Origin of the sequence: Xanthomonas translucens pv. cerealis, assembly GCF_006838285.1 — a bacterium.
In the GTDB taxonomy this organism is placed as follows: domain Bacteria; phylum Pseudomonadota; class Gammaproteobacteria; order Xanthomonadales; family Xanthomonadaceae; genus Xanthomonas_A; species Xanthomonas_A cerealis.
The window spans coordinates 400772-458442 of record NZ_CP038228.1 but is presented as its reverse complement, the minus strand read 5'-3'; the positions used below and the strand labels follow the sequence as shown (position 1 = coordinate 458442).

42 protein-coding genes, 1 tRNA gene and 1 pseudogene (2 of these 44 running past the window's edge) are annotated in these 57671 nt (G+C 67.5%); 17 read left to right on the top strand and 27 right to left on the bottom strand.

The genetic code is table 11. The features are described from left to right. Positions 1-1298: the 3' portion of a chloride channel protein gene (locus E4A48_RS02000; RefSeq protein ID WP_142741805.1), read on the top strand. It extends 484 nt beyond the left edge of the window; 1298 of the gene's 1782 nt are visible here — the last part of the coding sequence; its start codon lies beyond the left edge, outside the window; its stop codon occupies positions 1296-1298. A gap of 343 nt (positions 1299-1641) precedes the next feature. Here the strand turns inward: E4A48_RS02000 and hrpA are convergent, their stop codons facing one another. Further along, positions 1642-5766, bottom strand: coding sequence for an ATP-dependent RNA helicase HrpA (gene hrpA, locus E4A48_RS01995; RefSeq protein WP_142741804.1), 4125 nt, complete (start codon positions 5764-5766; stop codon positions 1642-1644). Between the two features lie 94 nt (positions 5767-5860). On the opposite strand from hrpA, the gene E4A48_RS01990 reads away from it, so the two are divergent. Both E4A48_RS01990 and recQ read left to right on the top strand, forming a co-directional pair. Continuing rightward, positions 5861-6427, top strand: a complete 567-nt coding sequence (locus E4A48_RS01990) for a Dps family protein (protein ID WP_039005715.1) — start codon at positions 5861-5863, stop codon at positions 6425-6427. A 518-nt stretch (positions 6428-6945) separates the two neighbouring features. After that, positions 6946-8754 (top strand): DNA helicase RecQ, encoded by a 1809-nt coding sequence (gene recQ, locus E4A48_RS01985; protein ID WP_039005717.1) that lies wholly within the window; start codon positions 6946-6948, stop codon positions 8752-8754. On the opposite strand, the gene E4A48_RS20810 is transcribed toward recQ, so the two are convergent. Next, positions 8751-8873, bottom strand: coding sequence for a hypothetical protein (locus E4A48_RS20810; protein ID WP_256055830.1), 123 nt, complete (start codon positions 8871-8873; stop codon positions 8751-8753). The two genes, recQ and E4A48_RS20810, sit on opposite strands and share 4 nt — an antisense overlap. Before the next feature lie 56 nt (positions 8874-8929). Here E4A48_RS20810 and E4A48_RS01980 point away from each other — a divergent pair, with 56 nt between their 5' ends. After that, positions 8930-9430, top strand: coding sequence for a hypothetical protein (locus tag E4A48_RS01980; protein ID WP_039005719.1), 501 nt, complete (start codon positions 8930-8932; stop codon positions 9428-9430). An 87-nt stretch (positions 9431-9517) separates the two neighbouring features. Here E4A48_RS01980 and E4A48_RS01975 read toward each other — a convergent pair whose 3' ends face one another. From E4A48_RS01975 to E4A48_RS01895, 17 genes are all read right to left on the bottom strand, one after another. After that, positions 9518-10687: an SGNH/GDSL hydrolase family protein gene (locus E4A48_RS01975; RefSeq protein ID WP_260608037.1), complete on the bottom strand. Its 1170-nt coding sequence runs from the start codon at positions 10685-10687 to the stop codon at positions 9518-9520. A gap of 868 nt (positions 10688-11555) precedes the next feature. Continuing rightward, positions 11556-11631 (bottom strand) — tRNA-Lys (locus E4A48_RS01970). A gap of 62 nt (positions 11632-11693) precedes the next feature. Continuing rightward, positions 11694-12359, bottom strand: a complete 666-nt coding sequence (gene queC / locus E4A48_RS01965; RefSeq protein ID WP_039005721.1) for a 7-cyano-7-deazaguanine synthase QueC — start codon at positions 12357-12359, stop codon at positions 11694-11696. A gap of 181 nt (positions 12360-12540) precedes the next feature. Further along, entirely contained in the window at positions 12541-13218 is a 678-nt protein-coding gene (gene queE / locus E4A48_RS01960) for a 7-carboxy-7-deazaguanine synthase QueE (RefSeq protein ID WP_039005723.1), read from the bottom strand. A 46-nt stretch (positions 13219-13264) separates the two neighbouring features. After that, positions 13265-14077 carry a tol-pal system protein YbgF gene (ybgF, locus tag E4A48_RS01955; protein WP_185910701.1) on the bottom strand — a complete coding sequence of 271 codons (813 nt, stop codon included), beginning with the start codon at positions 14075-14077 and terminating at the stop codon, positions 13265-13267. Positions 14078-14080: 3 nt separating this feature from the next. Beyond that, a complete protein-coding gene (gene pal / locus E4A48_RS01950) occupies positions 14081-14599 on the bottom strand; it encodes a peptidoglycan-associated lipoprotein Pal (protein ID WP_039005725.1) in 519 nt (172 codons plus the stop codon). 71 nt (positions 14600-14670) lie between these two features. Continuing rightward, the gene (gene tolB, locus E4A48_RS01945; protein WP_039005726.1) at positions 14671-15990 is read right to left on the bottom strand and encodes a Tol-Pal system beta propeller repeat protein TolB; all 1320 of its coding nucleotides are present in this window, start codon (positions 15988-15990) and stop codon (positions 14671-14673) included. A gap of 170 nt (positions 15991-16160) precedes the next feature. Beyond that, positions 16161-17162, bottom strand: coding sequence for a cell envelope integrity protein TolA (gene tolA, locus E4A48_RS01940; RefSeq protein ID WP_039005727.1), 1002 nt, complete (start codon positions 17160-17162; stop codon positions 16161-16163). Beyond that, positions 17152-17589 (bottom strand): protein TolR, encoded by a 438-nt coding sequence (tolR, locus tag E4A48_RS01935; RefSeq protein ID WP_003472563.1) that lies wholly within the window; start codon positions 17587-17589, stop codon positions 17152-17154. The genes tolA and tolR overlap by 11 nt, the downstream gene beginning before the upstream one ends. 40 nt (positions 17590-17629) lie before the next feature. Then, complete coding sequence (gene tolQ, locus E4A48_RS01930; protein WP_003472566.1) at positions 17630-18406, bottom strand: protein TolQ; 777 nt, start codon at positions 18404-18406, stop codon at positions 17630-17632. Next, positions 18403-18876 (bottom strand): tol-pal system-associated acyl-CoA thioesterase, encoded by a 474-nt coding sequence (gene ybgC, locus E4A48_RS01925; RefSeq protein WP_039005728.1) that lies wholly within the window; start codon positions 18874-18876, stop codon positions 18403-18405. Before ybgC ends, tolQ begins: the two co-directional genes overlap by 4 nt. Positions 18877-18934: 58 nt before the next feature. After that, on the bottom strand, positions 18935-19972 hold the full coding sequence (gene ruvB / locus E4A48_RS01920; protein ID WP_039005730.1) for a Holliday junction branch migration DNA helicase RuvB: 1038 nt from the start codon (positions 19970-19972) through the stop codon (positions 18935-18937). A gap of 154 nt (positions 19973-20126) precedes the next feature. Further along, positions 20127-22046, bottom strand: a complete 1920-nt coding sequence (locus E4A48_RS01915) for a potassium transporter Kup (RefSeq protein WP_039005731.1) — start codon at positions 22044-22046, stop codon at positions 20127-20129. Between the two features lie 52 nt (positions 22047-22098). After that, complete coding sequence (ruvA, locus tag E4A48_RS01910; RefSeq protein ID WP_039005734.1) at positions 22099-22683, bottom strand: Holliday junction branch migration protein RuvA; 585 nt, start codon at positions 22681-22683, stop codon at positions 22099-22101. A 175-nt stretch (positions 22684-22858) separates the two neighbouring features. Then, entirely contained in the window at positions 22859-23422 is a 564-nt protein-coding gene (ruvC, locus tag E4A48_RS01905) for a crossover junction endodeoxyribonuclease RuvC (RefSeq protein WP_052234988.1), read from the bottom strand. A gap of 102 nt (positions 23423-23524) precedes the next feature. Then, complete coding sequence (locus tag E4A48_RS01900; protein ID WP_039005736.1) at positions 23525-24250, bottom strand: YebC/PmpR family DNA-binding transcriptional regulator; 726 nt, start codon at positions 24248-24250, stop codon at positions 23525-23527. After that, positions 24243-24683, bottom strand: a complete 441-nt coding sequence (locus E4A48_RS01895; RefSeq protein ID WP_230812520.1) for an esterase/lipase family protein — start codon at positions 24681-24683, stop codon at positions 24243-24245. Before E4A48_RS01895 ends, E4A48_RS01900 begins: the two co-directional genes overlap by 8 nt. Before the next feature lie 213 nt (positions 24684-24896). On the opposite strand from E4A48_RS01895, the gene E4A48_RS01890 reads away from it, so the two are divergent. After that, the gene (locus E4A48_RS01890) at positions 24897-27272 is read left to right on the top strand and encodes a ricin-type beta-trefoil lectin domain protein (protein ID WP_260608036.1); all 2376 of its coding nucleotides are present in this window, start codon (positions 24897-24899) and stop codon (positions 27270-27272) included. 297 nt (positions 27273-27569) lie between these two features. Here E4A48_RS01890 and E4A48_RS01885 read toward each other — a convergent pair whose 3' ends face one another. Both E4A48_RS01885 and aspS read right to left on the bottom strand, forming a co-directional pair. After that, positions 27570-28091 carry a GNAT family N-acetyltransferase gene (locus E4A48_RS01885; RefSeq protein WP_053838671.1) on the bottom strand — a complete coding sequence of 174 codons (522 nt, stop codon included), beginning with the start codon at positions 28089-28091 and terminating at the stop codon, positions 27570-27572. Between the two features lie 3 nt (positions 28092-28094). Then, on the bottom strand, positions 28095-29900 hold the full coding sequence (gene aspS, locus E4A48_RS01880; protein ID WP_039008909.1) for an aspartate--tRNA ligase: 1806 nt from the start codon (positions 29898-29900) through the stop codon (positions 28095-28097). Between the two features lie 158 nt (positions 29901-30058). Between aspS and E4A48_RS01875 the strand changes: the two genes are divergently transcribed. After that, positions 30059-31003 (top strand): DUF3011 domain-containing protein, encoded by a 945-nt coding sequence (locus E4A48_RS01875; RefSeq protein ID WP_080763367.1) that lies wholly within the window; start codon positions 30059-30061, stop codon positions 31001-31003. Positions 31004-31073: 70 nt separating this feature from the next. Here the strand turns inward: E4A48_RS01875 and E4A48_RS01870 are convergent, their stop codons facing one another. Together E4A48_RS01870 and E4A48_RS01865 are read right to left on the bottom strand one after the other, a co-directional pair. Continuing rightward, positions 31074-31415 (bottom strand): FmdB family zinc ribbon protein, encoded by a 342-nt coding sequence (locus E4A48_RS01870; protein WP_039005739.1) that lies wholly within the window; start codon positions 31413-31415, stop codon positions 31074-31076. Between the two features lie 142 nt (positions 31416-31557). Continuing rightward, complete coding sequence (locus E4A48_RS01865) at positions 31558-32808, bottom strand: cation:proton antiporter (RefSeq protein ID WP_142741801.1); 1251 nt, start codon at positions 32806-32808, stop codon at positions 31558-31560. A gap of 320 nt (positions 32809-33128) precedes the next feature. On the opposite strand from E4A48_RS01865, the gene E4A48_RS01860 reads away from it, so the two are divergent. Together E4A48_RS01860 and E4A48_RS01855 are read left to right on the top strand one after the other, a co-directional pair. Next, positions 33129-35513, top strand: coding sequence for a TonB-dependent receptor (locus tag E4A48_RS01860; protein WP_142741800.1), 2385 nt, complete (start codon positions 33129-33131; stop codon positions 35511-35513). A gap of 84 nt (positions 35514-35597) precedes the next feature. Further along, entirely contained in the window at positions 35598-37748 is a 2151-nt protein-coding gene (locus tag E4A48_RS01855; protein ID WP_039005741.1) for a phosphocholine-specific phospholipase C, read from the top strand. Between the two features lie 92 nt (positions 37749-37840). Here the strand turns inward: E4A48_RS01855 and E4A48_RS01850 are convergent. Beyond that, positions 37841-38794 (bottom strand): annotated as a pseudogene (locus tag E4A48_RS01850) (alpha/beta hydrolase); the annotation flags it as partial. A gap of 150 nt (positions 38795-38944) precedes the next feature. Beyond that, complete coding sequence (bla, locus tag E4A48_RS01845; protein WP_039005742.1) at positions 38945-39835, bottom strand: class A beta-lactamase; 891 nt, start codon at positions 39833-39835, stop codon at positions 38945-38947. A 98-nt stretch (positions 39836-39933) separates the two neighbouring features. Between bla and ampR the strand changes: the two genes are divergently transcribed. Together ampR and E4A48_RS01835 are read left to right on the top strand one after the other, a co-directional pair. Next, positions 39934-40812 carry a LysR family transcriptional regulator AmpR gene (ampR, locus tag E4A48_RS01840; protein ID WP_039005743.1) on the top strand — a complete coding sequence of 293 codons (879 nt, stop codon included), beginning with the start codon at positions 39934-39936 and terminating at the stop codon, positions 40810-40812. A gap of 214 nt (positions 40813-41026) precedes the next feature. Then, entirely contained in the window at positions 41027-41317 is a 291-nt protein-coding gene (locus E4A48_RS01835; RefSeq protein WP_039005744.1) for a hypothetical protein, read from the top strand. A gap of 98 nt (positions 41318-41415) precedes the next feature. On the opposite strand, the gene E4A48_RS01830 is transcribed toward E4A48_RS01835, so the two are convergent. Then, a complete protein-coding gene (locus tag E4A48_RS01830; RefSeq protein WP_176717068.1) occupies positions 41416-43272 on the bottom strand; it encodes an ABC-F family ATP-binding cassette domain-containing protein in 1857 nt (618 codons plus the stop codon). A 258-nt stretch (positions 43273-43530) separates the two neighbouring features. On the opposite strand from E4A48_RS01830, the gene E4A48_RS01825 reads away from it, so the two are divergent. From E4A48_RS01825 to E4A48_RS01805, 4 genes are all read left to right on the top strand, one after another. After that, positions 43531-45921 (top strand): TonB-dependent receptor plug domain-containing protein, encoded by a 2391-nt coding sequence (locus tag E4A48_RS01825; protein WP_039005747.1) that lies wholly within the window; start codon positions 43531-43533, stop codon positions 45919-45921. Between the two features lie 237 nt (positions 45922-46158). Continuing rightward, a complete protein-coding gene (locus E4A48_RS01820; protein ID WP_039005748.1) occupies positions 46159-48543 on the top strand; it encodes a TonB-dependent receptor plug domain-containing protein in 2385 nt (794 codons plus the stop codon). A gap of 912 nt (positions 48544-49455) precedes the next feature. After that, entirely contained in the window at positions 49456-51843 is a 2388-nt protein-coding gene (locus E4A48_RS01810; RefSeq protein WP_039005749.1) for a TonB-dependent receptor plug domain-containing protein, read from the top strand. 299 nt (positions 51844-52142) lie between these two features. After that, a complete protein-coding gene (locus E4A48_RS01805; RefSeq protein ID WP_039008916.1) occupies positions 52143-52577 on the top strand; it encodes a hypothetical protein in 435 nt (144 codons plus the stop codon). Here the strand turns inward: E4A48_RS01805 and E4A48_RS01800 are convergent. Continuing rightward, positions 52567-54087: an MASE1 domain-containing protein gene (locus E4A48_RS01800; protein ID WP_142741799.1), complete on the bottom strand. Its 1521-nt coding sequence runs from the start codon at positions 54085-54087 to the stop codon at positions 52567-52569. The two genes, E4A48_RS01805 and E4A48_RS01800, sit on opposite strands and share 11 nt — an antisense overlap. Before the next feature lie 492 nt (positions 54088-54579). On the opposite strand from E4A48_RS01800, the gene ybaL reads away from it, so the two are divergent. The 3 genes from ybaL to E4A48_RS01785 form a co-directional block, all read left to right on the top strand. Further along, positions 54580-56259 carry a YbaL family putative K(+) efflux transporter gene (ybaL, locus tag E4A48_RS01795; RefSeq protein ID WP_039005751.1) on the top strand — a complete coding sequence of 560 codons (1680 nt, stop codon included), beginning with the start codon at positions 54580-54582 and terminating at the stop codon, positions 56257-56259. A 144-nt stretch (positions 56260-56403) separates the two neighbouring features. Next, positions 56404-57105 carry an aldolase/citrate lyase family protein gene (locus E4A48_RS01790; RefSeq protein ID WP_260608035.1) on the top strand — a complete coding sequence of 234 codons (702 nt, stop codon included), beginning with the start codon at positions 56404-56406 and terminating at the stop codon, positions 57103-57105. 28 nt (positions 57106-57133) lie between these two features. Next, positions 57134-57671 carry the 5' portion of a TonB-dependent receptor family protein gene (locus E4A48_RS01785; protein WP_039008917.1) on the top strand. 1583 nt of this gene lie beyond the right edge of the window, so only the first 538 of its 2121 coding nucleotides appear in the window; the start codon lies at positions 57134-57136; its stop codon lies off the right edge, out of view.

The following is a 57671-nucleotide window of genomic DNA, read 5'->3' as shown; positions in this document are numbered from 1 at the left end:
TCCTGCGCCTGCGCCGCACCGACATCCGCACCCTGGTCGGCGCCGGCGCCGGCGCGGCCATCGCCGCCGCGTTCGGCGCGCCGCTGGCCGGGGCGTTCTATGCGTTCGAGATCGTGATCGGCGCGTACTCGCCGTCGGCGCTGGCGCCGGTGGCGGTGGCCTCGCTGGGCGCGGTGTTCGTGGCCCAGGCCGCCGGCGTGCAGCCGTATCTGCTGCCGGCCTCGGCGGCGTCCGCGCTGGAAGCGCGCGACTACGTGCTGTACGCGCTGCTCGGCGTGATCTGCGCGCTGCTGGCGGTGGCGGTGATGCGCCTGGTCGGCGCGATCGAGCAGGCGGTCAACCGCAGCCCGCTGCCGCGCTGGGCGCGGCCGGTGGCCGGTGGCCTGATGCTGATCCCGCTGGCGCTGATCACCCCGCAAGTGCTCTCTTCCGGTCACGGCGCGCTGCACCTGGACCTGACCAGCCCGACCTCGCTGCAATGGCTGGGCGTGCTGTTGCTGCTCAAGTGCCTGGCCTCGGGCATCTCGCTCGGCTTCGGCTTCCGCGGCGGCCTGTTCTTCGCCTCGCTGTTCATGGGCTCGCTGGTCGGCGGCCTGTTCGCCGGGCTGTTGAACCTGGGCACCGGCATGGCCCTGGTCGACGGCACCGCCGCCTCGCTGGCGGGCATGGCCGCGCTGGCCGCGGCGGTGGTCGGCGCGCCGATGACAATGGCGATGCTGGTGCTCGAGGGCACCCACGATTTCGTGCTGGCCAGCGCGGTGATGGTGGCGGTGCTGGTGGCCAACACCATCGTGCGCCAGGTGTTCGGCTATTCGTTCTCGACCTGGCGCCTGCACCTGCGCGGCGAGACCATCAAGAGCGCGCGCGACGTGGGCTGGGTCAAGCACCTGAGCGCCGGACGGATGATGCGCCAGGACGTGCACCCGCTCGCCGCCGGCACCTCGGTGGCCGAGTTCCGCCGCTGTTTCCCGCTCGGTTCGGGCGCGCGCGTGGTACTGGAAGACGAACACGGCCGCTATGCCGGTCTGGTGACGCTGGCCGCGGCCTACGCCGACGGCGTGAACGCCGACGCGCCCATTGCCGACTACGCCGGCAACCGCGACGTGGCGCTAAGCGCCGACACCGACGTGGTCACCGCGATGCGCCAGTTCGACCTGACCCAGAGCGACGAACTGGCAGTGGTCGACGCACACGGCAAGGTACTCGGCGTGCTGACCGAAAGCTTCGTGCGCAAGCGCTACGCCGAGGAGCTGGACAAGCGCCAGCGCGAGCTGATGGGCGAGCGGGTGGACGATTGAGGCGGGGACCGGGGACCGGGGACCGGGGACCGGGGACCGGGGACCGGGGACCGGGGACCGGGGACCGGGGACCGGGGACCGGGGACCGGGGACCGGGGACCGGGGACCGCAGGATGATGTCCGAGCGAAAATCGCTGTCAAGCAATTTGATGAAAAAAGCACCGCTTCTTGAAAAAGCGGTTTTCCTGCAGTTCCGGCAAGCCGCTTTTCTGTGGGAGGGGCTTCAGCCCCGACGCGTTACCGGTAAGGCGTCGGGGCTGAAGCCCCTCCCACAGAAAAGCCAAAGACGCAACGCACTCGCGACCATCCCCCGGTCCCCGGCCCCCGGTGCCGACACACAAAATCACCGCACCCCAGCCATCCGCTGCGCCAACTTCTTCGCCGAGATGCCGGGCTTGGCGCCGAGTTCCTGCGCGAACAGCGACACGCGCAATTCCTCCAGGTCCCAACGTAGCGCCTGCCATTGCGGATCGGTGCTGCGTCCGGCCGCGGCGGCAGCGGCCAGCGCATCGACGAACGGCTTCAACTCCAGCATCCGCGCCTGGTCGCGCGCCGGATCGCGCTTGGCGCGTTCGGCGCGCAGGATCATCGCGCGCAGGTAGCGCGGGAACTGCGCCAGCGCCGTGGCCGGGGTTTCGCGCAGGAAGCCCGGATGCACCAGCGCCGCCAGTTGCGCGCGCAGGTCGTCGAGGTTGCCGCTGGCCCAGCCCATCAGCGGCGATTCCAGCTGCGGTTTCAATTCCGCCGCCGCGCTCATGATCGCCTCGGCCAGCTTCAATCGCTCCATCGCCTCGCCGAACAATTGCTTGCCGGCCGCATCGCGGCGCTGGGCGAAGCTGCCCGGGTCGCGGATCGCGTCCAGACCCTCTTCGAGCAAGGCATTCAACGCCGCATCGACCAGATCGCCGCGCAAGCGCTCCTGCGACTCGATCGCCGCATACAGCAGCCCGGTCTTCGGCGACACCGGCAGCTGCTTGCGCGCCTGCTTGACCTTGTCGGCAAGCGCGATCTCCAGCAGCCGGCGCACGCCACGCGGATGCGCCGCCTCGGCCTGCGTGCGGTCGGCGAAGATGCGTAACGCCGCGGCCTCGCCTGCGTCCACCAACGCCGGATACGCCGGCACCCCCGCTTCGCCCGGCACTTGCAGCGGGATCGGCGCGGACGGGAATTCGCGCAGCCCGTCCGCGGCCATCTCGCGCCCGGCGCGCGCGGCGAACGCATGCCCGGCGCGATCGCCGAAGCGTGCGCGCAACGCTTCCAGGTCGCGCGATTCGGCCAGCACCTTGCCTGCGTCGTCGCGCAGCCGCAGGTTCATGCGCAGGTGCGGTTCCAATGCGCTGTCGTCGAAGTCCAGCGCGCTCAGCGCCGCGCCGGTGGCGCGTTGCAGGAAGCGCGCCAGCTCGCCGCGAATGTCGTCGGCGCTGGGCTGCGGGAACGCCTCGTAGAAGGCGCGGGCGAAGTCCGGCGCCGGCACGTAGTTGCGGCGCAGCGCCTTGGGCAGGCTGCGGATCAGCGCCGCAGCCTTGTCGGCGACGAAGCCCGGCGCCAGCCACGACAGCCGCGCCACATCCAGCGCATTGAGCAGGTGCAGCGGCACCTCCAGGGTCACGCCGTCGTCGGCCGCGCCCGGTTCGAACTTGTAATGCAGCGCCAGCCGCGCGTCGCCCAGCGCGAAGTACTTCGGATAGCGATCGGCCTCGCTGCCTTCGCCCGGCAGCAGGTCGGTCAGCGACCAGTGCAGCGCGCGCCGCTGCTCCGGCGCCAATGCCTTCCACCACGCGTCCAGGCCGGCGGCCGAATGCAGTTCGCCGGGAATCCGGTCCAGATACCAGCGCGCCTGCCAGTCCTCGTCGGCGACGATGCCGGCGCGGCGCAGCTTGGCTTCTTCCTCGTGCGCCTGCGCCAGCACTTTCTGGTTGTCGGCGACGAAGCTGGCGCGGGTGTCGATCTCGCCCGGCACCAGGCCCTGGCGCACGAACAGTTCGTGCGCGCCGGGCGGGTCGATGCGGCCGTAGTGCACCGGCTTCTTCGGCGCCAGCACCAGCCCGAACAGGCTGATCTGTTCGGACGCCAGCACCTGCCCCTGCGCGCGCGACCAATGCGGGTCGAAATGCTTGCGCGCCAGCAGGTGCGGCAGCTCGGCGATGACCCAGTCCGGCTCGACCGCGGCATTGGTCATGCCCCACACCTTCTGCGTGTCCAGCAGCGTGGCCGGCAGCACCCACGGTGGCGGCTTGCGGGCAAGCGTGGAGCCGGGGAACAGCAGGAAACGGCGCTGCCGCGGCGCCAGGAAATCGCCCTTCTCGGTGCGATGGCCGACCTGCGTCGGCAGGCCGGCGAGCAGCGCGCGATGCAGCGCCTGGTAGGCGGCGGCGCGTTCGCGCTCGCTGGCACGTGGCGCATCGTCGGTTGCGTTGGCCGGCGGCGCGGGCCTGGCAGCGACCGGCGCGACCGCCGCCGGTTCGCTGCGCCCTTCGCGCGCCAGCCGCGCTGCGCGATGCAGCTGCCCACGTGTGGCGCGCGCGCTGGTCTCGGCATCGCGCGCCGGCGGCGGCGATGCGGCGCCGGCCAGCAGCGGCAGCAGCGAGGCCGCCGCCGGCTCCTCGCTCCAGCCCAGTTCCTCGCACAGCAGGTGCAACTGGCGGTGCAGTTCGCGCCATTCGCGCATGCGCAGGAAACCGAGGAAGTGGCGCCCGCACCAGTCGCGCAGCTTGGACTGGGTCAATGCCTCGTGCGCCTGCCGATAGCCGTCCCACAGGCGCAGGATGCCGACGAATTCCGAGCGCGCATCGGCGAATGTGGCATGCGCGTTGTCGGCCGCCTCGCGCGCTTCCGGCGGGCGTTCGCGCGGGTCCTGGATGCCCAGGAACGCGGCGATCACCAGCATCGGCCGCAGGCAGCCGTGCTGCTGCGCGGCCACCAGCATCCGCGCCAGCTTCACGTCCACCGGCAGGCGCGCCATCTTGCGGCCGATCTCGGTGAGCTTGCGCAGGCCATGGCGGTCGGCCTCGCCGACCGCGCCCAGTTCCACCAGCTGCTGCCAGCCGTCGGCCACTGCGCGCTCGTCCGGCGGCTCCAGGAACGGGAAATCCTCGATTCGCCCCAGCCCCAGCTGCAGCATGCGCAGGATCACCCCGGCCAGGCTGGAACGGCGGATCTCCGGATCGGTGAACTCCGGCCGCGCCTGGAAATCGGCCTCGGCGTACAGCCGGTAGCAGATGCCCTCGGCCACGCGCCCGCAACGGCCCTTGCGCTGGTTGGCGCTGGCCTGCGAGATCGGCTCGATGTGCAGCCGATCCAGCTTCTGCCGCGGGCTGTAGCGCTTGACCCGCGCATAGCCCGGATCGACCACGTAGCGGATCCGCGGCACGGTCAGCGAGGTCTCGGCGACGTTGGTGGACAGCACCAGGCGCCGCCGCGGGCCGGGATTGAACACCCGGTCCTGGTCGCTGTTGGACAGCCGCGCGTACAGCGGCAGCACTTCGGTCTCGCGGTACTTGCGCCGCTCCAGCGCCTGGTGCGCATCGCGGATCTCGCGCTCGCCGGGCAGGAACAGCAGCACGTCGCCGCGCGCATCCAGCCGGGTGATCTCGTCCACCGCGGCCACGATCGCATCGTTGACGGTGCGCTCGCCGGCGCGGTCCTGGCCCTCGCCGTCCGCACCGCCGCTCTCGCCCTCCAATGGCCGGTAGCGCACTTCCACCGGGAAAGTGCGGCCCTCGACGCTGATCACCGGCGCACCGTCGAAATGCTCGGCGAAGCGCGCGGTGTCGATCGTCGCCGAGGTCACGATCACCTTCAGCTCCGGGCGCTTGCGCAGCAGTTGCTTGAGGTAGCCGAGCAGGAAATCGATGTTGAGGCTGCGCTCGTGCGCCTCGTCGACGATGATCGTGTCGTAGCTGGACAGCCAGCGGTCGCTGGCGATCTCGGCCAGCAGGATGCCGTCGGTCATGAACTTGATCCGGGTCTCCTCGCCGACCCGGTCGTTGAAGCGCACCTGGAAGCCCACCGCCCCGCCCACCGGCGTGCGCAATTCCTCGGCCACGCGCGCGGCCACCGCGCGCGCGGCGATGCGCCGCGGCTGGGTGCAGCCGATCATGCCGGCGGCGCCGCGGCCGGCGGCCAGGCACAGCTTCGGCAGCTGCGTGGTCTTGCCCGAGCCGGTCTCGCCGGCGATGACCACAACTTGGTGGGCGCGGATCAGCGCCACGATGCGCTCGGCCTCGCGCGCGATCGGCAACTGGTCGTCCAGGGTGATCGCCGGCTGTGCCGTCGCGCGCGCCTGGCAGCGCGACTGCGATTGGCCCAGCGCCTGCTCGAACGCCGCCTCCAATGCGGGATTGCCGGGCGCGGCCTGCCAGCGCGACCATAGGCCATACAGGCGGCCGCGGTCGCGGGTCAGCGCCGCGTCGATCGCATCGCGGCGCTCGCGCAGGCGGGTGGCCAATTCGTTTTCGATCGTGCTCATCAATCGGATGCCGTTGAACGTTGAATAACAGCGCATGCTTTAGTCTGTCTATTGTGACGCCATATCGTTCCCAACCCCTCAAGAGGATTCCCTGATGGCCAAGAGCAAGACCCCCGGCAAGACCAAGCGCCCCACCAAGCAGGCAGCGTCCACCACGCCGCTGGCCGCGCTGGCGCCGTCCGCGCCCAACATCGATATCGGGATCAGCGGCAGCGACCGCAAGAAGATCGCCGACGGCCTGTCGCACTTCATGGCCGACGCGTTCACCCTGTACCTGAAGACCCACAACTTCCACTGGAACGTGACCGGGTCGATGTTCAACTCGCTGCACCTGATGTTCGAGACCCAGTACACCGAGCAGTGGGCGGCGCTGGACGACGTCGCCGAGCGCATCCGCGCGCTGGGCTTCAACGCGCCGGGCTCGTACAAGGAATTCGCCGCGCTGACCTCGATTCCGGAAGAGCCGGGCCTGAGCGACAGCGCCGACTGGCGCGAGATGGTGCGCCAGCTGGTGGTCGGCAACGAGGCGCTGTGCCGCACCGCGCGCAAGGCGCTGAAGACCGCCGACGATGCCGGCGACGACCCGTCGGTGGACATGCTGACCCAGCGCCTGCAGACCCACGAGAAGTACGCGTGGATGCTGCGTTCCTTGCTGCAGTAAGGGGCATGGCCATGCCTGCGCAGCAGGCATAGCCTCCCAGAGTTTGCGCTGCAAACTCTGGGACCCCATCTGCGCGGCTCCCAATCCCCAGGCCTTCGGCGCGCCCCCCTTACTAAGGGGGCTTGCATGCTGGAAGGTCTGCGCAAGAGACCTCCTGTCTCCCACCCATCCCTCACACTGACGCAGCAGGGTCTCCGCCCGCCCACATGGACGTTCGATGAGTGCTTCGTATGCCTCGCCACGCCGCACGCTGCTGACCATCGTGCTGGGATGCGCCGTCGGTATCGCAGCTGGCTTGTTCGCAGGCTTTCATCGTGATGATGGCAGCTCGGCGATTCGGGCGTGCCCACCAATAGCGGACATCGCCTGATCGCGTTTCCGGTGCTGTTGATCGGCCGCGTCGGCGGTGGGCGCCGCGCACGTCGGGCAATACAGACGCACGCTGGAGCTGGCGCCTGACGTCGCGGTGCGTGGCGACGGCGCACTGCTGCACTTGACCTACGCGGTATCCTAGGCGCATGCAATCTTCCGCTCATTCCGTGCTCGGCCGCGTGTTCGGCTACGACCAGTTCCGCGGCCCGCAGCAGGACATCGTCGAACACGTCGCCGCCGGCCAGGACGCGCTGGTGCTGATGCCCACCGGCGGCGGCAAATCGCTGTGCTACCAGATTCCGTCGCTGCTGCGCGACGGCACCGGCATCGTCATCTCGCCGCTGATCGCGCTGATGCAGGACCAGGTCGAGGCGCTGCGCCAGCTCGGCGTGCGCGCCGAATACCTCAATTCCACGCTGGATGGCGAGACCGCGCAGCGGGTCGAGCGCGAACTGCTGGCCGGCGAGCTGGACCTGCTATACGTGGCTCCCGAACGCCTGCTGACCCCACGCTTCCTGTCGCTGCTCGAACGCAGTCGCATCGCCCTGTTCGCGATCGACGAGGCGCATTGCGTGTCGCAATGGGGCCACGATTTCCGTCCCGAATACCGGCAGCTCACCGTGCTGCACGAGCGCTGGCCGCAGATCCCGCGCATCGCCCTGACCGCCACCGCCGATCCGCCGACCCAGCGCGAGATCGCCGAGCGCCTGGACCTGACCCAGGCCCGCCACTTCGTCAGCTCCTTCGACCGCCCCAACATCCGCTACAGCGTGGTGCAGAAGGACAACAGCAAGCGCCAGTTGCTGGATTTCCTGCGCGCGCACCGCGGCAGCGCCGGCATCGTCTACTGCATGTCGCGGCGCAAAGTCGAGGAGACCGCCGAGTTCCTGGCAAAGGAAGGACTCAACGCCCTGCCCTACCACGCCGGCCTGCCGGCCGAGGTCCGCGCCGGCAACCAGCGCCGCTTTCTGCGCGAGGACGGCATCGTGATGTGCGCCACCATCGCCTTCGGCATGGGCATCGACAAGCCGGACGTGCGCTTCGTCGCGCATACCGACCTGCCCAAGTCGCTGGAAGGCTACTACCAGGAAACCGGCCGCGCCGGGCGCGACGGCGAAGCCGCCGAGGCCTGGCTGTGCTACGGCCTGGGCGACGTGGTGCTGCTCAAGCAGATGATCGAAAAAGGCGAAGCCGGCGAAGACCGCAAGCGGGTCGAGCGGCGCAAGCTCGACCAGTTGCTCGGCTATTGCGAATCGATGCAATGCCGGCGCCAGGTGCTGCTGGCCGGCTTCGGCGAAACCTATCCGCAGCCCTGCGGCAACTGCGACAACTGCCTGACCCCGGCCGCGGCCTGGGACGCCACCGTCGCCGTGCAGAAGGCGCTGAGCTGCGTCTACCGCAGCGGCCAGCGCTTCGGCGTCGGCCACCTGATCGACATCCTGCGCGGCAGCGACGGCGAGAAGATCAAGCAGTTCGGCCACGACCGGCTCAGCACCTACGGCATCGGCAAGGACCTGGACGCGCGCGCTTGGCGCGGCGTGTTCAGGCAACTGGTCGCCACCGGGCTGCTGGAAGTGGACAGCGACGCCTACGGCGGGCTGCGCCTCACCGATGCCAGCCGCCAGGTGCTCAAGGGCGAGCGCCAGATCATGATGCGCCGCGAGGCGCCGAGCCGCGGCCGCGAGCGCAACGAGCGCAGCGGCAGCCCGCGCACCGGCGTCCCGGTGCAGCCGCAGGACCTGGGCCTGTTCAACGCGCTGCGCGACCTGCGCGCCGGCCTGGCCAAGGAGCAGAACGTGCCGGCGTTCGTGATCTTCCACGACAGCACCTTGCGCAACATCGCCGAACAGCGCCCGACCAGCCTGGACGAACTGGCCCATGTCGGCGGCATCGGCGGCACCAAACTGGCCCGCTACGGCCAGCAGCTGATCGATATCGTCCTGCAGCAAGGCTAGCCGCAGTAATGAAGAAGGCGGCGCTTGCCGCCGCATCGCGGCAGATGGCCGGCGCCGGCAAGAAAATTCCCCGGCACCGACAGGCCGGGTTCAACGTGATATTGATAGCGTCCGCTCATGGTGGCGCGCAGCCGCGGCTGCCGCCCTCCAGCCCCTCTTTCCTTGGCGTACGTCGATGAAACGATCCCTCCTGCTTGCCTGCGCCCTGCTCGCCGGCCCGGCCACGGCGCAAACCTCCGCCGACGCAGGTTCCGGCAGCAGCAACAGCGAGGCGGCCAAGCGCGCGCTGGACCTGAGCGTGCCGCAGCAACCGATCACCTACGGCAGCGACCCGGTGTACAAGGCCGATCCGCCCGGCGCCTACTACGGCGACACCAGCGGCACCTCGGCCTCGGCGCAGAAGGCCGCGGCCACCCAGGCCGTGGCCGAGGCCGAGCAGGCGCATGCCGAGCGCTGCAAGGGCGATGTGCACGGCAGCGTCGCCACCGGTTTCGGCTATTCCTCGCGCGGCGGCAACAGCAACTACCAGGCCGCCAACCTCAACCTGTGCAAGACCTATTACAACGACGACGGCAAGCCGCGCGAAGTGGGCATCAGCATCAGCGTCGGCCAGAGCGAAGGCCACGGCGGCTACTACGGCCGCGGCGGCTACGGCTATCCCTACGGCGGCTGGTAACGGCCAAGCCGCCGGCGCAGCGGCGGCATGCGTGCGTCGGCATCGGGCCGGCGCACCACGCGCGGCACTGAACGTCCCTGTCGGGCGCTACAGCGCGTCCATCTGCGCGCGCACGTCTGCGGCCATAAGGCCGTAGCCCGCCGTGGTGGGATGCGTGCCGTCGGTGGTCGCATAGCGCGCGGCTCCGGTCGCCAGAAATTTCAGATCGTCGCTGCCGCGGATCGATGGCCAATGCTGGAACGCATCGACCGCTGCGCCCATATTCGGCGCCAGCCAGGCGCTGAGTTGCGCAGCGATTCCGTTACTGTCCCAGCCGCCAGGGCCACCGCAATAGTTCTGGTTCGCTTCGGTGGCCCAGCTGTCGGTAGAAGTGGTCCGCGGCAACAGGTGAGCGGCCAGGATCTTCTGCACCGCATTGGCGCGCAGCATCGCGTAGATCGCCGACAGACGGGTCTGCAGCGTGTCCAGCGACACGCCGGTGCCGGCGAGGCCGATGTCGTTGGTACCGTACATGACGACGGCATGCGTCGCGTATCTCGCCAGCGTCGCGCTGCGCGCATCGACGACCGCCAACGTGCTGATGCTGCCGTGCACGGCCATGTTCATGTAGCCGATCTGGCTTGCATCGGTGTCGCTCGAATCGCGCATTGCCCGCGACATCCAGCCCAGGCCGGCCACGCGCGTGGCGCTGCCCGCATCGCCGGTGCCCTGACAGAGCGAATCGCCCACGCACAGCCATGCCTTGGCGGCAGCATCGACGTGCCGACCGACCAGTTTGGGCACATAACCGTTCGGGCGGCTCTGCACCGCATCTCCGGTTTGCGTCCATTGCCCCGCTGCATACACGTCGCTGCTGACGGTCAGCGTTGGGTCGAACCAGGCCACGCGGGCTCCGGATTGCGACGTGGCGCGCGCCGAGCTGTTGCACAGGTTCGATGCCGTGGACAGGTCGAACATCACCAGCATCTTCACGTACGCGGTCGTCCCGCGCGCAAACGTCGCAAGCGCGAAGTCGGCAGGCGTGAGCGGATCGCTCAGCACGTCGTTGGCGCCATCGTCCAGCGTGATACCGGCCGCGCCGCCGAAAGTGATCGGCTTCACCACGCCACCGATCTCCAACGATGCCCCCTGAATCGGCAGCGTATTGCCCGGGTTGACCATCGCGTTGTTGCTGTAGGAAAAGTACCAGTTGTCCAGCAGCAGGCGCAGCTCGCACAGGTCACCGGAGCCGAGCACGTAGGGCCAGCGGATCTGCACGCCGCGCTTGCCGATCGACTCCTTGCCGTTGTGCGCCACATTGCCGGAGGACGCGAAGCGCAACGGGTTCTGCGCAACCGGAGGGTCGCCCTCGCAGTACGGCCGCGGCGGTAGCGCCTGCACATGGCCTGCGCTGGACGCGGTCGCCGCCAGCGGGACGCGCAGCAGGCCCACGGCAGCCGCCAGCGCACTGCACTGCAGGAAACGGCGCCGCGACGGATCCTGTGCCGCCGCATCGGCAGCGTCGGCGTGCACGCACTGCGCCGCATGGCCAGGACCGGAAGGTGCACTCATCGGATTCCGCGCGGATGGACAGCCGCAGGATGCGACGTGGAAACACGGCAATACATCGCTTGCTCCTATGTACTTCGCTGTGCCAAGCCTAGGCCGCACCGCTGCCGCGAACAAGCGATCTGTCGCCGTTGTGCAATCGAGACGCCATTGCGTCTTGTCGCCAGACTGGTCAGACATCGGCAGTTGCGCCGCAATCGCGTCTCTGGCTCACAGTTTCAGGCGCATCGCGCCCTCGTCCACGCGCCCGATCACGCCTTGCACGCCAGCGCGGTAGCCCATCTCGAAATGGGTCGCGCCGGCCTCGCCCACGGCCCCCGCGGCGACGCTCGCGTCGATGAGCCTACCGTCTGCGCCGCCGTCAGCGCATCGCGCAGTTCAACGTTGCAGTCCTAGCGCCGAACATAGCGCAGCGCACGGCGCGCATCCCGATCGTCGCCAGAGCGCAACGCGCAATTTCGCGAAAGCCAGCACATCGCGGAAAACGCTACCGGCACATGGCGCGCGGCATGTAGGCACCAGCGCAGGCATCAAGCGGGCGAGATCTGGCCGCAGAGGATGCAAACCCTATTTTTACTGGTGGGCCGTGATGGATTCGAACCATCGACCAAAAGATTAAAAGTCTTCTGCTCTACCGACTGAGCTAACGGCCCAAAACAACGTCCCGGCCTTGCGCCGGGTGCGTAGTCTACCCCAGCCCAGGGTCAACGCGAAATCAGGCGTAGCGGGTCGGGTCGGCCACGCCGGCATCGGCGAAGCCGGCGGCGCGCAGCCGGCAGGCGTCGCAGTGGCCGCAGGCGCGGCCGTCGCCATCGGCGCGGTAGCAAGACACAGTGAGGCCGAAATCCACGCCCAGGCGCTGGCCCTCGCGCACGATGTCGGCCTTGCTCATGCGCTGCAGCGGCGCGTGCACGCGCAGGCCGGCGCCTTCCACGCCGGCCTTGGTCGCCAGGTTGGCCAGGGTCTGGAACGCGTCGATGAACTCGGGACGGCAGTCCGGGTAGCCGGAGTAGTCCACCGCGTTGACGCCGCAGAAGATGTCCGCCGCGCCCAGCACCTCGGCCCAGCCCAGCGCCACCGACAGCATGATGGTGTTGCGCGCCGGCACATAGGTGACCGGGATGCCCTCGCCGCCCGCGTCCGGCACCTCGATGTCGTCGGTCAGCGCGGAGCCGCCGATGCTGCGCAGGTCGACGTTGACGGTCTTGTGTGCCACCGCGCCGAGCGCGGCGGCCACGCGCGTGGCCGCGTCCAGTTCGGAGGTATGCCGCTGCCCATAGCTGACGCTCAGCGCATGCACGGCATAACCCTGCTCGCGGGCGATAGCGACGACGACGGCGGAATCCATGCCACCGGAGAGTAGGACAACGGCGTTTTTCATTGTGGGGCCGGGATTGGGGAATGGAAAAACGGGAATGGGCAGAGCGTAACAGCTGCACCGAACAGGGAGGATCGCCGGTTTTCGAGAAGCGGAATCGAAGCACTCAACGAATCGTCTGCAATGCAGCGCTTTGCCGATTCCCGTTTCTCCATTCCCGATTCCCGGCTACGCGCCCGCGCAGCTAACGCCCCGGCTCGTCGTTCCACAGCAGCTTGTGCAGCTGCATCTGGAAGCGCACCGACAGGCGGTCGGCGACGATCCAGTCGGCCAGCTCGCGCGGCGCCAATTCGCTCTTGCTCGGCGAGAACCACACGGTGCAGCGCTCGTGCAGGCGGTGTTCGGCGACGATCGCGCGCGCCCAGTCGTAGTCGGCACGGCCGCACAGCACGAACTTGATCTGGTCGCGCGCGCTCAGCAGCGGCAGGTTTTCCCAGCGGTTGCGCTGCGCCTCCTGCGAGGCCGGGGTCTTGATGTCGAGCACTCGCGACACGCGCGGGTCCACGTCGGCGATGTCCAGCGCACCGGAGGTTTCCAGCGATACGTCGTAGCCGGCGTCGCATAGCTGCTCTAGCAGGCGCAGGCAGCGCTTCTGCGCCAGCGGCTCGCCGCCGGTCACGCAGACATGGCGCACGCCGTGGCGCGCCACCTCGGCCAGGATCGCGTCGATGTCCCACCACTGCCCGCCGTGGAAGGCGTAGGCGGTATCGCAATAGCTGCAGCGCAGCGGGCAGCCGGTCAGGCGCACGAACACGGTCGGCCAGCCGGCGCTGTCGGCCTCGCCCTGTAGCGACAGGAATATCTCCGTCAGCTTCAGGCGCGGTAGCGGGCTTTGAACGATTTCGCTGGGAACGGCGGCCATGGCGGGAAAGTATGCCCCCGCGACGATGGCGGCAGCGTTCGGGGGCTCAGCGCAGCTGCTGGCCGATGCGGATCGACTGCAGGCGGTCCTGCGCGGTGCGCGCGGCATCCGATCCCGGATACTGGCTGATCACCTGCTGCAGGGTCTGCTCGGCGTCCTGGGTGCGGCCTTCGCCGTACTGGGACAAGCCCAGCTTGAGCAGGGCGCCGGAGGCCTTGTCGTGGGTCGGATAGCGGCCGATCAGGTCGCGGAACTGCGCCTCGGCCAGCGGGAAATTCTTGGTGGCGTAATAGCTCTCGCCCAGCCAATACAAGGCATTGGGGGCATACACGCCGTTCGGGTACAGCTCGAGAAAGCTCTGGAACAGATTCGCCGAGTCGGCATATTTGCCAGCCTTCAGCGCCTCGAAGGCGACGTTGTAGCTGGTGCGCTCGTCGCCGCTGGCGGCGAGCGTGCCGGCGTCGCCATGCACCGACGGCGGCCGTTCGGAAACGGCGGCAGCCGGCTTGGCGGCGGGTGCGGAAGCGGCAGGTGCGGCAGCGCCAGCCGGCGGCAACGGCGGCGTCGCGCCACCCTCGATCCGGTTCAGGCGGCCGTCCAAGTCCAGGTACTGGTCCTTGGCGCGCTGCTTGAGTTGTTCGTTGTCGTGCTGCAATTGCTCGATCGTGGCCTCCAGCGACTGCACCTGCGTCCGCAGCTGGTTGAGCTGGTTCAGCATGTCGGTGTTGCCCTGGGTGTTCATGGCCTGCTGCTCGAGCGCGGACACGCGATCGGCGAGGCTTGCGCGCTGCGCATCAGCCGGCGCGGCGGCCACCAGGGCCGCCGCGACGATCATCGATGTAAGGACACCGATACGCATCTATTACTGAGCCGTGTACACGATCTCGACGCGGCGGTTCTGCGACCAGCAGGACTCGCCCGACTCGGTGCACACCGGACGCTCTTCGCCGTAGCTGACCACGGTCAGCTGCGCAGCCGAACCGCCGGCAGCCTGCAGCGCCGAAGACACGGCGTTGCCACGACGCTCGCCCAGGCCCATGTTGTACTCGCGCGAACCGCGCTCGTCGGCATTGCCCTGCAGGGTGATGCGCGAGGACGGACGGTCACGCAGGTACTTGGCGTGACAGGCCATGATCGCCTGGAACTCCGGCTTCAGCGAGTCCTGGTCCAGATCGAAGTAGACCACGCGCTGGCGCAGGCAGGCATCGGTATTCAAATCGCCCGGGCCGTACAGGCCGGAGGTCGACGGGCCGGCCGGGGTGGTGGAACCGGTGGTGCCGGTGGTATCGGTCGGGGGAACTTCCTTGACCTTCTTGGAGCAGCCGGCCAGAGCTGCGACGGACAACAGCGAAACAAGCAGTACGCGGGTGGTCTTGTTCATGTGGATACCTATATGGCTCCTGAGCCGAAAAGGGGTTCAACGCAGCGAAATATTAACATCAAACTTACGCATCAACGCGCCGTCCGGTACGGCGACCACGACGGCTCGCGCACGTCGCCATCGGCCAGGACCAGGCGCTGACGCACGCGGGCATCGGCCGAGACCGCGTACAGCACCCCTCGCCCGCCTTCGCGTGCGGCATACAAGACCATGCTGGCGTTCGGGGCAAAGCTGGGCGACTCGTCCAGCGACCCCGTAGACAATGTGCTCCAGCGCGGCGAACCCAGGCTGCGGTCCATCATCGCGATCTTGTAGGTATTGCCGCTGCCCTGGGCGACGGCGATCTTTTTGCCGTCGAAAGACACGCTGGCGGTGGCGTTGTAATTGCCCTGGAAGGTGACCCGGTTGGCGCTGCCGCCGGTCGCCGCCACTTGGTAGATCTGCGGCCGGCCGCCGCGATCGGAGGTGAAGTAGATGCTGCTGCCGTCAGGCGCCCAGGTCGGCTCGGTGTCGATGCCGAAATGGTTAGTCAGCTGGGTCAGCTGCTTGCTGCCCAGATCCATCACGTAGATCTCCGGGTTGCCGCTGCGCGACAGCGCCAGGGCCAGCTTGCGACCGTCCGGCGAGAACGAAGGCGCGCCGTTGATGCCGCGGAAGCTGGACACCAGCTGGCGGGCGCCGGTGGCGATGTCCTGGAGGTAGATCGAGGAGTTGCCGCGCTCGAAGCTGACGTAGGCCAGCTTCTTGCCGTCCGGGCTCCAGTTCGGCGACAGCAGCGGTTCGGCCGAGCGCACGATGGTCTGCGGGTTGTAGCCGTCGGCGTCGGCGACCATCAACGCATAACGCATCGCGCCGCCCTTGCCGCTGGCGGTGACGTAGGCGATGCGGGTCCAGAACGCGCCGCGCACGCCGGTGATCTTCTCATAGATCGCATCGGCCATCTGGTGCGCCACATCGCGCATCGCACTGGCGCGCGCGGTCATCGCCAGGCCGAGCATGCGCTCGCCCTTGGCCACGTCGAACAGTTCATACTCGACCCGGTAGGTGCCTTCGCCGGCATCCATCACCCGGCCGGCGACCAGGTAATCCTGCTTCAGCGCACGCCAGGTGGCGTACTGCACTTCGCTGCCGCGGGTCGGGCGCTCGACGATCTGCGCCTCGGGCAGGTCGCGGAACTGGCCGGAACGGTCCAGGTCGGCACGCACCACCGCGGCCACGTCGGTGGACGGCGCGGCCGCCGAACCCTGGTAGGGCATCGGCACGACGGTGATCGGCGTCGCCGACGCGTTGCCGCCGACGATGTCGATTTCCAGGCCCTTGTCCTGCGCGAACGCGGCCAGGGGGAGCATCAGGGCAGCCAGGGCGGCAAGCCAGCGCGGCAGTTTCTTCATGGGTTGCTCAGCGGTACTCGGGAAAGGCGCAAGAGATAGCAATGCGCGGGTGAACGTATTCGCAATCATGAACCATCGATGTGTGAAGCCGATGGCAGGAAGCGTGGATTATCGCCTATCAAGCCGCCCGGGAGTGAAAGCGCAAGCTTTTATTCCCGAGTCCCGGCGTCTCAGCGATCCTGCGCAGTGAAGTTAAAGGTCAGATCGCGCGCGAACACCGATTCGAAGCCCCGGTAAGGCAGCGGCTGCGCCCGCAGCACCGCGGCCTCGATCGAACGCCGGCCCGCTTCGTCGTAGGGACAGTCGGGGCTGACCTTGGCCTCGATCACCTGCCCGCCGACGATCTGCTTGATCGCGATCTTGCACTTCTGCCCCAGCGGCACCGAATCCGGACGCACCCACTGGCTCAGCACCGCCTGCTGGATCGCCGCGGCGTACTTCGCCGACAGGTCGGTATTGGTGCCGTTCTGCCCGGGCGTGGCCTGCGGCGTGGACGCGGCGGTGGCCGAGGCCTGCTTGGCGCGCACGTCGGCCAGCTGGCGCAGCTTCTGCTCGGCCAGCTTGGCCTCGCGGTCGGCCTGCTCGCGCTGCTTGCGGATGTCGGCGATCTTCTTCTGCCGATCCTCTTCCTGCTGCGCGGCCAGGCGCTGCTTCTGCTCGGCCTCCTGCTGGCGCTTCTGCTCGGTCAGGTCGATCTGCTCCTGGCGGCGCTTGGCTTCCTGCTCCTGCTTCTCTTTTTCCTGCGAGATCGCGGTGCGGCTGGCGCGGTCCTGGTCGACCTTGTCCGGCACCGGAATGAAGTCCTGCGCCTTCTGCTGCTGCTCGGTCGGCGCCTGCTGCGGCTTGGGCACGGGCACCGGTTGCGGCGGCGGCACGGTATCGTCCTCGGCGACTTCCTTGACCGGTTCGGGCAACGGTTCGGGCAGGGGCTTGGGCGCGTCCTGCACCGCCTTCTGCGCCGAACGCACGTCCGCCGCCGACACCACCAGCGAGGCCTCGACCATCGGCGAACCCGCCGCCGGTTCCACCTCGCGCACGGGCGACCACCACCAGGCAAGGAAGAACAGCAGCCCGAGCAGCACGTGCACGGCCAGCGCGAGGAGCACGCCGACGATCAGGCCCTGGTCGCTGTCCTGTTCGCGGGGCGGTCGGGAATCGGCTTCAGCGTGCATTGGTACCGGGCTGGCTCATCAGGCCCACCTTGGGAACGCCGGCCTGCTGCAGCATGACCATGGTGTCCATGACCAGCTGGTAGTTGGAATTGCCCGGGGCGGCGACAAACACCGGCACGTCCTTGTTCTGGCCGACGAAGGCCTGCATCTTCGCCTTCAGTTCCGGCGCACCGATCTTCTCCGGCTTGCCGTCCTGCAGGGTCAGCGTGTAGTGGCCCTCGGCATCGACGCTGACGATGACCGGGTCCTTCTTGCTTTCCACCGAACGCGCGGTGGAATCGGGCAGGTCCACGTCCACGCTCAGACTCAGCAGCGGCGCGGTGACCATGAAGATGATCAGCAGCACCAGCATCACGTCGATGTACGGCACGACGTTGATCTCGGACTTGAGTTTGCGGCGTTTGCGGCGGGAAATGGCGGCAGTCATGCGGGAATCCTGGAATCTGGGGCGGAGCGCGCGGCGGCGCTCAGTCGCCGCTGGCCTGGCGCTGCAGGATGGAGCTGAACTCTTCGGAGAAGGTCTCAAAGCGCACCGCCATCCGCTCGACCCGGGTGGTGAAGCGGTTGTATGCCCACACCGCCGGAATCGCCACGAACAGGCCGATGGCGGTGGCGAACAGCGCCTCGGAGATACCCGGCGCGACCGCGGCGATACCCGCCTGCTGGCCGCTGTTGAGCATGTCGTGCATGGTCACCATGATGCCGAACACGGTGCCGACCAGGCCCACGTAGGGCGCCGTGGAGCCGATGTTGGCGAGCAGTTCCAGGTTGCGCTCCAGACGGTCCACCTCGCGCGCATAGGTCGCACGCATCGCTCGCTGCGCGCCTTCCAGCTGGATCCGCGCATCGAGCTTGCGCTTGTCGCGCAGGCGGGTGAATTCGCGGAAACCGGCCTCGAAGATCGCCTCCAGCCCGCCGACCACACGGTTGCGGTCGGCCGCCCCGGCGTAGAGCTTGGTCAAGTCGGTGCCGGACCAGAAGCGGTTCTCGAAGTCGTCCGCGTCGCGGTTGGCCTGCTTGAACACCCGCGCCTTGCGGAAAATGATCACCCAGCTGATCAGCGAGCCGAGCAGCAGCAGCAGCACAATCACCTTGACCGGCAGGCTGGCCTTGATCAGCAGATCCAGGTAGTTGATGCCGCCATGGGCGGCGGTGCTGGCGACGGCCTGCGCGGCGTTTTGGGTCACGTCCTGCGGTAGCGCCTCCGCCACCGTGTCCTGCAGGGCCAGGAGCAATGCGATCATCCGTCGTTCCTCAGTAATTCGGTTTCAGTGATTTCGAGAGCTTTCAATTGGTCGTACAACGCGTCGTCGATGCCGCGCGGGCGGAAGTTGCCAGCGCCCAGCGCCGCCACCTTCACCTGCGCACGCAACAGCAACTCGCCGTCGCGGTGGATCGACTGCGCGAACAGCAGGCTGGCGCGCTTGCATTGCGACAGCGCGACACCGACCTGCAGCGTATCGTCCAGGTGAGCCGGGCGCAGGAAGTCGAGGTGCATCGCGCGCACCGCGAACACCAGATCGCGCTGCAGGCGCAAGCGCTCCTGTCCGTAACCCAGCGCGCGCAGCCATTCCGTGCGCGCCCGCTCAAGAAAGGCGACGTAGCGTGCATGGTAGACCACGCAACCGGCGTCGGTATCTTCCCAGTAGATGCGTGTCGGCCAACTGAATAGCCGGCGGGACTGGGGACCGGGGACCGGGGACCCGGGGGTCATGGCCTGCTCCTTGTGTTCGCATGCGCCATAGCGGTGCGGCGCGACATTGCCATCGTCGTCAAAACAGCGACTCTCCCCGGTCCCCGGTCCCAGTCCCCCGGTCCCGCGGCGGCGGCAACCCCAGGTGCAGATAGGCCTTGTTGGTCGCCATGCGCCCGCGCGCGGTGCGGATCAGGTAGCCCTGCTGGATCAGGTAGGGCTCGATCACGTCTTCCAGGGTGCCACGCTCCTCCGACAGCGAGGCGGCCAGCGACTCGACCCCGACCGGGCCGCCGTCGAAGTAATCGATGATGGTGCGCAGCAGGCGCCGATCCAGGTCGTCGAAGCCTTCTGGGTCGACCCCGAGCATCTGCATCGCCGCCTGCGCCACGTCCAGGTCGATGTGGCCGCCGGCGCGGACCTGGGCGAAATCGCGGACCCGCCGCAGCAGCCGGTTGGCGATGCGCGGGGTGCCGCGCGCGCGCCGCGCGATCTCCGCGCAGCCATCAGCGTCGCAGGCGATGCCGAGGATGGCGGAGGAACGGCGCACGATCCTGCCCAGCTCTTCGGGGGTATAGAACGCCAGGCGCTGCACGATGCCGAAACGGTCGCGCAACGGCGCGGTCAGCAGGCCGGCGCGGGTGGTGGCGCCGATCAGGGTGAACGGCGGCAGGTCGATCTTGATCGAGCGCGCGGCCGGGCCCTCGCCGATCATGATGTCGATCTGGAAGTCTTCCATCGCCGGATACAGCACTTCCTCGACCACCGGCGACAGGCGGTGGATCTCGTCCACGAACAGCACGTCGTGCGGCTGCAGGTTGGTCAGCAGCGCCGCCAGGTCGCCAGCCTTCTCGATCACCGGGCCGGAGGTCACCCGCAGGTTGACCCCCAGTTCGTTGGCGATGACATGGCTGAGCGTGGTCTTGCCCAGGCCCGGCGGCCCGAAGATCAGCACATGGTCCAGCGCCTCGCCGCGCGCCTTGGCCGCTTCGATATAGATCGACAGCTGCTCGCGCACCGGCTGCTGGCCGAGGTAGTCGGCCAGCCGCTTGGGACGGATGCTGGCCTCGACCGCGTCGTCTTCGCGCGTGGCGCTGCTGGCGATGATGCGCTCCATCAGCGGGACCGGGGACCGGGGACCGGGGACCGGGCAACAGCGACGGTTGCGGCATGGCCGGCGGGCAGGAGGAACATCGTCATCGGGCAATTGTAGAAGAACGGAGCCCGCTTTTACCGGGTTCCCGGTCCCCGGTCCCTGGTCCCGGCGCCACTCAGATCTCCACCTGCGCGCCCAGCTCCACCAACCGGTTGCCGGGGATGCGGAAGAAGCCGGTGGCCGGGGCGGCGTTGCGGTGCATGACCGCGAACAGCTTGTCGCGCCAGATCGGCATGCCGCGGTTGGCGCTGGCCACGATGGTCTCGCGGCTGGCGAAATAGGTGGTGTCCATCGGGTCGAAGTAGATGCCGCCCTGGTCGCAGGAGCGCATCAGCGCCAGCGGCACGTCAGGGGTCTCCATGAAGCCGAAGCGCACGATCACCCGGTAGAACTCGTCGCCGATGGCGTCCATCTTCAGCCGCTGCTTGGCCGTGGCGTAGGGCACCGGCAGGGTCTCCACGGTCAGGAACACGTTGCGCTCGTGCAGCACCTTGTTGTGCTTGAGGTTGTGCATCAGCGCGTGCGGCACCACGAGCGGATCGGCGGTCAGGAACACCGCGGTCCCCGGCACCCGCACCGGCGGCGCCAGCATCAGCCCGGGAAGAAAGGTATCGAGCTTGATGCCGTCCTTGCGGATCTCGCCCTGCAGCAGCTTGCGACCGCGACGCCAGGTGCGCATCAGGGTGAACAGGATCAACCCCAACAGCAGCGGGAACCAGGCGCCATCCATGAACTTGATGATATTGGCGTAGAAGAACGCGCAGTCCACCGCCACGAACACTACTGCCATCATCCACAGCAGGACCCTGGGCACGCGCGGATTGGCGCGCGCATAGATGACCATCAGCACGGTGGTGATGAGCATGGTGCCGGTGACCGAAACGCCGTAGGCGGTGGCCAGGGCGGTGGAATTGCCAAAGCCCAGCACGGCCATGATCACCAGCGCCAGCAGCATCCAGTTGACCCCGGGAATGTAGATCTGGCCGATCGTCGAATCGGAGGTGTGGCGGATGTGCATGCGCGGGATGTAGCCGAGCTGGATCGCCTGGCTGGCCACCGAGTAGGCGCCGGTGATCACCGCCTGCGAGGCGATCACGGTGGCCGCGGTGGCCAGCACGATCATCGGATACAGGCCCCACTCCGGCACCGATTCGTAGAACGGATTGCGCACCGCCGCCGGGTCGCGCAGCATCAATGCCCCCTGCCCCAGGTAGGTCAGGGTCAGCATCGGCAGGACCAGGAAATTCCACGAATAGCGGATCGCCTTGGCGCCGAAATGGCCCATGTCCGCATACAGCGCTTCGCCGCCAGTGACCGCCAGCACCACCGCGCCGAGGACGAACACCGCGTGCCAGTTGTGCTCGGCGAAGAAGCGCACGCCCCACCACGGATTGAGTGCATGCAGCACCTCCGGCGCCTTGGTGAGGTTGTAGACGCCGATCGCGCCCAGCGCCAGGAACCACAGCACCGTGATCGGACCGAACGCCTTGCCGACCCGCTCGGTGCCGAAGCGCTGCGCCACGAACAGCATCACCAGCACCATCACCGTGATCGGCACGACGAAGCTGTGCAACCGCGGCGCCGCCACCTCCAGGCCCTCCACTGCCGACAACACCGAAATGGCCGGGGTGATCACCCCGTCGCCGAAAAACAACGAGGCGCCGAAAATGCCCAGGATGCCGACCACGTATACCGAACGCGAGCCGCCGGGCAGCGTGCGCTGCGCCAGCGCGGTCAGCGCCATGATGCCGCCCTCGCCATCGTTGTCGGCGCGCATGATGATCGCCACGTACTTGAGCGTCACCACGATCATCAACGCCCAGAACACCAGCGACAGGATGCCCAGCACCGTGTCGTGGTCCGGGGTCAGGCCGTAATGCGGCGAGAACGCTTCCTTCAAGGTATACAGCGGACTGGTGCCGATGTCGCCGAAGACGACGCCGATGGCGCCCAGCACCACGGCGAAACCGGTCTTGCCGTGCGCGGCGTCGTTGCCGTCGCAGGGGGCTGGAGTAGAAGTGTGGTTCGAAGACATGGCGAAGTCAGGTTAGCGCCGCGAGGCGTGAAGGAGGAGGTACGGCGCGCGGTCAGCGCAACGCGGCCTGCAGGGCCTTGCGGATGACGCTGGCGACCTCGTCGCCGTCGGCGGCGGCGTCGCGCGCCATCTTCGCCGCCTCGGCCGGCTTGTAGCCGAGCTGCTGCAGCGCCACGGTGGCCTCGGACACCGCATCGGTGCCGAGCTGGCCGCTGACCGGCGCGCCGCCGCTGAAGTCCGCAGCGCGGTCGCGCAGCTCCACCACCATACGCTCGGCGGTCTTCTTGCCAATGCCGGGGATGCGGGTCAGCGCAGTGACGTCGGCGCTGGTGACCATCCGCGCGAACTCGTCCACGCTGACCCCGGACAGCACCGCCAGCGCGATCTTGGCGCCGATCCCGGTGACCCGCTGCACGTCGCGGAACAAGCGCCGCTCGCCCTCGCGCAGGAAGCCGTACAGCGACACGCTGTCCTCCTTGTGCGCGTAGTGGGTGAACAGGATCACGTCGCGACCGACGTCGGGCAGATCGTAGAAGGTGCTCATCGGCGCCTCCAGCTCATAGCCGACCCCGCCCACGTCGATCACCAGCCACGGCGGCTGCTTGTAGGCGAGGATGCCGCGCAGACGGCCGATCACTGGAGCGCTCCGCGGGCGGGACCGGGGACCTGGACCAGGGATCGGAGACCGGGCAAGAGCAAAAGCAGTGCATGCTGGATGGTTGTCAGCGCTCGCGTGGAACGTGCAACGCTCTCCGGGCCGGGGTTTTCACCGGTCCCCGGTCCCCGGTCCCCGGTCCCGCCAATCGTCACCATCATTTCCTGCTCCAAGCCTGCTGCGTACTGACGCCCAGGCGCTGCGCGGTCGCGCGCACGTGGGCATGGGTGATGGCCACCGCCAGCGCGTCGGCGGCGTCGGCCTGCAGTTTTCCGGTCAGACTCAACATCAGACCGACCATATGTTGCACCTGCTGCTTCTCGGCCGCACCCTTGCCGACGATCGCCAGCTTGATCTCCTTGGCCGCGTACTCGTGCACCGGCAGGTCGCGCAGCACCACCGCGCAGATCGCCGCGCCGCGCGCGTGGCCGAGCTTCAGCGCCGCGTCGGCGCTCTTGCCCATGAATACCCGCTCGATCGCCACTTCCTGCGGCTGATATTGCTCGATCAGCGCGCCCAACCCATGCAACAAGCGCTTGAGCCGCTGCGAGAAGTCGCCTTCGCCGAGCAGCAGCAACGGCGCATGGTAGACATGGGTGGTACGGCCGCTGCCGTCGATGTCGATGATGCCCACGCCGGTGCGCTGCGAACCCGGATCGATGCCGAGGATGCGCACGGCTCCGAGACCGGGGACCGGGGACCACGGACCGGGGGCAGTCATTGGGGTCCGCATTGGACAGTCCAGGCGAAGCAAGCACCTGCAGATACGCAGATCCCGCTTTCACGGGTCCCCGGTCCCCGGTCCCCGGTCCCGCACCTCAACTCACGCATAACCGCCCAGGTCGGCATTGGAATACACCGCCTGCACATCGTCCAGGTCTTCCAGCATATCCAGCAGCTTGCGCACCTGCAGCGCGGTGTCGCCCTCCACGGCGATGTCGTTGTCGGCGCGGAAGCTGATCTCGGCATGGTCGGCGGACAGGCCTGCCGCCTGCATCGCGTCTTTGACCGCGTGGAACGCATCTGCCGGGGTCAACACATCGATCGCGCCGTCCTCCGCATAGACCACGATGTCGTCGGCGCCGGCCTCGATCGCCGCCTCGGTGATGGCTTCCTCGTCGGCACCGGCAGCGAAGCTGAGCACACCCAGGCGCTTGAACATGAACGCCACCGAGCCTTCGGTGCCCATGTTGCCGCCGCACTTGCTGAACGCGTGGCGCACGTCGGCCACGGTGCGCACGCGGTTGTCGGTCAGGCAATCGACAATCACCGCGACCCCGCCCGGGGCATAGCCCTCGTAGCGGATCTCCTCGTACTCCACCCCTTCCAGCTCGCCGGTGGCCTTCTTGATCGCGCGCTCGATCACGTCCTTGGACATGTTCGAGGCCAGGCCCTTGTCCATCGCCACGCGCAGGCGCGGGTTGTTGGACGGGTCGCCGCCGCCGGCGCGCGCGGCGACGCCGATCTCGCGAATGATCTTGGTGAAAATCTTGCCGCGCTTCGCATCGGATGCGTTCTTGCGGGCTTCGATCGAGGGGCCTCTACCCATGGGGCGTTCCGGACATCAGTAAGGACAAGCGACGGATTTTACTCGATTGCGCCGCCGCGCCCGCATCGGCGACGCTGGCGGCCACCATGCCGACTGCGGCGCGCCCGTCCCAGTGGCCGAGACCCTTCTGCAGCAAGGCCGCGCTACGCCCCGGAGCGATGCCGAGCAACAGCGCCTGCGCCGCCGCGCTGCCGGCCAGCGGCATGCCCAGGCAGACCACACGGGTCACCGGCAGCTGCGGCGCCTGGCGCAAGGCATGCAGCGCGATCACCCCGCCCAGGCTGTGCCCGGCCAGCGCCGCCTCGGCGCCGCCGAACGCGGTCGAATAGCCGAAGCTGGCGACACGAAAGCCATTGCGGCGCAGCCGCAAGGCCAGCGGCCCGAGCCAGGCGCCGTTGTTCCAGATCCCGTGCAGCAACAGGACCTGGGACAACGGACCGGCCGCGCGCCCGCGAAACGGTAAAGCATCACGGTTCGAACGACCAAGGCGAAATTCTGGCCCCAGCTGCCTCAAGAAAGCGCACTGCCGGTCGTTAACGCAGAGTGGTCCATTGCTACGTCCACTCGATGTAGCAACGGCGAAAAAATCCGCGCCATCTGAGCATGCATCGAACAATCGCTGCATGGCATCGCGATAGCCGCGGGAGTGACAGAGCAGGCACATGGAAAATTCAATCCCACGCATCAACTGACGCGCCAAGCCATTCTCAATCCGGATGCGGTCCAGGGCCAGCCGGCCCATCGGCTAGCGGCGGACCACGGAAACAGGATCGAAACGCAGGTCTGCGCAGTCATCAAGGAGAAGCGCTGCATGTATAACAGAGGCATCATTCTGGCATCCTGCGTCGCCGTGGCGGCCGGCGTCTGGTTTGGAGGTTGCGTCTCGAAGAGCGGGGCCTCTCATGCCGCATCCAACGCCGGCCAAGCCGCCGCGCAGGGCCAAGCCCCGGTCAAAACTGCGCTTGCCCGCAGCGCCGCCAATGGCGCCTCGCCGCAGCTCGCCCCAGGCACTTCCCCCTACTTCGACGCACCGGACAACGGCACGCTGGTCACTTATGTCGGCCACGCCACACCGGCCAAGGAAGGTCCATTCGAGCTCTTTCCTGCGCGCATCAGCGAGCGTTACGCGTTGCGCGCCACGATGGAGGGCAAGATGACCATCGTCGCGCCCGACGGCACCCGGCTGCAGATGGATTACGTCCGCCACACCGAAGGCAAGAACGGCAACTGGACCTGGGTTGGACGTTTGCCCGGCGCGCTGGTGGGTGAGGAATCGGTCATCACCTTCGGCAAGAACGCGGTGTTTGGTTCGCTCGGCGCCAGCGGCGGCAAGGTCTACCGGATTTCCACCGTCGAGGGGCAACCTTATGTGATGGCGGCATCCGAAGTCGAGGTGCGATCGGCGGCGCCGAGCAGGCGTGGCGATGCGCGGGAGATGCTGCCCAGCGCCAACGCCGCGCCGCTCGCGGCGGCCACCGGCACCATTCCCAACTACAGCAACTTGGGCAAGGTCAATGCCGCCGCCGGCACCACCTCCACCAATACGATCGACGTGGTGCTTGGCTATACGCCGGACTACAAGGCATATCGGGGCGGGGAGTCGGCCACAGAGACGGTGCTGACCAATCTCGTCGAGGTCGCCAACCAAGCCTTCGCCAATGCCAATGTGCAGGCGCGCTATCGCCTGGTCGGCATCATCGAAGTCGGCTATACCAACAACAACGACAATAGCCAGGCACTGGACGAACTGACCTGGATCCAGGCCTACAACGACGCATTCCGCCCGATTCGCCAGGTGCGCGAGAACGACGGCGCCGATCTGGTCGCACTGGTCCGTCGCTTCAATAGCGCCAGCCAAAACAGTTGCGGCGTCGCCTGGGTCAATGGAAGCACCGATTCTCGCTATGCGTACGCGATTGTTTCCGATGGCGTTGACGGCAACTACTACTGCTACTCGACAACGCTTGGACATGAACTCGGGCACCTGCTGGGTTCGCATCACCAACGCGAAACCGGGCAAGAAACCGGCTATAACTACGGACACCGTAGCGACGTGGGCAGCTTCCACACGGTGATGGCATACGCCGTCAATGGCCAGCGCGAAGTCAACATCTACTCGACTCCCTCGATCCAGGGATGCTATGGACAGGCCTGCGGCGTGATTGCCGAAGCCGACAACGCGTCCGCGTTCATGCTCACCGTCCCGCGCGTTGTTCAATACAGAGCGACCGTGGTGCCGTTCGACGACTCGAGTTCGCCAGGCCAGATCGTCGGCCCCTCCGGCAAGTGCCTGGACGTGGTGGATGGCAGCACCGAGAACACGGCGCGGACGCAGGTCTGGGGATGCAACGGCTTGCGCCAGCAGAAATGGCAGTGGCAAAGCAAAACCCGGACGCTGCGCAACAACGGCACCGACAAGGTTCTGGATATCGCCGGGGCGAACAGCAGCAACGGCGCGGGCGTGCAACTCTACCAGGGGTTGAATGCATCCAACCAGCGCTGGAGCTTTCGCTCGTCCGCCATTATCGCCACTAGCGGCAAGGTGCTGGACGTGGTCAACGGGGGATCTGGCAACGGCGCGCGCCTGCAGACTTGGGACAATCTCGGCGGCAGCAACCAGACCTGGCAATTCGATTCGGCCACCGGCGCCATCCAGGTGTCCAGCGGACGCTGCCTCGACGTGATGGGCGGCGGCGTGACCAATGGCACTGCAGTGCAACTCTGGGACTGTTCGGGGAACAAGTACCAGAAATGGTCGCTGGGCACGAATGGCTCGATCGTCGGCTACGGCGGCAACTGCCTTGAAGCCAGGGGGAGCTTCGGCGCGAACGGCAACACCATCCTGATGGCCACCTGCAATGGAAGCGCCGCGCAAGCCTGGCGGATTCGCGGGCAGATCCGTAGCGACTTCAATAACAAATGCCTCGATGACTCCGAAGGCGGCAGGAGCAACGGCGCGCGTGTGCAGATGTGGGAGTGCCTGGGCAATCCCAACCAGACCTGGGAACTGCAGCCCAACTGACCGGGCGACCGGCCAGAGCGTTTCCCAACAGGGCGTGTCGTTCAGTCTCCAACGGATCGTTCTTGTTGCGCATGCGCGAGCAACGACGAATGGATGGGCATGAACGACACGCCCTGCCTGCATGCGGCGGCATAGTCAAAGAAGGACTCCGCTGCATGTCCCGGCATGCAGGGCACTTCCGAGTGACAACGGCAACTGCGCCGAAAACGTGCCGCCTTACCAACAGCGATCAGGCGTTCAACAGGGCGCAAAGCCGGCGAGGCAATGCGCTGCCGTCGCTGCGGGCCGACGGCCAGACTACTGCCGCGGCACGCGGCGCAGAATGAACTCCAGATCGCGGGTCTGCCCGACCGGGAACTCGTAGCTGCCGACCTTCTCGAAGCCGTAGCGCGCGTAGAAACGCTGCGCGCCGAAGTTTTCCGACCACACGCCGATCCACAGCGTGCGCGGGCCTTCGCGTTCCAGCCAGGCCAGCGCGGTTTCGAACAGGCGGCTGCCCCAGCCGCTGTTCTGGTGCGAACGCAGCAGGTAAAGCCGCTTCAGTTCGCCGTCGCCGGGCCGCACCTCGGCATGCGGCAGGCCGCAGGGGCCGGCCGCGGCATGGCCCACCGCCACGCCGTCGTCCTCCAGCAGCCAGACCGCGTAGTCCGGGTGCTGCAGGATGGTGCGCTGCCGCGCGGCGGTGTAGGTCTGGTCGAGGAAGCCATGCAGGTCCTGCGGCGAATACAGATGCCCGAAGGTTTCGGTGAAGGTGGCCGCGGCCAGCGCCGCCAGAGTGGCGGCGTCGTCCGCGGTGGCCTGGCGGATCGCCAAGGCCATCGCTCAGCCCTGCACCGGCTTGGCGCGCACCTGCACGTGCACTTCGGCCAGCTGCGTGTCGGCGATCGGCGACGGCGCGTCGGTCATCAGATCCTGCGCGCCGGTGGTCTTGGGGAACGGGATCACGTCGCGGATCGATTCGGTGCCGGCCATCAGCGCGGCGATGCGGTCGATGCCGAAGGCGATGCCGCCGTGCGGCGGCGCGCCGTAGTTCAGCGCATCGAGCAGGAAGCCGAACTTGGCGCGCGCTTCCTCGGCGCCGATGCCGAGCAGTTCGAACACCGCGCTCTGCATCTCCGGGCGGTGGATGCGGATCGAACCGCCGCCGATTTCATTGCCGTTGAGCACCATGTCGTAGCTGCGCGACACCGCGGTCCTGGCATGCGCGCGCAGCTGCGCGATGTCGTCCACCGCCGGCGCGGTGAAGGGGTGATGCAGGGCGACGTAGCGCTGCGCTTCCTCGTCCCATTCGAACATCGGGAAATCGGTGACCCACAGCGGCGCCCAGCCGGCCGCGACCAGGCCGAAGTCCTTGCCGGCCTTCAGCCGCAGCGCGCCCATGAAGTCGGAGACGGTGTTGTAGCCGCCGGCGCCGAAGAACACGATGTCGCCCGGAGATGCTTTCACTGCCTTGAGCAAAGCAATAGTTAGCTCGGGACCTAGCACCTTTACGACCGAGCCAGTCACTTGGTCGGTATCAAACCCACTTTGGACAGATCCTCCACCCGAGGCGCCAGCAGGCGTTTGGCCAAACTTCAACCAGGCTAAGCGCTTGGCGCCGTACTTGGCCGCGTGCGCGGCGTAGTCGTCGATCTGCTTGCGCGACAGGCTGGCGCCGCCGGGAATGCGCAGCGCGGCGACGCGGCCGGCGGCGTCGGCGGCGGCATCGGCGAACACCTTGAACTCGCTACCCTTGACCAACTCGGCCACATCGACCAGTTCCAGGCCGATGCGCAGGTCCGGCTTGTCCGAGCCGAAGCGGCGCATCGCCTCGGCCCAGGTCATGCGCGGAAATTCGGCGGCCAGTTCCACGTCCACCACTTGCTTGAAGATGTGACGGATCATCTGCTCCACCGCATCCTGCACATCGCGCTCGCGCACGAAGGCGAATTCCATGTCGAGCTGGGTGAACTCGAGCTGGCGGTCGGCGCGCAGCGCCTCGTCGCGGAAGCAGCGCGCGATCTGGTAGTAGCGGTCGAAGCCGGCCACCATCAGGATCTGCTTGAACAGCTGCGGGCTCTGCGGCAAGGCGTAGAACTCGCCCGGATGCATGCGCGCCGGCACCAGGAAGTCGCGCGCGCCTTCCGGTGTGGCCTTGGTCAGGATCGGGGTCTCGATGTCCTGGAAGCCGCGCTCGTCCAGGTAGCGGCGCAGCGCCTGCACCAGCTTGATGCGGGTGCGCTGCATGCGCTGCATCTCCGGGCGGCGCAGATCCAGGTAGCGGTACTTCAGGCGGGTTTCCTCGCCCGGGTTCTCGTGCGCATGGAACGGCAGCGGCGCGGCCTTGTTGAGGACGGTGATGCGGGTGGCGATCACCTCGACCTTGCCGCTGCGCAACTTGTCGTTGACCGCATGCCGCGCGCGCACCACGCCTTCCACCTGCAGCACGTCCTCGTAACCCAGCGAGGCGGCGACCGCGAACACCTCCGCGTTGTCCGGCTCCACCGTCACCTGGACGATACCCTCGTGGTCGCGCAGGTCGATGAAGCAGACCCCGCCGAGATTGCGGGCGACATCGGTCCAGCCGGCCAGGGTGACGGTTTGGCCGATCAAGGTCTCGTCGACCAGGCCGCAGAAGTGGGTACGCATCGCAAACTCCAAGGTGGGGCCGCCGGCGCAGAACGCGCCGGCAAGCCGGATATTCTGCGGCGCGGCGCCGGCCCGGGCAAATCGCACCGCAACTCACCTGGCCTTAAGTTTCCGTGAGGCTATAGTCCGCCCACCGTCACGGGCATCGGAGGGGACCCATGTTGAAGCAACTGAGCGGTTGGTTGTTGATGGCCGGACTGGCCTTGGCCAGCGGGCCAGTGGTCGCGCAAAGCGCGCGCGCCTACGCGCCGGAGGACCTGCGGCAGCTGTCGATGCCGAGCCGGGTGCGGGTGATCGAGCGCGAATACGCCGACCAGACCCGCGGCCGGCAGATCCCCGACGACCAGTTGGAGTTCTACCTGGACCAGATCGACCGCGGCTGGGGCTTCGGCCGCATCCAGCAGGACATCTCCACCTCGCTGCGCGGCAGCAGCGGCCAGTGGCTACCGCAGCCGGGCTTCGACGCGCAGACCGTCGCCTGCTCCAGCAACGACCGCAAGCGCCGCCAGTGCGCGACTCCGTTCCGCGGCCGCGCGCGGCTGGTCGGCGCGCTGTCGGACTCGCCGTGCATCGAAGGCCAGACCTGGGGTTCCGGCCCCGGCGTGGTGTGGGTGGACGGCGGCTGCCGCGGCCGCTTCGCCGAGGGCCGCGGCGGTTGGGGCGATGGCGGTGGCCCAGGCCCAGGCGGCACCATCCGCTGCGAGAGCCAGGACCAGCGCCAGCGCGTCTGCAACACCGGCTGGCGCGATGCGGTGCTGGTCCGGCAACTGTCAGATACCCGCTGCATCGAAGGCCGTAGCTGGGGCCAGCGCGACGGCATGGTGTGGGTGGACGATGGCTGCCGTGGCGAGTTCGCCGAAGGCCGTGGCCGCGGTGGCGGCGGCTGGGGTCCGGACCGCCCGCCGTCCGGCGACGACTACTCGGTGACCTGCAGCAGCGACGACAAACGCCTGCGCAGCTGCGCCTGGGATCGCGGCCAGGGCCGCCCGGCGGTGATCCAGCAGTTGTCCGGCACCACCTGCGTCGAGGGCCGCAACTGGGGCTACGAGGGCAATGCGGTGTGGGTCAAGGAAGGCTGCCGGGCACGCTTCGGCGCGCGCTGAACCACGCTGTGCAGGAACGCGAACGGCCCGGAGGCGACTCCGGGCCGTTTGCATTTCCAGGACGCCCTGCTCAGGTCGCGGCGGGCTTGGCGGCCGGCGCCGACGCCGGTGTGGCCGCGGGTGCTGCAGCAGACTTGGCCGCGCTATCGGTGGAGGCGGCCGCGGCGGCCGGCTTGGGCTCGCCGGCACTGCCGCTGCCGGACTCGGCCAGGTTGCGCTTCTTGTCGCCGTCCTTCTTGAAGTCGGTCTCGTACCAGCCGCTGCCGGACAGACGGAACGAAGGTGCGGTCAGCTGGCGCTTGACCGCGGACGCCCCGCAGGACGGACAGGTATCGGGATCGGGATCGGACAGCTTCTGCAGGCGGTCGAAGCTGTGACCGCACTCGGCACATTGGAACGCATAGATCGGCATGGCGGCAAAAACGCGAAAGGAACACAGGCAGCCAGTATGGGGCCCGGGCGCCGGCTTTCAAGCAATGCCGGCGCGTGGCGCCCTGCCCTGCATTCCCCAGCGAGCCGCAGCGGCGCTGCGCGGGTTCTGAACTGCGGGCCGCTCAAACGGCCGCCTGCGGCAGCGCTGGCCGCGGCGGATCGACCGGCGGCCGCGGCGGATCTTGCGCAGCCGGCGCCTCCGGCACGCCCTGGGCCGGCGCCGCCGGCAGCGGCGCGGCCTCGACCGGGTCCACATCGAACGGCATGCGGAACAACAGCGATGGCAGCAGCGTGCTCAGCGCCGCGTATAGCAGCAGCGCACCGAACAGCGCATCGGCGATGGCGAAGCGCTCGCGCAGGATCCCGGCCAGCACCAGGGTGAAGATCAGGGTCGGCGCCAGCGCCAGCGACACCCGCAGGCTGCTGCGCGCATCCTCGCCGAACAGCAGCCGCCGCTGCAGCCAGAGGATGCCGATGCGCAGCGGCAGCACGCACGCAGTCAGCGCCAGGCCCATGCCTAGCGCCTGCAGGCTCAGCGCCCCGGTCGGCACCTTGGTGCCGGCATTGAAGAAGTAGAACGGCACGAAGAACGAAGCGAACAGCCGTACCGCGTGCAGGTTCTCGTCGGAGGCCAGCAACGGCATGCGCTGGCGCAGCAGGCGCGCGACCAGGCCGGCGATGAACGCGCCGACCAGGTAGTACACGCCCAGCGAATAGGTGATGTAGGCGGCGATCAGCCCGACCATCACCAGCAGCGAGAACTCCGACCCGGGCGCCTGCGGCGCCACCCAGCGCCCCAGCGCCACGAACAGCAGCGGCAGGCCGACCAGCATCGCCAGCAACGCCAGGCTGGACAGGCCCATCCGCCAGGGATCGCCGGCCTGCAGGATCACGAACAACGCCGCCAACGCTAGCAATTCGCCGGCGATGGCCTTGCTGGTGACCCAGAAGCGCTCCTCCTCGCTGAGCCCGAGCCGGCCCAGCGAATCGATGATGAAGCCGGTGGACGGGGTCAGCAAGGCCAGCGCCAGCAATCCGGCCGCCTGCCACGGCAGCGCGGCGTAGCGCCAGGCCAACCACCCAACTCCGAACAAGCTGCCGCCGCGCACCAGCAGATGCAGCAGCAGTGGCCACATTCCGCGGCGTAGCGCCTTCGGGTCCACCTCCAGACCGGCGAACAGGAACAGCGAGGAGATGCCGAGCGTGGCCAGCAGCACGATCACCGCATCATGCGCCCGCTCGCCCATCGCCAGCATCGCGACGATGCCGAACAGCAGGCAGGTCAGCGGCGCAGGCAGCTTGAAGCGCTGCAGCGCGCGCGGGATCACCAGCAGGGCGAAGATCAACAGCAGGTAGATCAGTTCGTGGCTCATCGGGAAGTGCATCCGTCGTGGGTGGGGGGCCGCTGGCGGCGGCGGCAATGATGCCGCGTGGCGGGCGCGGATGTCGTTACGCGCGATGCGCGACGGCACCGGCTGCCTGCCAGGACCTGCCATGCATGCAAGCGGCACGGCCCGCCAGGTGCCGGCTGCTCGGCAGCGACGATGCGTATCCGCACACCTCACCGCGGGTACGCGCGCTGCGCATGTCGCCTTTCGGATACGCACCCAGTGGTGTCTGCCGGAAACAGGCAGTCACACACACGCAACCATATGTCGACACCATCACAGCCCCACACAAGCATTCACCTTTGATGAATTTTCCAAAAAGTTTCCATGTGCCGCGCCGGACCACACTCGCCCTGCTGCTGTCGGCGATGGTCGCCCACGCCCAGGCGGCCAGCGATGCCGGCGCTCCTGCGGCCGATGCCGACGCGCAGGTCTCCACCCTGGACCAGGTGCAGGTCGTCGGCCAGGCCACCACCTACGCCAAGACCAGCGTCAGCAAGGACATGCTGGACCGTCAGTTCGCGATGGGCAGCGTCAACGACGCGCTCAACGAACTGCCCGGGGTGATCGTGACCGAGGCCGATGCGTTCGGCTCCTCCGACTGGGGTACGCAGATCAGCATGCGCGGCTTCGTCAGCAACCGCGATACGCAGCAGATCGGCACCACCATCGACGGCCTGCCCAACGGCGGCTCGGCCTATGGCGGCGGCTCCAAGGCCAACCGCTTCATCGATACGCTCGACCTGGAGACGATCGAGGTCAGCCAGGGCACCGCCGACATCGCCTCGCGCTCCAACGAGGCGCTGGGCGGCACACTCAACTACCTCACCGGCGAACCGCTCGACGCGCAGCGCGTGCGCATGGCAGTGGGCATCGGCGACAACGATGCGCGCAAGTACTATGCGCGCTACGACACCGGCCTGATGGGTACCAGCAAGGCCTGGCTCAGCGCTTCGCACAGCAGCAACAGCGACTGGATCGACGGCAGCGGCCGCACCACCCGCGACCACTTGGCCGGCAAGTTCGACAGCGACCTGGGCGCGTGGAAACTCAGCGGCTACCTGTCCTACGACGACGCCGACGAATCCGAGTACAGCAGCGTCACCCCGGAGCAGTTCGCGCGCGATCCCGAGCACGACCTGCTGACCGGCACCCTCACCGGCATTCCTTCCCTGGACCAGAACTACCGTTCCGGCTCGCGCGCGCTGCGCAAGAACACCTTCGGCTACCTGCGCGGCGCGTTCGACAGCGGCAACGGCTTCAAGGCCACGCTGGCCGGCTACGCGCATCGCATGCAAGGCCGCGGCGACTGGATCCCGCCATACCTGGTGGACGTCACCAACGACGGCAGCGGCAAGCCCGAATCCGAATACACCGGCGGACGCACCGTGTCCGGCGGCAGCGACCTGGGCAAGATCTACTTCGTCACTACCACCGGCGCAGCGGCGACGATGCTGGCCGGCTGCAGCGGCAGCGCGGCGCTGCCGGCCGAGTCGAACCCGGCCTGCTATCCGGCCGGCTCGCAGGCGGTGCAGTCCTACCGCCACAGCCATTACGACAACGACCGCGCCGGCGTCACCGCCGATGCCGAATGGCGCGCCGACCTGGGCGCGATCGACAACACCGTGCGCAGCGGCGTGTGGCTGGAAAAATACCAGCGCAGCGTCACCCGCGACTGGCACCGATTGCTCGACGTCGGCAGCAACATCGCCTTCGACCACGTGCCGTACTGGGTGCAGTTCAAGGACAACTACGACACCGACGAGCGCATGTACTACGTGGAAGACGTGATGCGCTACGGCAACTTCGCCTGGCGCGTGGGGGTCAAGCAGTTCTTCGTCGACCAGACCCGCGACCGCCGCATCGGCGACAGCCAACACGTTGAATCGGATTCGCATTCCGATCCGCTGTTCTCCGCCGGCCTGACCTGGACCACCCCGGTGAAAGGCCTGGAAGCTTTCGCCGGCTACTCGCAGAACTTCGCCGCGATTCCCTCCGGCGTGCTCGGCGAGACCGATCCGGTGGCGCTGAGCCGGGTCAAGCCGGAGACCGCCGACAACATCGAGCTGGGCCTGCGCATGAGCCGCTGGCCGCTGACCGGCAGTGTCACCGTGTACGACATCCGCTTCGACAACCGCATCGTCTACGTGCCGGCCAACTTCGTCAGCGGCATCGACTATCTCGGCGAGACCGACGGCGTCTACGAGAACTTCGGCGGCGTGCATGCGCGCGGCGTGGAAGCGGCGCTGGGCTATGGCTGGGACAACGGCTGGCGGTTCAACGGCGCCTACACCTTCAACAAAGCGACCTATCTGGGCAGCGGCGACGCCGCGCGCGACACGGCACTGGAGATCACCCCCGGCTCGCAGGTGATCGGGCAGCCGCGCAACACGCTGGTGGCCTCGGCCGACTGGCAGGGCCAGGCCTGGGCGTTCGGCATCTCCGGGCGCTACCTCGGCAAGCGTTACCTGGACGCGTCCAACAGCAACAGCCTGGACGGCGTCACCACCTTCGACGCGCACCTGGGCCTGAGCCTGTCGCAGCTGTCGGCGCAGCTGCAGGGCGTGAAGCTGGACCTCAACGTCAGCAACCTCACCGACAAGCGTTATCTGGAAGGCGTGGACGGCAGCGACAGCGCGTTCATCGCCGCACCGCGCACGGTCGGCCTGACCCTGACGCTGGATCTGTAATCGCGCAGCCCGCATGCTGCGTCCTCGCCGGCGGCCTGGCGCCGCTGGCGAGCCCTCTTTTCATGTCCTGCCGGTGTCCGCGCCATGACCGATCTTCCCCGCCGCCGCCTGCTCCAGGCCGGCGTCGCCGGCGCCGCCGCGGCGCTGTTGCCGCCCAGCATCGCCCGCGCCGCCGCGATCGCCCCGGACGTGCGCAGCGGCACCCTGCAGGACCTGCAGCACGTGGTGATCCTGATGCAGGAGAACCGCGCCTTCGACCATTACTTCGGCAGCTTCGCCGGCGCGCGCGGCTTCGGCGACCGCTTCCCGATCCCGGCGCCGACGTTGCCCGGCATCGCCCCGCGCAACGTCTGGCTGCAACCCAGCGAAGACGGCAGCCGCCTGCTCACGCCGTTCGCGCTGCACACCGCACGCGACTTCCGCAGCATGCGCGTGCAGGGCACCCCGCATACCTGGCCCAATGCGCAGCAGGCCTGGGACCACGGCCGCATGGGCCGCTGGGCCGCGGCCAAGCACGACCACGCGCTGGCCCACTACGAACGCGACGACCTGCCGTTCCAGTTCGCGCTGGCCGAGGCGTTCACCCTGTGCGACGCCTACCACTGCGCGATCCAGGCGGGCACCAATCCCAACCGCGTGTTCCTGTGGACCGGGCAGAACGATCCGCAGGCGCGCGCCGGCGGGCCGGTGATCGCCAACTCGCACGACAACTTCCCCGAACTGGGCGGGCATGCCGAGGACTACCGCTGGCCCAGCTACGTGGAAGCCTTGCAGCAGGCCGGCGTGTCCTGGCAGATATACCAGGACATGGCCGACAACTTCACCGACAACCCGCTGGCCGGCTTCGCCCCGTTCCGCGCTGCCTGGCGCGGCGCGCCTGGGCACGATCCACAGCTGCGCGAACGCGGAGTCGGCACGCGCACCCTGGCGCAGTTGCGCCAGGACGTGCTCGGCGCGCGGCTGCCGGCGGTGAGCTTCATCATCGCCGACGCCGCCGGCAGCGAGCATCCCGATCCATCCAGCCCCGCGCAGGGCGCGGCCTACACTGCGCGCGTGCTGGATGCGCTGACCGCCGATCCGCAGGTCTGGTCACGCACCGCGCTGCTGCTGATGTTCGACGAGAACGACGGCTTCTTCGACCACGTGCCGCCGCCGGCGCCGCCCTCGCCCGATCCCGCCGCGGCGAGCGGCTGGGCTGGTGCTTCGACGGTGAGCACCGACGGCGAATACCACCTGCACCCGGCGCCGGGCGACGACAAGGCCGATCTGCCCGAGCTGCGCGGCCGGCCATACGGGCTGGGTCCGCGGGTGCCGCTGTACGTGATCTCACCGTGGAGCCGCGGCGGCTGGATCGATTCGCAGGTCTACGACCACACCTCGGTGCTGCGCCTGCTGGAACGCCGCTTCGGCGTCGCCGCCAGCGGGCTGACGCCGTGGCGCCGTGCGGTCTGCGGCGACCTGGTGGATACCTTCGATTTCCGCCAGGCCGATACGCGCCCGTTCGTCGCCGCGCTGCCCGACGTCAGCGCCGCCGCCGCGCGCGCGGCCGCCTTGCACGAACATGCGCTGCCACCGCTGCCGGACACCGTGCAGGCGCCGCAGCAGCCATTCGGCGTGCGCCGCTCGCGCGCACTGCCGTATCGCCCGACAGTGCAGTTACAGCACGTGGACGCACGCGGCGAAGTGCAGCTGCGGATGGGCAATGCCGGCGCGGCCACGGTGTTGCACGTCTACGACCGCTATGACCTGGCCGCGATTCCGCGGCGCTACACGCTCGGCGCAGGCGCCACGCTGGACGCCACCTGGACCACCTACGACGGCCGCTACGACCTGTGGCTGCTCGGCCCCAACGGCTTCCACCGCCATTACCGCGGCGACCTCGACGCACCGTTGCTGCAGGCCGAGATCGCCCAGGACGCGCACGATCCGCTAGCCTTGTGCCTGCTGCTGCGCAACCCGGGCAACAGCGCGCTGCGCGTGGAACTGCGGCCCGGTGCCTATGCGCAGGCGCAACCGCACGACAGCGTGACGCTGGCGCCCGGCAGCGAACAGCGGCGCCGTTGGCGCGCGGCGCCGAGCGGCGGCTGGTACGACCTGTGGGTGATCCAGGATAGCGCGCGCCAGCGCCTGGCCGGGCGCGCGGAAACCGGCAAACCCGGCGTCAGCGATCCGGCGATGGGCGGGCCGGCGCGGTTGTATCAGGAGGACCCGGTGGTGATCGGCGCGCTCGGCTGAGTGCTCCAGCCTTGCAGCGCGCAGTGCGGGCTCGCGGGCGCGGACCCTGCCCTGCAACAGCGCAGCGGCGGTCGGCGCGCTGCAACCGTGTCCAATACGCCGATGGTTCCCAGCCACTTCTCCACCAGCCTTGGCCATTGCGCGATCGGCAACGTGCTTGGCCGCAGTCCGAACGCATGCCCCCCCTGCGCGTAGAGATGCATTTCCGTCGGCACGCCCGCCTGCTTCAGCGCGACGTAGTAGGCCAGCGACTGCATCACCCCATCCACCACGTCGTCCTCGGCCTGCAGCAGGAAGGTCGGCGGCGTGTCGGCGCTCAAGGCGATGTCCGTACGCAGCTGCAGGTGGGTCGGATCGCGCTTGGCATGATCCTCATCTTCGTGCGCCCACAGGTGGCCGGGATAGGCGGCGATGGCGAAGTCCAGGCGGCAACTTTGCGCATCCGCAGCGTCCACCACCGCAGACGTGCGCTTTGCGAAATGCGTGCTGGCCGCGGCCACCAGGTGCCCGCCGGCGGAAAACCCGATCACGCCGACCTTGTGCGGATCGATGCCCCATTCCGCCGCATGCAGGCGCACCAGCCCCAGCATGCGCTGCGCGTGCTGCAGCGCGGTCTGCACTTTCGGATAGTAGCGGCCGCCATTGATCCAGGTCGGCTCCGAATTCGGTACGCGGTACTTCAGCAACACGCAGGTGATACCGCGCGACGTCAGCCAATGGCAGATCTCCGTGCCTTCCAGATCCATCGCCATGACCTGATAGCCGCCACCGGGAAACACCACCACCGCCGTACCGCTGTTGCGGACCGTGGGCGCATATACCGTCATCGTCGGCTGGCTGACATCGTTGGCCCTGGCCCACCACGTGCGCCCTTCGCCGGGACCCACCGCTTCCGGTTTCGGGTGCGACAGCGCGTCGGGGACCGCACCGGGCCAGATCGGCAGCTGCACGTGGCCTGGCGATGGTTGCCAGATCGCTGCGTGCGCGGGTGCGTGGACGAGCACAAGTGCGATCACGGCAAACGGGAAACGAAGCAACCTGTGCATTGTCGGACTCCGGGAGGGCGAAGCGGGAAAGGAGGAGATGCGCGAGAACGCGCCGCATTTCGGCTTCAAGTCCGAAGCCGGTGACAATCCCCGAGCAGAACGCGCCGCGCACACGCGGCCCCTATGGCATGAATGCGCCTGGCGCTGCGCTCAAACCGCGAGCGTCTCGCACACCACGACCGCCACCGCCTTCAGCGCCGCATCGCGTGCGGCGTCATCGACCTTGGCGCCATTGAGATACGCGGTCAGCAGCAACGGCGTACGCCTACCCGGCGGCCACACGATGGCGATGTCGTTGCGGGTGTCGGTGCCGTTGCTGCCGGTCTTGTCGCCGATCTTCCAGCCGCGCGGCAGGCCGGCGCGCAGGCACGCGTCGCCGGTACGGTTGTCGATCATCCACTCGCTCAAGCGTTGTCGTGAGACCGGCCGCAATACGTCGCCGAGCAGCAGCGTGCGCAGGGTCGCAGCCATCGCCGCCGGCGTGGTGGTATCGCGCGGGTCGTCCGCAGCGAACCGGTTCATCTCCGGCTCGTGGCGGTCGCTGCGGGTCTGCGCATCGCCAAACGTGCGCAGGAAGCGGGTCAGTCCCGGCGGGTCGCCGACCAGCGGGAACAGCAAATTGGCCGCCGGGTTGTCGCTGAACAGCATCGTCGCCCGACACAGTTCAGCCACGCTGAGCGTGCCGCCGACATGGCGCTCGGTGACCGGCGCGTGCGACAGCATGTCCGCCGCGCGGATCGGCAGGCGCTGTTGCAGGCTCAGTTCGCCGCGATCGACACGCTGCAGCACCGCGGCCGCCAATACGAATTTGAAGGTACTGCACATCGGAAAGCGCTCGTCCTGGCGCTGCCCGCCGAGCACCGCGCCGCTGCCGTCTAGCAGCGTCACCCCGAGCCGCCCACCCGTACCGCGCTCGATCCCGGCCAGACGCTGCGCCAGCGTCTGCACCCTGTTCTTTGGGACTTTCGCATCCACCGCCGCGACCGCCAGCGCGGCCGCCGCCAGCCCCATGCCGTGCAGGAATCGTCGTCTCGCCAGCATCGTCCACCTCCGTCGGAAGACCCGATCATGCGCAGCTTGACCGCGGCCTACCAGCGAGGTTATTCAATCCCAATCATGAAAATAATTGATGCCTCGCCATGATTCGCACGCAGCTGCCGCTGAACGCCTTGCGGGCCTTCGAGGCCGCCGCACGCCACCAGAACCTGACCCGTGCCGCCGCGGAGCTGTGCGTGACTCAGGCCGCGCTCAGCCACCAGATCAAGCAACTGGAAGCGCGCCTGGGCGTGGTCCTGTTCCAGCGTCTGCCGCGCGGCGTGGCCCTGACCGACGAGGGCCAGCGGCTGCATCCGGTGCTGACCGAAGCCTTCGACCGCATCGCCGCCACCCTGCAGCGCTTCGCCGGCGGCCGCTACCGCGAGACGCTGAGCGTCGGCGTGGTCGGCACCTTCGCGGTGGGCTGGCTGCTGCCGCGGCTGGAGGCCTTCCACGCCGCGCATGCCGACATCGAACTGCGCGTGCAGACCCACAACAACCGCGTCGATCTTGCCGGCGAAGGCCTGGACCTGGCGATCCGCTTCGGCGACGGCGACTGGCAAGGCCAGTGCGCCACGCCGATCCTGGATGCGCCGTTCGCGCCGGTGTGCGCACCGGCGCTGGCGCGGTCGTTGCGCGTGCCGGCCGACCTGGGCAGCGTGCCACTGCTGCGTTCCTACCGGCTGGACGAATGGCCGCGCTGGCTGCAGGCGGCCGGCGCGCCGGAAGTGGTCGCCAGCGGGCCGATCTGCGATTCGTCGCTGACCCTGGCCAGCGCCACGGCGGCGGGCGCCGGCGTGGCTTTGCTGCCGCTGCGCCTGTTCGCGCAAGACCTGGACGCCGGACGCCTGCTGGCGCCGTTTCCGACCCGTATCGACGCCGGGCGCTACTGGCTCACCCGGCTGCGCTCGCGCGCAGAAAGCGATGCAGGACGGCGCCTGCGCGAATGGCTGCTGGCCGAGCGACAGCACGCAGCAGACTGAGGGCCCGCAGCCGCACTCGGCAACACCGGCCTGCGCGATCGACCCGGCGCAAGCGCAGGCCAGCACTGCATCGCGGCAGCAAGCGACGCGAGCGCGCGACATGTGAAAAATTTGTGCACTGTCGCTTGGCGCCGGCCACACGCCGAACTACGATTAGGACCGCAGTCGTAATGTGCGCCAGCGGAAGGCGATCACGTTCCTGGGGGAACACGCAATGAACCGTTTCGTCATGGCCGCTGGTCCGGCCTTGGCTTCGCGCAACATCGTCCTGGCCGCCGCGCTGGTCTGCCTGTGCGCACTGCACCTGGCCTATTTCCTGCGCAGCGGCGCGAGCGAATGGCACTGGGCGCTCAGTGCAGCCGGATTGGCCTTGATGGGGATCAAGGCCAGCCTGCGGCCAACGCCGACGGCGCGCCCGTCGCTGCGCGGCCTGCGCGCGCGTACGCCGCTGGACTGGGCCGCCATCGCCGGCAGCCTGCTGGTCGTGGCCAGCGCCGCCGCCTGAGCGCGTCGGTGGCACGCCGGTAGCGTGCCGGCGTGCGCGAAGTGGGCGCTGACGCCGTCAGACGCTCCGACCATGCCGCAGACGGACGCGCACGCCGCTCACGCGCCTTCGATCAATTCCATCCATGCCTGCTCGGCCTGCGCCAGCTGCTGCGCGATGGCTTCACGATCGCGGCCCAGCACCGCCATCTTCTCGGCGTCGGCGTAGTGCCTGGGGTCGGCCAGCTGGCGGTCGAGCTCGGCCAGTGCCGCTTCCAGCTCGCCGACGCGCTTTTCGGCGGCCGCCAGCTTGTGCGGGTTCGGCGGCTTCTTCGCCGGCAGCGGCTTGACCGGCGGCGGCGGGGTCGGCGCGACCTCGGCCATCTTCTGTTTGGTGCCCTGCGCGGCCGGACGGCTGCGCAGCCACGCCGCGTATTCGTCCAGGTCGCCGGCGAACGGCTCGACCACGCCGTCGGCCACGCGCCAGAAGGTGTCGCAGACCAGGCCGATCAGGTGGCGGTCGTGCGAGACCATCACGATCGCGCCCTCGAAATCGCTCAGCGCCTCGGCCAGCGCCTCGCGCATCTCCAGGTCCAGGTGGTTGGTCGGCTCGTCGAGCAGCAGCACGTTCGGCTGCTGCCAGGCGATCAGCGCCAGCGCCAGGCGCGCGCGCTCGCCGCCGGAGAAGCCGTCCACCACCTCGAACGCGCGGTCGCCGGGGAAATTCCACTTGCCGAGGAAGTCGCGGAACGCCTGGATCGACGCATCCGGCGAGATCTCGCGGAAATGGTCGATCGGCGACTGCCCTTCGTGCAGCGACTCCACCGTGTGCTGGGCGAAGTAGCCGATGCGCAGGTCCGGATGCGCGCTGCGCTCGCCGCTGAGCAGCGCGATCTCGCCGACCAGGCTCTTGACCAGGGTCGACTTGCCGGCGCCGTTGGGACCGAGCAGGCCGATGCGGTCGCCCGCCTCAAGACCGAACCCGGCCTGGTGCAGGATCACCTCGCGCCCGTAGCCGCAGTCGGCGTGGTTGAGCCGGATCAGCGAATGCGGTAGCCGGTTGGGCTGGGCGAACTCGATGCGGAACTCGCGCTCGGCGCGCACCGCCTCGGTGCCGGCCATCTTCGCCAGCCGCTTCATCCGGCTCTGCGCCTGGCTGGCCTTGCTGGCCTGCGCCTTGAAGCGGTCGATGAAGCTCTGCAGGTGGGCGCGCTCGGCCTGTTCCTTGTCGTGCGCGATCTGCTGCTGGCGCAGCTGCTCGGTACGCTGGCGCTCGAAATCGGTATAGCCGCCGACGTACAGCTTGGCGCCGCCGCCGTGCAGGTGCAGGGTGTGGGTGGCGACGTTGTCGAGGAACTCGCGGTCGTGGCTGATCAGCAGCAGCGTGCCCGGGTACTTCAGCAGCCACTGCTCCAGCCACAGCACCGCGTCCATGTCCAGGTGGTTGGTCGGCTCGTCGAGCAGCAGCAGGTCCGAGGGCATCATCAGCGCCCGCGCCAGGTTCAGCCGTACCCGCCAGCCGCCGGAGAAGTCCTTGACCGGGCGCGAATGGGTCGCCGCCGGGAAGCCCAGGCCGTGCAGAAGCTTGCCCGCGCGCGCGGTGCCGTCGTAGCCGCCGACCTCTTCCAGGCGCACGTGCGCCGCGGCCACCGCCTCCCAGTCTTCTGCGGCCAGCGCGGCGGCCTCGGCCTGCAGGGCCGCGGCCACCTCGGTGTCGCCGCCGAGCACGAAGTCCAGCGCCGGGTCCGGCAGCGAGGGGGTTTCCTGGGCGACGCTGGCGGTGCGCAGCTTGCCGGGCAGTTCCACATCGCCCTTGTCCGCCTCCAGCTCGCCGCGGATCGCCGCGAACAGGCTGGACTTGCCGGTGCCGTTGCGCCCGACCACGCCAACGCGGTAACCGGCATGCAGGGTCAGATCGACGTTGGACAACAGCAGCCGCTCGCCGCGGCGCATGGCGAAGTTTCTGAGGGAAATCACAGGGAAGGGAGCACTCGACGTTCGAGAAGGCAGTGTATCCGCTTCGTCCGGAATGGCCCACCCCATCCCAGGATCGCGACATCGCTTCGCATACGAAAACGGAAGTTCGGATTCGATCGGACCCGCCATCCCGACCCGGGTGGTGGCCGATTTTGTATACACACTTTGGTTAAAAACATATTTCAATCACTCGGACTTATCGCTGCGCCGCAACACGCGCTCCCTCCCCCAGCCCCAGCCAATGGAGTCTCCGTACTGATGAAGAACCGCCCCCTCCCCCTGGCCAGCGCCATCCTGCTCGCCCTCGCCTCCGGCACCAGCTTCGCCCAGCAAGACCAGGCGCCCAAGACCCTGGACAACATCATCGTCACCGGCACCCGCATCGCCGACCGCACGGTGGCCGAGTCGCAATCGCCGATCGACATCATCGCCCCCGAATCGCTGCAGGCGACCGGCGCCAGCGACCTGGGCAGCGCCCTGGGCAAGCTGCTGCCGTCGCTGAACTTCCCGCGCCCGGCGATCAACGACGGCAACGACGCGCTGCGCCCGGCGACCCTGCGCGGCCTGTCGCCCGACGCGGTGCTGGTGCTGGTGGACGGCAAGCGCTACCACACCACCTCGCTGGTCAACTACAACCCCGTGGTGGGCCGCGGCTCGGCGCCGGCTGACCTGAACTCGATCCCGATGTCGGCGATCGCGCGCATCGAGGTGCTGCGCGACGGCGCCTCGGCGCAGTACGGCTCCGATGCCATCGCCGGGGTGGTCAACATCGTGCTCAAGCACGGCGCCAAGCCCGGCAGCAACAGCGTCTCGGTCAACGCCGGCATCATGGACAAGGGCGACGGCGCGCAGAACGGCGTGGATGGCTCGTACGGGTTGGCCTTCGGCGGCGCCAACGACGGCGAAGCGCCCGGCTGGGCGCGGCTGTCCTGGAACTACCAGAACGCGATGAACACCAACCGCGCCGGGAACACCGACAAGGCCACCACACTGGCCGGCGCCGACAATCCCGGCGGCATTCCGTACCAGCGCTACGGCGACCCCGCGGTCAAGACCTACCAGGGCCTGCTCAGCTTCGGCTACGCGCTGACCCCGGGCATCGACCTGTACGGCTACACCAACTTCAGCCGTCGCGAGGCGGTGTCCAACGGCTACTACCGCGCCTGGGACAACAGCGACCGCAACGTGCAAGAGATCTACCCCAACGGCTTCCTGCCGCAGATCTACAACCCGTCCAACGACCGCGCCGCGGTGCTAGGCCTCAAGGGCAACACAGACAACGGCTGGAACTGGGACATCTCTGCCGACTACGGCGAGAACGACGTGACCTTCAACCTGCTCAACACCATCAACACCAATCTGTACCGGACCACCGGCGCCTCGCCCACCCGCTTCAATGCCGGCGGCTTCCGCAACCGGCAGGGTGCGCTCAATGCGGACTTCAGCAAGTCCTTCGACTGGGGCCTGGCCTATCCGGTCAACCTCGCCTTCGGCGCCGAATACCGGCAGGACAAGTACGCCGTGAGCGCCGGCTCGCCGGACTCCTACTTCTTCGACCCCACCACGATCAACCCGGACACCGGCAGCGCCTACCCGGGTGGTTCGCAGGTGTTCCCCGGCCTGACGCCAGCGGTGGCCGGCGACTTCCAGCGGCACAGCAAGGCGGTCTATGCCGACCTGGAGACCGACCTGACCGACAAACTCTCCGGCGGCCTGGCCGCGCGCTACGAGGACTACAGCGACGCCGGCTCCACCCGCTCCGGCAAACTGTCCGCGCGCTACCAGCTCAACGACGCCTTCGCCCTGCGCGGCACCGTCTCCAACGGCTTCCGCGCACCCTCACTGGCGCAGCAGAATTACGCCTCGGTGGTGACCCTGCTGCAGAACGGGCAACTGACCCAGATCGGCACCTACCGCACCTCCGACCCGGTGGCCATCGCGCTGGGCGCCAAACCGCTAACCCCGGAAAAGTCCAGCAACTACAGCATCGGTGCGGTATGGCAGGCGGGTACCGCGTTCAGTTCCACCCTGGACCTGTACCAGATCCGCATCTGGGACCAGATCCTCTATTCGGACCAGCTGTCGCTGGCCGAGCCGATCGATCAGGTCACCGCGGTGCAGTTCTTCGTCAACGGCGCCACCACCCGCACCCGCGGCATCGACTGGGTGAGCAGCTACCTGCTCGATCTCGACCGCGCCGGCAAGCTCAACCTGAGCCTCAGCGCCAACTACAACAAGACCGAGATTCTGGAGGTCTCCGATTCCAACTTCAGGCGGGCCAGCCAGGGCCTGCTGACCGACGCCACCCCGCGTACCAAGTACGTGCTCAGCGCCGAATGGGACCGCGCCGGCTGGAGCGTGCGCGGCGACGCAACCCGCTACGGCGCGGTCACCCGCCGCGGCAACAAGGACGACGGCAGCCAGGACCAGACTTTCGCCGCACGCTGGCTGTTGAACGTGTCCACCAGCTACACCTGGCGCGACCTCACCTTCAGCGTGGGCGTGGATAACCTGACCAACCAGTACCCGACCCGGTCGGCGCTGAACAACGTCTACGAGGATCGCCCCAACGGCCTGCAGTACTCGTCGCTGTCCCCGTTCGGGTTCAACGGCCGCTACTGGTTCGGCCGGGTGAGCTACCGCTTCTGACGCAGCCGCCACTGCCGGACACGGCACAGGCCGCCCCGCCGCAATGCGCGGGCGGCCTGCGCCAATGGCGCCGGCCGCCATGCCTCTTAGAACCGAAAAGCATAAGAACATGCCGACGCATGCTGCGCTGCAGCGCGATTGTTAAAGAATAATAACGACCCCTGCGGGGCAGGCCCGCGTGGCCGACATCGCGCAGCGACCGCCCCATCTGCCATCTCGGCATCTGCTGGAGTTTCCATGAACCGTCCGTTGTCCCTGTTGGCGAGCGCCGTACTCGCCGCCCTCGCCGCTCCTCCGGTCCTGGCCCAGTCCAGCACCGACACCCCGAGCACCCTCGACACAATCATCGTCACCGGCACCCGGGTCAGCGACCGCACCGTGGCCGAGTCGCAATCGCCGATCGATATCATCAGCAGCGAAGCGCTGCAATCCACAGGCACCTCCGAACTGGCCACCGCGCTGTCGCGCGTGCTGCCCTCGCTGAACTTCCCGCGTCCGGCGTTGACCGACGGCACCAGCGGCATCCGCCCGGCGCAGCTGCGCGGGCTATCGCCGGACCAGGTGCTGGTACTGGTCAACGGCAAGCGCCGCCACACCTCCGCGCAGATCAACGTCAACGGCAGCATCGGCCGCGGCGCCTCCGCGGTGGACATCAATGCGATCCCGATCGCGGCGATCGAGCGCGTGGAAGTCCTGCGCGACGGCGCCTCGGCGCAGTACGGCTCCGACGCCATCGCCGGGGTTATCAACATCGTACTGAAGGGTTCGGGCAGCGGCGGCAGCCTGGCGATCGACCACGGCCAGTACTCGGCCGGCGACGGCGCCAAGTCGCAGCTCTCCGGCGACACCGGGATCGGCTTCGGCGACGGCCGCGGCAGCCTGCACGTGGCCGGCCAGATCAGCCAGCAGGACGCCACCAACCGCGCCGGCCCATACCAGGGCAGCGCGCCGAACACCGGCAACTATCCTGGGATCGGCGAGACCACCTTCGTCTACGGCGACCCCCAGGTCGATGCGACCGCGGTCGCGGCCAACGGCGAGTTCCGTTTCAGCGACCACGTCACCGGCTACGCCAGCGCCATCGCCAGCAACCGCGACATCACCTCGTTCGCGTTCTACCGCTCGCGCAACCACAACGGGCAGAGCGCGTTGCTGGCGCAGACCTATCCCGACGGCTACGTGCCGCAGATCGGGCAGTCCTCCAAGGACCGTTCGCTGGTGGCCGGGCTCAAGGGCAGCACAGAAGGCGGCTTCGGCTGGGACGTGAGCTACAACTACGGCTACAACAAGATCGGCTTCAACACCCGCAACAGCATCAACTACAGCCTCGGCACCGACAGCCCGAGCAGCTTCTACGACGGCGCGCTGGAGTACACCCAGAACATCGTCAACGCCGACTTCACCCAGTCGCTGGACTGGGGCCTGGCCTATCCGGTGACGCTGTCCTTCGGCGCCGAATACCGCCAGGAAAAGTGGAACCAGTCGCCGGGCGAAGCGGCCTCCTACACCGGCACGACCGGCGGTGCGCAGGGTTTCGCCGGCTTCTCGCCGGCCAACGCCGTGCATTCGGACCGGCACAATTACGCCGTCTATGCCGGGCTGGAAGCCGACTTCACCGACAAGTTCTCCGCCGGCCTCACCGGGCGCTACGAGGACTACTCGGACTTCGGCAGCAAGAGCTCGGGCAAACTGTCGGCGCGCTACGCGTTCACCGACAAGCTGGCGCTGCGCGGCACCGTGGCCAGCGGCTTGCGCGCCCCTTCGCTGGCGCAGCAGCAGTACCAGGCGGTGACCAGCAGCTACATCAACGGCAGCTTCTTCGAATCGGGCACCTTCCCGGTGGACAGCGCCGTGGCCCAAGCGCTGGGCGCCGCGCCGCTGAAGGCCGAGACCTCGCTGTCCTACAGCCTGGGCCTGGTGCTGCAGCCGGTCGAGCGCCTGTACCTGACCCTGGACGCGTACCAGATCAAGATCGACGACCGCATCCTGCTGTCCTCCAACCTCAACGACACCGCGGTGCTGGCGCAGTTGCGCAGCCTGGGCTATTCCAACGTCACCAGCGTGCGTTACTTCGCCAATGCGGCCGACACCCGCACCCGCGGCGTCGACCTGGTCGGTACGTACACGATACCGTTCGCGGCCAGTTCGCTGGACCTCACCGCCAGCTATGGCTACAGCAAGACCGAGATCACCCGCGCGGTGGAGCAGCCGCGGGCGCTGGCCGACATCGGCTCGACCCAGACCATCCTGGGCCGCGACGAGATCGGGCGCCTGGAGGACAGCTTCCCGAAGGACAAGATCATCCTCAGCGGCACCTGGAAGCTGCAACACTGGGACCTCAACCTGGCCGCCACCCGCTACGGCGATTTCACCGTGCGCAACTCGGCCAGCGCCGCCCGCGATCAGACTTACGACGCGAGCTGGGTGGTGGATGCCTCGGCCAGCTTCAAGCCCAGCGACAACTGGACCCTGACCCTGGGCGCGGACAATCTGCTGGACCAGTATCCGGACAAGACCGCCAACCTGATCAATGCCACCTACGGCGTGCTGCCCTACAGCAACTACTCGCCGTATGGTTTCAACGGCGCGTACGTGTATGGGCGGATCAACTACCGCTGGTGATCGCGGCGTAAGAATGACCCTCTTCCGTTGGCGGGAGAGGGTTTCGCGGCGACTCCGGCGCTCGCCGATGCGCCCGGTTTGCGTTGGCTGCATGGCGCGATTCACCCGCATGACCCCCGGTTACATTCGCGTCGGCTGCTGGGTCCCCACCCTCGCTGGAGCAAAAACGTCTCGCTCCTTCTTGCCGCACACACAACAACGGCAACACAGATTCTGGCAATACATGCAGGTTCACCCGATGACCGGCGCCCCCTCCCTGCCAGCGGCACCTTCGTTTGCGTTTGCGTTGGGGCTGTACCGGTAATCCGCCGGTCGGCAGCGGCCCCAGCCTGTCGCGCACCTTGGCATTGATGACGTCCACATCGCGCAGGGACTGCGCATCGTGATGTGGATCGCGCACCGTGGGTACGTGGGGGCGACAGGGGTTGTCGCTGTACGCGTTCGTGTCGCGGCTCATCATGCGTTCCCTCGCCTTATTGTTTGACCAAGTCTCCAACCTGCGCCTGCGATATTCAGCTACCGCCCCACGCCGCCATTACTCGAGGTGTCCGTGGTGCCGGTAAGCGCATGGCCAGCGGCGGCCATGCAAGCCCGGCCAGCGCCGCCTCGATGTCTGCCATCGCGCCGCGCCCTGTGCCAAATGGGACGCGCAGCAAAGCCTATTTAGGAAGAGCGCTCGGATTTTGTCTACAAGCGCCTGGAACACCTGCATTGCTGGTGCAGCAAGTGTCGCGGCGGTCGTTGCATATGCAACAAAACGCGCAGGTTTAACAGAACGTTGACACATTCGACATATGCCGGTAATCCATTGCCGCTGCCGCAACATTCGCCAGACGCGCTACACCCGGGAGGGGGTGATGGCGAACGCGGCGGCGCCGACTCTTTAACCCCCATCCTGGAGCCGCCCCGCCAATGACCTGCACGTTCAGCCCTCTCGCCACTGCCATCGCGCTCGCCATGGCCACATCCGCAGCGCCTGCGCTCGCGCAGAGTTCCTCCTCCAGCGCACAGACGCTGGATACGGTGATCGTCACCGGCACCCACGTGGCCGACCGCACCGTCGCCGAATCGGCCTCGCCGATCGACATCATTTCGCCGGAAATGCTGCAGTCCACCGGCACCTCCGAACTGGCCACCGCGCTGTCGCGTGCGGTGCCGTCGCTGAACTTCCCGCGTCCGGCAATCACCGACGGCTCCGACGCGGTGCGCCCGGCGCAGCTGCGCGGCCTCTCGCCGGACCAGGTACTGGTGCTGGTCAATGGCAAGCGCTACCACACCACCGCGCTGGTCAACCTCAACAACGCGCAGGGCCGCGGCTCGTCGCCGGTCGACCTCAACACCATTCCGATCGCCGCGGTCGAGCGCATCGAAGTGCTGCGCGACGGCGCCTCGGCGCAGTACGGCTCCGACGCCATCGCCGGGGTGATCAACATCGTGCTCAAGGGCAGCGGCGAAAGCGGCAGCATCGCCGCGCGCTACGGCAAGTACAGCGCCGGCGACGGCGAGCAGTATCAGCTGTCCGGCGACGCCGGGGTCAAGTTCGGCGGCAACGGCAGCGTGCATTTCGCCGCGCAGGCCGGCCACCAGGACCAGACCGACCGCGCCAAGCCCTACGAGGGCGAAGTGCAGCAGCGCTACGGCGACCCGGACATCGACCAGGGCGGGTTCTCGTACAACGGCCAGTACAGCCCGGCCGAATACCTGACCTTCTATTCCTACGGCATGCTCAGCCGCCGCGAGGTGCTGTCCAACGGCTACTTCCGCTGGTCGGGCGACAACCGCAACCGTCCGGAGATCTACCCCAACGGCTTCCTGCCGCAGATCTACAACGTCAGCAAGGACATCTCCTGGGTCGGCGGCTTCAAGGCCGACACAGATGGCGGGCTGGGCATCGACATCAGCTACAACTACGGCCGCAACGACCTCAGCTTCGAGGTCAAGCACAGCCTCAACAACAGCCTGGGCACGAGCAGCCCGACCGACTTCTATGCCGGCGCGCTGGAAGTCACCCAAAACCTGCTCAACGCCGACTTCACCAAGTCGCTGGACATCGGCCTGGCCTACCCGGTCACGCTGGCCTTCGGCGGCGAATGGCGCGGCGAGAAGTTCAACGAATCGCCGGGCGATGTGCCCTCCTACGTCAACGGCGGCGTGCCCTCGGCCAACGGCACGCTGCTGCCGGGGGCGCAGGTGTTCGCCGGCTTCAAGCCCAACGATTCGGGCCACTACGACCGCAACAGCTATTCGGCCTATGCGAACCTGGAAGGCGACATCACCGACAAGTTCTCTGCCGGCCTGGCCGCGCGCTACGAGAACTACAGCGATTTCGGCGACACCGGCACCGGCAAGCTGTCGCTGCGCTACGCGTTCACCGACAAGGTCGCGCTGCGCGCCACCGCCTCCACCGGATTCCGCGCGCCGTCGCTGCAGCAGCAGTATTTCCAGTCCATCGCCACCAACTTCATCAACGTCACCCAGCCCGACGGCAGCATCACCGCCACACCGTTCGAGATCGGCACCTTCCGCACCGACAATCCGGCCGCGGTCGCGCTCGGCGCCGAACCGCTGAAGGCGGAAAAGTCGAAGAACTACGGCCTGGGCCTGGTGCTGCAGCCGGTCGATGCGCTGTACGTTACCGTCGATGCCTACCGCATCGACATCGACGACCGCATCGTGCTGTCGGAAAACCTGACCTCCACCGCGGTGCGCAACTACCTGCAGGCCAACGGTTATGCCGGCATCGGCGGCGGCCGCTACTTCACCAATGCGATCGACACCAAGACCCAGGGCGTGGACGCGGTCGGCACCTACAAGATCGCGCTGAGCAACAGCAATCTGGATCTGACCGCCGGCTACAACTACAACAAGACCGAGATCGAGAAGATCGCCGAGAACCCACCGGTGCTTGAGGCGATCGACCCGACCGCGGTGCGCATCGGCCGCGCCGAGATCGGCCGCATCACCAAGGGCGCGCCGCGCGACAAGTTCTTCCTGAGCAGCGTGTGGGCGCCGGGCAACTGGGCGTTCACCGCCACCGCCACACGTTGGGGCGAGTTCACCGACTTCGGCACCACCACGGCCGCCGACCAGACCTACGCGGCGAAGTGGACCCTGGACCTGGCCGCCAGCTACAAGCTGGGCAACTGGGATTTCACCATCGGCGGCGACAACGTGCTCAACGAATATCCCGACCAGTCGCGCGCTGGCGCCGGCACCCGCACCTACCTGCCGTACAGCACCTCCTCACCATTCGGCTTCAACGGTGCATTCGCCTACGCCAACGTCAACTACAAGTGGTGATGCGCGTCCGCACGGGATAAGCGCCGAGGCATCCGGTCGTCACGCAACGAAGAGCCCTGGTCTGCAGGGCTTTTCGCATGGCGCATGCCGCCTGCCATCGATTAAGCCCAATTACCACAGTCTTCAATAGGAAGGAAGTCGCTTCAGTAGACAAAAAATAAATTCTTATATATCAAATATATAAAATGGAACCGTGTATGTTTCCAAGATATTTGTCAACAGCGGCGCGTTGCGATTCGCGTAAGGTGGAATTGCCTGAACGGCAGGCAATGCACCCTCAGCAGGGGAAGGACACGGTTATGCGGAAGACTTCAAAAATCATGACGATAGCGTCAGGCATGTTGATGTGCTCGGCGCTTGCGACGACAGCGCATGCACAGAGTTGCTGCCCGGGAGGAGGAAACGGCTCTCCGATCGCAATCAGGGGCTTCGGAGAAAGCGCGCCAGTAGCGAAAAATCTCTCTAGCAACGCTTCCGTTCGCATCTATCAGTTCGAGCGCAACGGCGTCACTTACTTGCAGATCAACGATCCCACCGGACAAGTGCGAGGTGCGGTGGGACGCATCGAAAATACCGCCTGGGTGACTCCGATGGGCAAAGACGTGGACCGGATGAGCATCGTCGAAACCTTGGATAAGAATCGCGGCACCGTGGTCTACGATGCCCGCTATTTCACTGTGCAGCTCGCAAGCACCGCCAACGGCGATGCATGGACCGTCACCATCAAGAAGTGACGGCATGCCTCTCCGATAGCTCTGAGACGAGGAAACTGATCTTCAGCTCATGGCGGCGCCGGCAGGTACCGTCGTGGGCTTTTAGTCGACTCACCAGCTCCCACTCGATCTCGTCAACGCGTTTGCCTGCTGCGCTCCTGGAGAGCAACAGCGTCGGATCGGCAGCGATCGTCACCACAAGACCACGCCGCCCACGCCTTTTCCACACGCGCGCCGTGATCAGATGCCGGCTGCCGCGCGGCAGCAGTTCCATCGCATTGAGCACGCACCGATACGCCGCCAGTTGCAGGCCCATCGACAGCTGCCGCGACTCGCCGCGCAGCCGCACCTCCACTTCCGTGTCGCAGGCGTTGGCGAAGGCCACGGAACTCAAGGCGCCGTAAAGTCCGTTGGTCTCAATATCCAGCGGATAAAGCGCGGCAACGTAATCGTCCATCAGCTGCGCCTGGATCACGCCGGTGCGGTTCATCTCCATGGCTGCAGCGTAGTGGCCACGCTCCTTCAGCGAGGAGGCGATGTCGCGGCGCAGCTTGTTGAGGTGGGTGTGAATATCTGTGTACTCGATCACCCGGTTGCGCAGCGTACGCTCAGCCGACATGTAGCTGGCCTGCGCCACCTGCAGCGCCTGCTGCTCGGCATGACCAACACGCCGCACTTGATCGAGGGCGCCCGACAGCCTGGTCCCCAAGGCAAACAGCGTCATAGCACCAAACGCAACCATCATTTGGACGTAGAAGGTATCGAGGTCGAATGCTCCCTCGTAATTGGACCTTGGCAGCGACATTGCAACCGCGATGTCGGCCATCACGATACCGATCGCGGCGCCACGCCAGTCGTGCGAAAGCGTTAGCCAAAAGCCCGGAACGATCATCATCACTAGCAAGAACTGGCGGACCAGACCGCCCGCACTGCTCATCGCCAGAACGAACAGCAAAGCGATGCACAACGCTGCGACGAGCGCATCCTTCTGCAGCCTGCGCGGCAGAAAAAATGCGAACTCGCGCCTGACCCACAGCAGGGCAGGCAAGACGAATACCAGGATGCCGAGATAGTTGCCTATCCAGAACTTCAGGGCATTCTCAAGATTGATGTAGGCCGCAGGCCCTCCCAACATCCAATTCAGTGCCTTGTTGGCCAGCACGCCCCACATTGCCATCGCCAACACGACCAGGAGCAGCCGCTCCTGAGACGCTTGCAAGTCGGTAAAACGACGGCGGTACCAAAAGGGCAACAGTGCAAAAACAGGCATCAGCAGGAATGGGCTGGCATAGGCCCATAACGGGTTCGCCCCTTCTGCGCTCACCATCGGGGTGCGCAAGGCCAGCAGCGCCGCCGCATCGCCGATCAGAAGATACGGCCAAAGCCGAAAGGGCAGGAACAACAGCGTAGCCGCACGCAGCCCAGCCGGCAGGAACCATTGGTCCAACGACCAATGCCACGCGCTCAGGTAGACCAGGCAATAGCTTGCGCTTAGCAGTAGTCCACCGGCGAAATTTTTCAGTCTAGCCATGCCACCTTATTCCTTGGCAGGACGCCCAATTGCGGGCAAACATACACCAGGGAATGGCACCGCCAGTAGACATTTTATCCACGCCATTGTGTTGCAACGCCTTTCTCTACAAGCGCTTACGGCTCAATGCGCGCTGCTTGGGATGGGCATCGCACTCAAAATGTATCAAAATTGGTACAAACCATACAGCTCGCTGCGCTGTGCCTTGCCTGCAGCCGACGGTTCCATGCTAGCGAAACGTCCGAAAACATGTGTCAACCTGCTGCCGGAGCAGGCGTGCGGCCGAGTCGTGGACGGTGGGGAGCCCTTAACCGCGTTTGGATGGCATCCCCGCTGTCCAAACCATGTACGCGCTCGCCGCTGACCCAGCCAGCCCCCTCGGCGATCGGCTAGATCCTGAACGCCGTGAGGACGGCAGACCTATCGTCACGTCGATTTGCCGACAAAAGCCGCATCGGCGACACTCCTTGCAATCTTGTTCCGCGAATCTGCATGCATCACGACACCAGTCTCATCGACATCATCGCGGTCGGACTCGCCCTCGCCTTCGTGCTCGGCACCCTCGCCCACCGGATCAAGCTGTCGCCATTGGTCGGCTATCTGGTGGCCGGCATCTGCGTCGGTCCGTTCACTCCCGGCTTCGTCGCCGACCAGGCGCTGGCCAACCAGTTGTCGGAACTGGGGGTGATGCTGCTGATGTTCGGGGTCGGCCTGCATTTCTCGCTCGAAGACCTGATGGAAGTGAAGTGGATCGCGATCCCCGGTGCGCTGGCGCAGATCGCGGTGGCCACCCTGCTCGGCTGGGGGCTGGCCTGGAGCATGGGCTGGCCGACCCTGCACGGGCTGGTGTTCGGCCTGGCGTTGTCGGTGGCCAGCACCGTGGTGCTGCTGCGCGCAATGGAGGAACGGCGCCTGCTGGAAACCCAGCGCGGGCGCATCGCGGTGGGCTGGCTGATCGTCGAGGATCTGGTGATGGTGCTGGCGCTGGTGCTGCTGCCGGCGTTGGCCGACGCGCTAGGGGGAAGGGGCGCCGGTACCGGCGTGATCCTCGGCGCGCTGGGCATCACCCTGCTGAAGATGGCCGCGTTCGTGGTGGTGATGCTGGTGGTCGGCCGCCGCGCGATCCCGTGGGTGCTGGAGAAGGTCGCCGCGACCGGCTCGCGCGAGCTGTTCACGCTGTCGGTGCTGGCGATCGCGCTGGGCGTGGCGTTCGGCTCGGCGACCCTGTTCGGGGTCTCGTTCGCGCTGGGCGCGTTCTTCGCCGGCATGCTGCTGAAGGAATCGGAACTCAGCCACAAGGCGGCCAGCGATTCGCTGCCGCTGCGCGATGCATTCGCGGTGTTGTTCTTCGTCTCGGTGGGCATGCTGTTCGACCCGCACATCCTGCTCGAGCATCCGTGGCAGGTGCTGGCCACGTTCCTGACCATCACCGTGGGCAAGTCGCTGGCCGCGTTCCTGATCGTGCGGGCGTTCGGCCATCCCACCGACATCGCCCTGACCATCTCCACCAGCCTGGCGCAGATCGGCGAATTCTCCTTCATCCTGGCCGGACTCGGGGTGAGCCTGGCGATCCTGCCCGAGACCGGGCGCGACCTGATCCTGGCCGGCGCGCTGCTGTCGATCATCGCCAACCCGCTGCTGTTCACCTGGCTGGACCGCTGGCAGGCCCGGCAGGCGGTGGAAGCGCAGGTGACGCTGCAGACGGAACTGCCGCCCGGGCCGTCGCTGGACCTGGCCGGCCACGCCATCGTGATCGGCTACGGCAGGGTCGGCAGCACCCTGGCCGCGGTGTTGCGCGAACGCGGCGTGCCGGTACTGGTGATCGACGACAACCGCGAGCACGTGGAACGCGCGCATGCCGACGGCATCCCCGGCATCCGCGGCAGCGCCGCCGCCGACCGGGTGCTGGCCGAGGCGCATCCGGAAAAGGCCAAGATCGCGATCCTGGCGATCCCGCAGCCGCTGGAAGCAGGCGAAGCGCTGGCCAAGCTGCGCGCGCTGAATCCCGGGCTGACCCTGCTGGCCCGCGCGCACAGCGATGCCGAGGTCAAGCACCTGCTTGAGCATGGCGCCGACGGCACGGTGATGGCCGAACGCGAACTGGCCTATTCGCTGGCCGAGATGGTGATGGCGACGCCACCATACCGGGCCATGCGTACCGCACCGGGCTGAAGTCGCGCGGCAGCCTGCCCAGGTGTGGTTGTGCGCAAAAATCGTCTACGCCATAGAACGCACTTGATAATCATTACCGTTTAGGACAGGATTGCAGCCCCTCCTGCAGCCTCGCTCGCCCCTCCCATGGCTTGCAAGATCGAGTTGCTCAATTCGGTGCCCAGCCCGTTGCTGTGCGAGATGTTCGGCCACCTCGGCCACGACTTCACAGTGCTCGACCTGGAGCACGTGCTGCGCTCGCCGGCGGAACTGGAACACACGATCCGCGCCTGCGAACTCGGCGGCGGCGAAGCCTGGATGCGCGTGGCCGAGGTCGACGCCAAGCTGATCGGCCGGATGCTCGACGCCGGCCCGCGCGGGGTGGTGCTGGCTGGGCTGGACAGCGCCGAACAAGCCGAGTGCGCGGTCGCTGCCGCGCATTTTCCGTCGCATGGCCGGCGCGGCATCTGCAGCGGCCGCGTCACCGGCTTCGGCAGCGTCGCGCTGGCCGACTGCATTGAATGCACGCGGCACGGCGTTGCGGGTGGTACCGATGAGACAAAGCGCGGCCGGGGCGCGTGCGCGGCCGCAGATCCTGGAACCACACGGCGTGTCGCCGGTGATGGAAGGCGCGCTGAACCTGAACCTCGGCCCGCAGCGGATTCATCCGCAGGTGTGGACGCAGTTGTTGGCGATCACTGCTGCCTGCGCCTCCGCCAGCAGCGGCTGTGCCCCAATCCGCGCGACCCGGCACGGCGCCAATGCTGGCTGGCGCAGCCGAACCTGCAACGGCCATTCGCCAGCGAGGAGCGCGCACTGTTGCAGGCCGCGCTGGGCCAGCCCGCCACCGACCTGCGTCCACGTTGATTTTTCGTTCCCTGGAGTCATTTCCTTGATCACTTCGTTTCCACAATCACTGCTGACCATCTCGGTCGCGGCCGCACTGCTCGTACCGTTCGCGGCCATGGCACAAGAGACGCAGGAGGCGCAAAGCGCCGCAGCGCGGATTCGCCAGCTCGACACCGTGCAAGTGCAACACAACCTGCTCGGCCGTTCTACCGCCCAGGACGTGCAACATTACGCCGGCAGCCGGCAAGTGATCAGCCATGACCAGCTCGCCAATGGCGCCAACCGCTCGATTGACGACGCGCTCCAGCACGTGCCTGGAGTGAAAATTCTCGATGAAACCGGAACCGGCGTGCTGCCCCAGATCATGGTCCGCGGGCTGTACGAAAGCCGCAGCGGGCGCGTGCAGGTCTTGATGGACGGCATTCCACTGTCATTGGCACCCTATGGCCAGACCAGCCTCTCACTGTTCCCGGTGACACTTAACCAGATTGATCGCATCGACATCGTGCGCGGTGGCGCGGCGGTGCAATACGGTCCCAACAATGTCGGCGGCGTCATAAATCTGATCAGCAAGCCCATTCCGG

Bases quoted from the DNA above. Each gene is read 5' to 3' on its own strand.
- hrpA (WP_142741804.1), bottom strand. From the start codon at position 5,766: ATGAGCACGATCGAAAACGAATTGGCCACCCGCCTGCGCGAGCGCCGC.
- E4A48_RS01990 (WP_039005715.1), top strand. From the start codon at position 5,861: ATGGCCAAGAGCAAGACCCCCGGCAAGACCAAGCGCCCCACCAAGCAG.
- recQ (WP_039005717.1), top strand. From the start codon at position 6,946: ATGCAATCTTCCGCTCATTCCGTGCTCGGCCGCGTGTTCGGCTACGAC.
- E4A48_RS20810 (WP_256055830.1), bottom strand. From the start codon at position 8,873: ATGAGCGGACGCTATCAATATCACGTTGAACCCGGCCTGTCGGTGCCG.
- E4A48_RS01980 (WP_039005719.1), top strand. From the start codon at position 8,930: ATGAAACGATCCCTCCTGCTTGCCTGCGCCCTGCTCGCCGGCCCGGCC.
- queC (WP_039005721.1), bottom strand. From the start codon at position 12,359: ATGAAAAACGCCGTTGTCCTACTCTCCGGTGGCATGGATTCCGCCGTC.
- queE (WP_039005723.1), bottom strand. From the start codon at position 13,218: ATGGCCGCCGTTCCCAGCGAAATCGTTCAAAGCCCGCTACCGCGCCTG.
- ybgF (WP_185910701.1), bottom strand. From the start codon at position 14,077: ATGCGTATCGGTGTCCTTACATCGATGATCGTCGCGGCGGCCCTGGTG.
- pal (WP_039005725.1), bottom strand. From the start codon at position 14,599: ATGAACAAGACCACCCGCGTACTGCTTGTTTCGCTGTTGTCCGTCGCA.
- tolB (WP_039005726.1), bottom strand. From the start codon at position 15,990: ATGAAGAAACTGCCGCGCTGGCTTGCCGCCCTGGCTGCCCTGATGCTC.
- tolA (WP_039005727.1), bottom strand. From the start codon at position 17,162: ATGCACGCTGAAGCCGATTCCCGACCGCCCCGCGAACAGGACAGCGAC.
- tolR (WP_003472563.1), bottom strand. From the start codon at position 17,589: ATGACTGCCGCCATTTCCCGCCGCAAACGCCGCAAACTCAAGTCCGAG.
- tolQ (WP_003472566.1), bottom strand. From the start codon at position 18,406: ATGATCGCATTGCTCCTGGCCCTGCAGGACACGGTGGCGGAGGCGCTA.
- ybgC (WP_039005728.1), bottom strand. From the start codon at position 18,876: ATGACCCCCGGGTCCCCGGTCCCCGGTCCCCAGTCCCGCCGGCTATTC.
- ruvB (WP_039005730.1), bottom strand. From the start codon at position 19,972: ATGGAGCGCATCATCGCCAGCAGCGCCACGCGCGAAGACGACGCGGTC.
- E4A48_RS01915 (WP_039005731.1), bottom strand. From the start codon at position 22,046: ATGTCTTCGAACCACACTTCTACTCCAGCCCCCTGCGACGGCAACGAC.
- ruvC (WP_052234988.1), bottom strand. From the start codon at position 23,422: ATGACTGCCCCCGGTCCGTGGTCCCCGGTCCCCGGTCTCGGAGCCGTG.
- E4A48_RS01900 (WP_039005736.1), bottom strand. From the start codon at position 24,250: ATGGGTAGAGGCCCCTCGATCGAAGCCCGCAAGAACGCATCCGATGCG.
- E4A48_RS01885 (WP_053838671.1), bottom strand. From the start codon at position 28,091: ATGGCCTTGGCGATCCGCCAGGCCACCGCGGACGACGCCGCCACTCTG.
- aspS (WP_039008909.1), bottom strand. From the start codon at position 29,900: ATGCGTACCCACTTCTGCGGCCTGGTCGACGAGACCTTGATCGGCCAA.
- E4A48_RS01875 (WP_080763367.1), top strand. From the start codon at position 30,059: ATGTTGAAGCAACTGAGCGGTTGGTTGTTGATGGCCGGACTGGCCTTG.
- E4A48_RS01870 (WP_039005739.1), bottom strand. From the start codon at position 31,415: ATGCCGATCTATGCGTTCCAATGTGCCGAGTGCGGTCACAGCTTCGAC.
- E4A48_RS01865 (WP_142741801.1), bottom strand. From the start codon at position 32,808: ATGAGCCACGAACTGATCTACCTGCTGTTGATCTTCGCCCTGCTGGTG.
- E4A48_RS01860 (WP_142741800.1), top strand. From the start codon at position 33,129: ATGAATTTTCCAAAAAGTTTCCATGTGCCGCGCCGGACCACACTCGCC.
- E4A48_RS01855 (WP_039005741.1), top strand. From the start codon at position 35,598: ATGACCGATCTTCCCCGCCGCCGCCTGCTCCAGGCCGGCGTCGCCGGC.
- bla (WP_039005742.1), bottom strand. From the start codon at position 39,835: ATGCTGGCGAGACGACGATTCCTGCACGGCATGGGGCTGGCGGCGGCC.
- ampR (WP_039005743.1), top strand. From the start codon at position 39,934: ATGATTCGCACGCAGCTGCCGCTGAACGCCTTGCGGGCCTTCGAGGCC.
- E4A48_RS01835 (WP_039005744.1), top strand. From the start codon at position 41,027: ATGAACCGTTTCGTCATGGCCGCTGGTCCGGCCTTGGCTTCGCGCAAC.
- E4A48_RS01825 (WP_039005747.1), top strand. From the start codon at position 43,531: ATGAAGAACCGCCCCCTCCCCCTGGCCAGCGCCATCCTGCTCGCCCTC.
- E4A48_RS01820 (WP_039005748.1), top strand. From the start codon at position 46,159: ATGAACCGTCCGTTGTCCCTGTTGGCGAGCGCCGTACTCGCCGCCCTC.
- E4A48_RS01810 (WP_039005749.1), top strand. From the start codon at position 49,456: ATGACCTGCACGTTCAGCCCTCTCGCCACTGCCATCGCGCTCGCCATG.
- E4A48_RS01805 (WP_039008916.1), top strand. From the start codon at position 52,143: ATGCGGAAGACTTCAAAAATCATGACGATAGCGTCAGGCATGTTGATG.
- E4A48_RS01800 (WP_142741799.1), bottom strand. From the start codon at position 54,087: ATGGCTAGACTGAAAAATTTCGCCGGTGGACTACTGCTAAGCGCAAGC.
- ybaL (WP_039005751.1), top strand. From the start codon at position 54,580: ATGCATCACGACACCAGTCTCATCGACATCATCGCGGTCGGACTCGCC.